The sequence below is a fragment of the Hahella sp. HN01 genome, from assembly GCF_018986435.1.
GTDB lineage: Bacteria > Pseudomonadota > Gammaproteobacteria > Pseudomonadales > Oleiphilaceae > Hahella.
In genome coordinates this window covers 57,672-115,342 of the sequence record NZ_JAHMIN010000011.1, presented here as the reverse complement: position 1 = coordinate 115,342, position 57,671 = coordinate 57,672, and the positions used below count along the sequence as shown (strand labels likewise).

General features: G+C 55.1%; 45 protein-coding genes and 2 tRNA genes (2 of these 47 cut by a window edge). 16 read left to right on the top strand and 31 right to left on the bottom strand.

Annotated features, from left to right (window positions below; all coding sequences use genetic code 11):
• Positions 1–1,369, bottom strand: the 5' portion of a protein-coding gene (locus KP814_RS12800) for a carotenoid oxygenase family protein (RefSeq protein WP_216737137.1). Its footprint begins 476 nt before the window's first position; the window shows 1,369 of its 1,845 coding nt (coding positions 1–1,369); its start codon is at positions 1,367–1,369; its stop codon lies beyond the left edge, outside the window.
• Positions 1,370–1,868: 499 nt separating this feature from the next.
• Between KP814_RS12800 and KP814_RS12795 the strand changes: the two genes are divergently transcribed.
• From KP814_RS12795 to KP814_RS12785, 3 genes are all read left to right on the top strand, one after another.
• Positions 1,869–2,171 (top strand): hypothetical protein, encoded by a 303-nt coding sequence (locus tag KP814_RS12795; protein ID WP_216737136.1) that lies wholly within the window; start codon positions 1,869–1,871, stop codon positions 2,169–2,171.
• 21 nt (positions 2,172–2,192) lie between these two features.
• Positions 2,193–4,379: a bifunctional serine/threonine-protein kinase/formylglycine-generating enzyme family protein gene (locus KP814_RS12790; protein WP_216737135.1), complete on the top strand. Its 2,187-nt coding sequence runs from the start codon at positions 2,193–2,195 to the stop codon at positions 4,377–4,379.
• 83 nt (positions 4,380–4,462) lie between these two features.
• On the top strand, positions 4,463–5,137 hold the full coding sequence (locus KP814_RS12785; RefSeq protein ID WP_216737134.1) for a site-2 protease family protein: 675 nt from the start codon (positions 4,463–4,465) through the stop codon (positions 5,135–5,137).
• Between the two features lie 27 nt (positions 5,138–5,164).
• Here KP814_RS12785 and KP814_RS12780 read toward each other — a convergent pair whose 3' ends face one another.
• The 3 genes from KP814_RS12780 to KP814_RS12770 form a co-directional block, all read right to left on the bottom strand.
• On the bottom strand, positions 5,165–5,992 hold the full coding sequence (locus KP814_RS12780) for an ATP-grasp domain-containing protein (protein WP_216737133.1): 828 nt from the start codon (positions 5,990–5,992) through the stop codon (positions 5,165–5,167).
• Between the two features lie 323 nt (positions 5,993–6,315).
• Entirely contained in the window at positions 6,316–7,191 is an 876-nt protein-coding gene (locus KP814_RS12775) for a hypothetical protein (RefSeq protein WP_216737132.1), read from the bottom strand.
• 108 nt (positions 7,192–7,299) lie between these two features.
• A complete protein-coding gene (locus tag KP814_RS12770) occupies positions 7,300–9,996 on the bottom strand; it encodes a CHASE domain-containing protein (RefSeq protein ID WP_216737131.1) in 2,697 nt (898 codons plus the stop codon).
• Positions 9,997–10,302: 306 nt separating this feature from the next.
• On the opposite strand from KP814_RS12770, the gene KP814_RS12765 reads away from it, so the two are divergent.
• Positions 10,303–11,229, top strand: coding sequence for a choice-of-anchor A family protein (locus tag KP814_RS12765; protein WP_216737130.1), 927 nt, complete (start codon positions 10,303–10,305; stop codon positions 11,227–11,229).
• Positions 11,230–11,316: 87 nt separating this feature from the next.
• On the opposite strand, the gene KP814_RS12760 is transcribed toward KP814_RS12765, so the two are convergent.
• From KP814_RS12760 to rluA, 5 genes are all read right to left on the bottom strand, one after another.
• Entirely contained in the window at positions 11,317–12,336 is a 1,020-nt protein-coding gene (locus tag KP814_RS12760) for a DUF4340 domain-containing protein (RefSeq protein ID WP_216737129.1), read from the bottom strand.
• Positions 12,337–12,339: 3 nt separating this feature from the next.
• Positions 12,340–15,276 carry a Gldg family protein gene (locus KP814_RS12755; RefSeq protein ID WP_216737128.1) on the bottom strand — a complete coding sequence of 979 codons (2,937 nt, stop codon included), beginning with the start codon at positions 15,274–15,276 and terminating at the stop codon, positions 12,340–12,342.
• Positions 15,266–16,213, bottom strand: coding sequence for an ABC transporter ATP-binding protein (locus KP814_RS12750; RefSeq protein WP_216737127.1), 948 nt, complete (start codon positions 16,211–16,213; stop codon positions 15,266–15,268). The genes KP814_RS12755 and KP814_RS12750 overlap by 11 nt, the downstream gene beginning before the upstream one ends.
• Positions 16,214–16,473: 260 nt before the next feature.
• Positions 16,474–18,204: a C4-dicarboxylic acid transporter DauA gene (gene dauA, locus KP814_RS12745; RefSeq protein WP_216737126.1), complete on the bottom strand. Its 1,731-nt coding sequence runs from the start codon at positions 18,202–18,204 to the stop codon at positions 16,474–16,476.
• Between the two features lie 171 nt (positions 18,205–18,375).
• Entirely contained in the window at positions 18,376–19,038 is a 663-nt protein-coding gene (rluA, locus tag KP814_RS12740) for a bifunctional tRNA pseudouridine(32) synthase/23S rRNA pseudouridine(746) synthase RluA (protein ID WP_216737125.1), read from the bottom strand.
• Positions 19,039–19,253: 215 nt separating this feature from the next.
• Between rluA and KP814_RS12735 the strand changes: the two genes are divergently transcribed.
• Positions 19,254–19,622: a DUF6713 family protein gene (locus KP814_RS12735; protein ID WP_216737124.1), complete on the top strand. Its 369-nt coding sequence runs from the start codon at positions 19,254–19,256 to the stop codon at positions 19,620–19,622.
• 195 nt (positions 19,623–19,817) lie between these two features.
• Here the strand turns inward: KP814_RS12735 and KP814_RS12730 are convergent, their stop codons facing one another.
• Positions 19,818–21,887 (bottom strand): methyl-accepting chemotaxis protein, encoded by a 2,070-nt coding sequence (locus tag KP814_RS12730; RefSeq protein ID WP_216737123.1) that lies wholly within the window; start codon positions 21,885–21,887, stop codon positions 19,818–19,820.
• 299 nt (positions 21,888–22,186) lie between these two features.
• On the opposite strand from KP814_RS12730, the gene KP814_RS12725 reads away from it, so the two are divergent.
• Positions 22,187–24,169: a methyl-accepting chemotaxis protein gene (locus KP814_RS12725; RefSeq protein ID WP_216737122.1), complete on the top strand. Its 1,983-nt coding sequence runs from the start codon at positions 22,187–22,189 to the stop codon at positions 24,167–24,169.
• 3 nt (positions 24,170–24,172) lie between these two features.
• Here the strand turns inward: KP814_RS12725 and arsJ are convergent, their stop codons facing one another.
• From arsJ to KP814_RS12690, 7 genes are all read right to left on the bottom strand, one after another.
• Entirely contained in the window at positions 24,173–25,414 is a 1,242-nt protein-coding gene (gene arsJ / locus KP814_RS12720; protein WP_216737121.1) for an organoarsenical effux MFS transporter ArsJ, read from the bottom strand.
• Positions 25,415–25,439: 25 nt separating this feature from the next.
• The gene (locus KP814_RS12715; RefSeq protein WP_127969540.1) at positions 25,440–26,441 is read right to left on the bottom strand and encodes an ArsJ-associated glyceraldehyde-3-phosphate dehydrogenase; all 1,002 of its coding nucleotides are present in this window, start codon (positions 26,439–26,441) and stop codon (positions 25,440–25,442) included.
• Positions 26,442–26,494: 53 nt separating this feature from the next.
• On the bottom strand, positions 26,495–26,965 hold the full coding sequence (locus tag KP814_RS12710) for an ArsI/CadI family heavy metal resistance metalloenzyme (RefSeq protein ID WP_216737120.1): 471 nt from the start codon (positions 26,963–26,965) through the stop codon (positions 26,495–26,497).
• Between the two features lie 55 nt (positions 26,966–27,020).
• On the bottom strand, positions 27,021–27,368 hold the full coding sequence (locus tag KP814_RS12705; protein WP_216737119.1) for a metalloregulator ArsR/SmtB family transcription factor: 348 nt from the start codon (positions 27,366–27,368) through the stop codon (positions 27,021–27,023).
• Between the two features lie 256 nt (positions 27,369–27,624).
• Positions 27,625–28,506, bottom strand: a complete 882-nt coding sequence (locus KP814_RS12700) for a DMT family transporter (protein WP_216737118.1) — start codon at positions 28,504–28,506, stop codon at positions 27,625–27,627.
• A 93-nt stretch (positions 28,507–28,599) separates the two neighbouring features.
• Entirely contained in the window at positions 28,600–29,082 is a 483-nt protein-coding gene (locus tag KP814_RS12695) for a methylated-DNA--[protein]-cysteine S-methyltransferase (RefSeq protein WP_216737117.1), read from the bottom strand.
• Complete coding sequence (locus tag KP814_RS12690; protein ID WP_216737116.1) at positions 29,075–30,529, bottom strand: DNA-3-methyladenine glycosylase 2 family protein; 1,455 nt, start codon at positions 30,527–30,529, stop codon at positions 29,075–29,077. Before KP814_RS12690 ends, KP814_RS12695 begins: the two co-directional genes overlap by 8 nt.
• A gap of 159 nt (positions 30,530–30,688) precedes the next feature.
• Between KP814_RS12690 and KP814_RS12685 the strand changes: the two genes are divergently transcribed.
• The gene (locus KP814_RS12685) at positions 30,689–30,925 is read left to right on the top strand and encodes a TIGR02647 family protein (RefSeq protein ID WP_011398411.1); all 237 of its coding nucleotides are present in this window, start codon (positions 30,689–30,691) and stop codon (positions 30,923–30,925) included.
• A 66-nt stretch (positions 30,926–30,991) separates the two neighbouring features.
• On the opposite strand, the gene KP814_RS33405 is transcribed toward KP814_RS12685, so the two are convergent.
• Both KP814_RS33405 and KP814_RS12675 read right to left on the bottom strand, forming a co-directional pair.
• A complete protein-coding gene (locus KP814_RS33405) occupies positions 30,992–32,611 on the bottom strand; it encodes a PEP-CTERM sorting domain-containing protein (protein ID WP_216737115.1) in 1,620 nt (539 codons plus the stop codon).
• 168 nt (positions 32,612–32,779) lie between these two features.
• Positions 32,780–34,024, bottom strand: coding sequence for a methyltransferase (locus KP814_RS12675; protein ID WP_216737114.1), 1,245 nt, complete (start codon positions 34,022–34,024; stop codon positions 32,780–32,782).
• Between the two features lie 203 nt (positions 34,025–34,227).
• Here KP814_RS12675 and KP814_RS12670 point away from each other — a divergent pair, with 203 nt between their 5' ends.
• Positions 34,228–35,493 (top strand): uracil-xanthine permease family protein, encoded by a 1,266-nt coding sequence (locus KP814_RS12670; RefSeq protein ID WP_216737113.1) that lies wholly within the window; start codon positions 34,228–34,230, stop codon positions 35,491–35,493.
• Between the two features lie 105 nt (positions 35,494–35,598).
• Here the strand turns inward: KP814_RS12670 and KP814_RS12665 are convergent, their stop codons facing one another.
• The 3 genes from KP814_RS12665 to KP814_RS12655 all read right to left on the bottom strand — a co-directional run bounded on the left by KP814_RS12665 (position 35,599) and on the right by KP814_RS12655 (position 41,744).
• On the bottom strand, positions 35,599–35,982 hold the full coding sequence (locus KP814_RS12665) for a hypothetical protein (protein WP_216737112.1): 384 nt from the start codon (positions 35,980–35,982) through the stop codon (positions 35,599–35,601).
• Between the two features lie 29 nt (positions 35,983–36,011).
• Positions 36,012–39,401 carry a FecR domain-containing protein gene (locus KP814_RS12660; RefSeq protein WP_216737111.1) on the bottom strand — a complete coding sequence of 1,130 codons (3,390 nt, stop codon included), beginning with the start codon at positions 39,399–39,401 and terminating at the stop codon, positions 36,012–36,014.
• A gap of 333 nt (positions 39,402–39,734) precedes the next feature.
• The gene (locus KP814_RS12655) at positions 39,735–41,744 is read right to left on the bottom strand and encodes a CHASE2 domain-containing protein (protein ID WP_216737110.1); all 2,010 of its coding nucleotides are present in this window, start codon (positions 41,742–41,744) and stop codon (positions 39,735–39,737) included.
• A 100-nt stretch (positions 41,745–41,844) separates the two neighbouring features.
• Between KP814_RS12655 and KP814_RS12650 the strand changes: the two genes are divergently transcribed.
• Complete coding sequence (locus KP814_RS12650; protein ID WP_216737109.1) at positions 41,845–42,495, top strand: Crp/Fnr family transcriptional regulator; 651 nt, start codon at positions 41,845–41,847, stop codon at positions 42,493–42,495.
• A 25-nt stretch (positions 42,496–42,520) separates the two neighbouring features.
• On the opposite strand, the gene KP814_RS12645 is transcribed toward KP814_RS12650, so the two are convergent.
• Positions 42,521–42,832: a hypothetical protein gene (locus tag KP814_RS12645; protein ID WP_216737108.1), complete on the bottom strand. Its 312-nt coding sequence runs from the start codon at positions 42,830–42,832 to the stop codon at positions 42,521–42,523.
• A gap of 528 nt (positions 42,833–43,360) precedes the next feature.
• On the opposite strand from KP814_RS12645, the gene KP814_RS12640 reads away from it, so the two are divergent.
• Positions 43,361–44,188 (top strand): class I SAM-dependent methyltransferase, encoded by an 828-nt coding sequence (locus tag KP814_RS12640; RefSeq protein ID WP_216737107.1) that lies wholly within the window; start codon positions 43,361–43,363, stop codon positions 44,186–44,188.
• A 409-nt stretch (positions 44,189–44,597) separates the two neighbouring features.
• On the top strand, positions 44,598–45,281 hold the full coding sequence (locus tag KP814_RS12635; protein ID WP_216737106.1) for a hypothetical protein: 684 nt from the start codon (positions 44,598–44,600) through the stop codon (positions 45,279–45,281).
• A gap of 59 nt (positions 45,282–45,340) precedes the next feature.
• Here KP814_RS12635 and KP814_RS12630 read toward each other — a convergent pair whose 3' ends face one another.
• The 3 genes from KP814_RS12630 to KP814_RS12620 form a co-directional block, all read right to left on the bottom strand.
• Positions 45,341–45,910, bottom strand: coding sequence for a hypothetical protein (locus KP814_RS12630; RefSeq protein ID WP_216737105.1), 570 nt, complete (start codon positions 45,908–45,910; stop codon positions 45,341–45,343).
• A gap of 143 nt (positions 45,911–46,053) precedes the next feature.
• Positions 46,054–46,130: transfer RNA gene (locus KP814_RS12625), tRNA-Met, on the bottom strand.
• Between the two features lie 525 nt (positions 46,131–46,655).
• Positions 46,656–46,732, bottom strand: a tRNA-Met gene (locus KP814_RS12620).
• A 295-nt stretch (positions 46,733–47,027) separates the two neighbouring features.
• Between KP814_RS12620 and KP814_RS12615 the strand changes: the two genes are divergently transcribed.
• Positions 47,028–48,080, top strand: a complete 1,053-nt coding sequence (locus tag KP814_RS12615) for a GGDEF domain-containing protein (RefSeq protein ID WP_216737104.1) — start codon at positions 47,028–47,030, stop codon at positions 48,078–48,080.
• Here the strand turns inward: KP814_RS12615 and KP814_RS12610 are convergent.
• The gene (locus KP814_RS12610; protein ID WP_216737103.1) at positions 48,071–49,090 is read right to left on the bottom strand and encodes an AraC family transcriptional regulator; all 1,020 of its coding nucleotides are present in this window, start codon (positions 49,088–49,090) and stop codon (positions 48,071–48,073) included. The genes KP814_RS12615 and KP814_RS12610 overlap by 10 nt on opposite strands.
• A gap of 238 nt (positions 49,091–49,328) precedes the next feature.
• Between KP814_RS12610 and KP814_RS12605 the strand changes: the two genes are divergently transcribed.
• The gene (locus tag KP814_RS12605) at positions 49,329–50,552 is read left to right on the top strand and encodes a CaiB/BaiF CoA-transferase family protein (protein ID WP_253938340.1); all 1,224 of its coding nucleotides are present in this window, start codon (positions 49,329–49,331) and stop codon (positions 50,550–50,552) included.
• Between the two features lie 2 nt (positions 50,553–50,554).
• On the opposite strand, the gene KP814_RS12600 is transcribed toward KP814_RS12605, so the two are convergent.
• The 3 genes from KP814_RS12600 to KP814_RS12590 all read right to left on the bottom strand — a co-directional run bounded on the left by KP814_RS12600 (position 50,555) and on the right by KP814_RS12590 (position 52,605).
• Complete coding sequence (locus KP814_RS12600) at positions 50,555–51,103, bottom strand: hypothetical protein (RefSeq protein WP_216737102.1); 549 nt, start codon at positions 51,101–51,103, stop codon at positions 50,555–50,557.
• A gap of 10 nt (positions 51,104–51,113) precedes the next feature.
• Complete coding sequence (locus KP814_RS12595; RefSeq protein WP_216737101.1) at positions 51,114–51,608, bottom strand: CesT family type III secretion system chaperone; 495 nt, start codon at positions 51,606–51,608, stop codon at positions 51,114–51,116.
• 109 nt (positions 51,609–51,717) lie between these two features.
• Complete coding sequence (locus KP814_RS12590; RefSeq protein WP_216737100.1) at positions 51,718–52,605, bottom strand: SMP-30/gluconolactonase/LRE family protein; 888 nt, start codon at positions 52,603–52,605, stop codon at positions 51,718–51,720.
• A gap of 146 nt (positions 52,606–52,751) precedes the next feature.
• On the opposite strand from KP814_RS12590, the gene KP814_RS12585 reads away from it, so the two are divergent.
• Positions 52,752–53,555, top strand: coding sequence for a helix-turn-helix transcriptional regulator (locus KP814_RS12585; protein WP_216737099.1), 804 nt, complete (start codon positions 52,752–52,754; stop codon positions 53,553–53,555).
• Positions 53,556–53,587: 32 nt separating this feature from the next.
• On the opposite strand, the gene KP814_RS12580 is transcribed toward KP814_RS12585, so the two are convergent.
• Complete coding sequence (locus KP814_RS12580) at positions 53,588–54,631, bottom strand: AraC family transcriptional regulator (protein ID WP_216737098.1); 1,044 nt, start codon at positions 54,629–54,631, stop codon at positions 53,588–53,590.
• 217 nt (positions 54,632–54,848) lie between these two features.
• Here KP814_RS12580 and KP814_RS12575 point away from each other — a divergent pair, with 217 nt between their 5' ends.
• A complete protein-coding gene (locus KP814_RS12575) occupies positions 54,849–56,504 on the top strand; it encodes an FAD-binding oxidoreductase (protein WP_216737097.1) in 1,656 nt (551 codons plus the stop codon).
• Positions 56,492–57,671, top strand: partial view of a glycerol-3-phosphate dehydrogenase/oxidase gene (locus KP814_RS12570; RefSeq protein WP_216737096.1) — the 5' portion only. The gene runs 473 nt beyond the window's last position; 1,180 of the gene's 1,653 nt are visible here — the first part of the coding sequence; its start codon is at positions 56,492–56,494; its stop codon lies beyond the right edge, outside the window. The genes KP814_RS12575 and KP814_RS12570 overlap by 13 nt, the downstream gene beginning before the upstream one ends.

Here is a 57,671-nt window from a genome sequence, read left to right as displayed (position 1 = left end):
AGGCGTCCGCCACCCGTTTGACCAGGTGTTCGGGGCGATAACCGATGGCGGCCCAGTAAATATGGTCAAAGGTTTCTGGGAACTGGAAATGCCCCCGATAGGCCGGGTCGTTCATGTCCCACAACAGATATTCATCGCGGATAAGGCGGAAATCTTCTTTGATCTCCCAGGCGGAATCAGCGCTGACTTTAATGCGCGCCTGCACCAGTCCGCCGACATCCACCGGCGCTGTGGGATACCCGGCTACCTCGGAAGGAACCCAGCCGCCGAAGTGCAGCAACTCAAGGTAAAACTGCTGTTCGGACTTATCCATCGCTCCCAGATACTGTCCGTATAGGGTGACTTCACCATCGTAGTCGTCGTAGTTGCACATGATGTCGGAGGTATCGAAGTCTAGCTCGATATAGTCCGCAACGACCTGCTCCGCGCCGCTGGTCAGATCCGCTTTGCGGATGATCCACACGGGAGTACGGTGCTTCTGCGGAATGACGATGCGGGTTCCCATGATGCGGGTGGCTTCCACCCTGGCCGCGGTTTCGAAGATGAGAATATGGTTGCGTGTGACGCCAAGGGAGTGGGCGGTGGCGGTCAAATAAGCGTTGGCGCCCTGACGACTGACCACGTTCCAGGCCTCCAGCGCCCCCTGCAGATTCCACCTGATCAGGCGCAGATAACCGTCGGAAGTTCCCAGCTCGCCGATGACGCCGCCGTAATTGATGGTGAAGCATTCGCCGCGCTCCAGATCAAAGAACGGATGCCCCGTGGTGCGCACTTGAGGGAATAGCCACTTATCTGGGGTCAGAGCGTCTGCGATGGGCGGAAGGCTGGTGCGCCACTCGCCGGGATTGCCGACAGGCGTAATCAAGTCCAGACTCACGGCGTCAAACTCATAGGGAGGGCCGCCCTCGTAACTCAGCGCGAAGCGGTTATCTCCCATATAATTCGGCGCGGTGTTGCAGTAGTTCATGAAGCCCAGATTAGGGCTGTAGTAGACAGTGCCTCCCAGTAAATAAAATTTGTCGAATAACCCGCTGACATGCTCCTGCATGATAGACGAATGGGTTTCGATCATTTTGCGTTTGAAGGCTGTCTCATTGGGGCCGAAGTCGAGGCGGGTGAGGGCGCCTTTGCCCGTGGGCGTCAGCTGATTGCGCTCCAGCGGAATTCCTTCCGCCATAAACACATGGCCATGTATGTCGCCAGGCAGGGCGCCGGCGATGATGTCCAGCACCCCCTCGGATGGGGTCAGATCTCCTTGCATAATCGAAGTCGGAAATGAGGACTCCGGCAAAGAGGGATAGTACGCCAGCGCCGCATTAGGCAGTAGTGAGACGGCTCCGGCTGTCTTGATGAAATCTCTTCGATTCATGCTCTTTCCCTGTGCGTTATGAATAGAAACGTCAAATATGAACGGCGTTAAATAAAAAGAGCTGGGCGCCCTATGAACAAGGCATAGTGTTCTCCGTAGTTAATAGACGGCGTAGTTATTCAATCCGGGCGAGGCGACATGAAGAGGATATTGCGATGGGGCGATCCAACTTATCCATGTGCATAACCTTGGGCGGGGCAGGGCGCTGGTCCCTGTCCGGCCGGTCGTTCGATCCGGTCGTTTGGGATTACATCTGACTCACGCTTCTTCGAATGAAGAAAACATGACTGATAGTCGCATCACAGTTATAAGGGATAGCATATGGCCATTAAATGTCCAATTAACGAAAGCAATAAGTTCGTTCTTGTTGGATATAACGACGGAATTAACGATTGTCCACAGTCCCTAGGGTAAACGGCCAATCGAGCTCAGCGCCGAAACTGATTAAGGTGTCGCCCTTGAAATAGCGTGCGGAGGAAGGTCCCGCGACGCGTTGTCCATGTTGTTGAAAGTAATGGTGATAAATTATCGCTTATGGATGCGGATCCTAACTGCCCAGTCAATTTCCGTCGCCATGATGATCACTGCATTAATTATGGGAGGGCTTTCAGGCGCAATGCTTCACGTTCTAAATTCTGTTTGTCATAATGCGGGCATGTCGCCCTTGGTTAGGGCGCGGATCATCAGCGGCGCGCTTCGCGCCCGACATACCCTGAAAATGCGTGCACACGCGCTTTCTGAAGGAAAGGACTCAAGCTCCGTTTACGCCGGTATGCTTGAACATCGAATGACCGATAAGTGACTAATGGACTGGAGCTGCAGCGTGATCACCGTATCTCCTCAAATTCCCAACTATGAAATGCTTGATGAAGTCGCTGAAGGCGGAATGGCCAAAGTGTTTAAGGCCAGACAGCTTCTCGCGGACCGCATCGTCGCCATCAAGATTATTTCTCCGGCTATCTGTCTCAACAAAGAGTTTCGTCAACGGTTTATTCAGGAAGCGCAAATCACCGCCAAGCTGAATCACCCGAATATCATCCAGATATACGACATTGCGCCTTTTGAAGACACGTTCTTTATTTCCATGGAGTTCATGGAAGGCGGCTCGCTGACGGAGCGTATCCGTTCCGGTCGCCTGACCAGAGAAGAGTCGACGCGCATTATTCTGCAGTTGGCGGAGGCCATGAATTACGCCCACAAGCTGGGCTATATTCATCGCGACATCAAGCCGGGCAATATTTTGTTTCGCGCGGATGATACGCCGGTGCTGTCGGACTACGGCATCGCCAAATCCCTGTATCATCGCGGCGACCTCACCACGACAGGCTCGATACTGGGCTCGCCTCCTTATATGAGCCCCGAGCAGGCCATGGGACGACAGCTTGATCATCGCGCCGACTGGTACAGTCTGGGCATCGTGTTCTATCAGATGCTGACGGGGGCCGTACCGTTCGAGGCCACCGATCCGATCAGTCTGGGCATCAAGCACAAACAGGAACCGCCGCCGCCGTTGCCGTTGCATCTGCGCATGTATCAGCAGTTGATGGACTTGCTGCTGGCGAAGGAGCCAGAGCGCCGATTGTCGTCATTGGACGAGTTTCGCGCCCATCTGGAAGCGATTAAAAATGTCCCGGTGGATACGGAAGCAACCTGTCTGTTTACCGTCGAATCGTTAAAAACGGCTCATGGCGAAACGGCGGCGCAGGAGAGTCCTACCTCCACGCGCAGAACGGAACGGGGCGGCTCAGTGTCTTCCGGCGTCTGGCGCGCGTTAGGCGTCGCCTTGATGATTGCTGCGGTAGTGGGATATGGGGCGTATAAAAATATGACCCGGCCCGCGCCGACCTTTCCTTTTGTGGTGGTGACGGAGCCGGTAGGGGCGACAGTGAAGTTCGCCGGCGAGGAGAGCGCCTATACGCCGGGCGCTTCGCTCCCTGAGGGTGACTATGAGGTTGAGGTGACCGCTAAAGGATTCTGGCCGAAAACCTTTATGTTGAATCACAGCGCCGACCACCGTTCGCATTATGTGTCGCTGAAGCCGGCTAAAACCGCCTTTACGGTGGATGTGACGCCTGTGGATGCGAAAATTCGTATTCTCAATATTCAGCCTAAGTACGAAGAGGGCATTCCGCTGGACCCAGGCCGCTATTTGCTGGAAGTCAGCGCGCCGGGGTATGAGAAGCTGACCCGGTGGACGGAAATCAGTGGAGAGCAGTTTACCGAACAGGTGTTTTTGGTTGAGAAGGACGCGCTGGAATCTCTGAACATCGCCTTTGTCGATATTCCTGGCGGCAAGTACCGCATGGGCTTTGATGACGGCGGCGTATTATGGGGCGGCAATCCGGGGCAGGAAGTGACGCTGACGCCGTTCAAGATCATGGCCTATGAAGTGACCTTTGAGCAGTGGGACGCCTGCGTCGCCGATGGCGGGTGCACGAATAAAGCGGATGATCGCGGATGGGGCCGGGGACGTAATCCGGTGATCAGCGTGAGCTGGAATGACGCGGAAGAATTCGCCGCTTGGCTGACCGCCAAAACCGGCAGAAGCTTTCAGTTACCCACGGAAGCGCAGTGGGAGTACGCCGCGCGCGCAGGCAGTCGCAAGCGTTTCTCCTGGGGGGATCAGGTTGGCCACAAGTTCGCCAATTACGGTAAGGACGATTGTTGTGGCGGCTTGGTGAGCGGCGCCGATAAATGGCAATTCACTTCGCCAGTTGGCTCATTCCCCGCTAACGAATGGGGCGTGTATGACATGCATGGCAATGTGTGGGAGTGGGTGCAGGATTGTTGGAGTGAGTCCATGAAAGGCGTTCCAGCGGATGGCTCCGCGCGCACGGCGGGAGACTGCCGACGCCGCGTCCTGCGTGGCGGCTCCTGGTACAGTCCGCCTAAGTCAATGCAGTTGGTCAGTCGCGACGCCAATGGCGTTGATGTCCGCTATCAAGTGAACGGGTTCCGATTGGTGGAGACGCCGACCCAGGCTCCCGCCGCAGGGGCCCCATCTCAGTAAGAAGAGGCCATTCTCGGGTTGCTTTGGTCAGCCAGGGCGGTACTCTAGCCGATCATAAATAAAGCGATGATCGGAGTTTATCGATGCCGCCTGAGATAGCCCTACTGCTCGCCGTTCTGCTTTACATGCCTCTACACCTGACCTTGATGGCTGTGTGCGCGAGAGCGTTTGGCGTCAAAGTCAGGGAGATCAGTATCGGCTCCGGACCTCTCCTGCTGCAGACGGGCATTGTCAGCATTCGAGCAATTCTTCTCACGGGTTACGTCAAACTCAAGGATACGCGAGAAGAGCGAGGTGAGGGGGATGACGTTAAACCGGCGCCTGACGCCTACGATTGCCAGCCGACCTGGATCAGGGCGGTTATTCCACTTTCTGGATGTTTCTTTGTTCTGGCTTTCGCATTGGGCGTTTACGAAGACGGCTGGCGTAGTTTCGGCGCCGCCTTCGCACAGATTTTTCTGGGGGCGTTTAGTCCCCTGTCCGTTGCACAGGAATATTTACGCGAAGGCGCCGTATTCGCCGCCAACAATAACTTCATTCTGCTATTCGCCCTGGTGGCGACCAAGCTATCCGCATGCAATCTATTGCCGCTGCCTCATATGAACGGCGGACAGGCGTTGATGGCGTTGCGCCAGCCGCGTCAAACGGAAGCACAGCCGAAATGGATACTCTGGCTGATCCTGCCGGGACTGCTGTTGCCGTTGAGTTGGATTGGCTCCTATGTCGTCTTTATCTGGCATGCGGTCGCTGGCGGTTGAATTCACGCCGCCAGCTAGCATGGTCTGTTAGTGGGAGAGTGTATAGGCGGAGACTTCCCGCACGATAGTTTCGATATCGCAGGCATAGAAGCCGGAACTGTTAAAGCCGTTAATTTCTAATACATAAAGCTCTCCGGCGCAGACCGCAACGTCCATGACGAATACGGGAGCCGGACTCCATGTGGCCGCCATTGCTTCCGTAAATCTGATTACCGCCTCAGGCGCGCCAGCCGAGACCTGCATTCTAGCGTCAGCGCGATAATGGCTGGCTGTGACGACCTTTCCTGCAACGATAAACAAACGCCACTCATGTTCAATGTCTTTGGGGTTCGCCGCCACCATAGGCAACGACAAATCCACCGTGAAGCCGCCGGGTCTGAGTTTATCCGCCCACTCCTTGAAGGCTTTGAAGGTGGTGATCGCTCCTGCAAACTCTTTTAAATCGCCATCCGGTCGGATGAAAAAGACTTCCTCGTCGTCAGCGCCGCTTTGCGCGAACTGTTCCATGGTCAGAATCCGGGCGTCTGCGTTTAACAGGCGGTCGCCATAATGGCGAAGAGCTTCGGAGAACAAAAACTGGCGCTCATCGAAGTAAGCGCAGGGGCTCCATCTGCCGGAGCGATGCGCGTGCGTGATGAAGTTGTAAGAGTCATAGAAAATAGCCGGTCTGTCATTCGGGATATCAGGCAGGTCCGTCGCGAACGGAATGACCTGGGTCATAGCGCAGTCATAGCCCAGCCCGCGGCAGGAGGATTCTATCTTCGCTGCGTCATCGCTGTCGCCAAGGTTGCTTTGCACGACCCAGAGCAGGTCTGCAGACGTGTTTGATGTGCTCTTAGACGCTTGTTCACTCATGATTTGATAGACGACCCGTGTGAATAAACTGACTGATGACTGACGTATGAATAAGCGTATGAATAAATATGCGCATGAAACAAATAGAGACGTAACTCATCGCCTGCGCCATTGAAGATCGCCTGGCATGCTTATATACTCGCTTGAGAACTTAGGTTTTGACGTTTTCTGGAGCTGATTTATGCGCATGCCCCGTGAAAGATAAACTGAAGCATCCTGCTTCCGCCAGCTGAGTTATTCTTGTTTCCCCTGATTTCAGGGCCTCGCCTAATTAATTGATACTCGCTTAACTTTTTAATTGATCTAGCTTTAACTTTCGCGTTTCAGTCCAGAAACAGCGTCCATCTTTTTCTCGCCAGTTTGATCAACGCCTTCAGATAAACCGCTGTTTCCAGCACTTTGCGGCATTCCATTTCGATAAAACCGACCTGAGCTTTTTCGAACCTGTCGTAGTCGCCAGTCTCAATGGATATTTTCATATAGCGGTCGCTGTACAGGTCGTTGCAGGACTTAATGCAGTACTTGTCATGAGCGATGAACTGCATGGCCGCCGGCTTCAGATGTTTGGGCAGACTTTCCAGATTACAGGAGTCCATGAGGCCTTCTGAGGTGGAAAGATAGTACTGATAGGGCAGCCCTTTGTGCTTTTTGCTGGCGTCGCTTTGATATTGTGGTAGTTCGTTGCGGAAGGCTTCGAACTGGGAGCGAATGTGGCGCACATAGTTATCGAAAGGCGTTTGCAAATAACCGTTCATCAGCGCGCGTTTGCTGTCGATGTTGAGATCTTCCGACGGCCGCGTCAGGCCCAGCGGCAGCCAGCGTCGCCAACGACTGACCTGTAACTTGCGGGCGATGGCTTTCACGGCCTCATCGATTTCCTTGCGGGTGGACAGCATCAAACCGAAATCCTCGAACAGCATTTCCACCAACGCGTCCATTTGCGCCAGCGCCTGTTGCTGCGCATTGATCAAGGTCAGGTAATAGCGGGCGGCGGGAATCAGAATCTGAATCAGGATGGCGCCGAGCACCACGGCGACGATGCGTGGATCAATGGCGGCGATCCAGCTTTTGCCGGCTTCCGGGTGCAGGATATCCTGCAGCGGTGAACTGAAAATGCTGACGATCATAGCGATCAGCACGATGCTTAGCGCAATCCAGACGAAAAAAGAAACGCGTAGAAATCCCCAGGTCCACGGCATGCGGCCTATCCTTCGATATTGGGCTGATAAAAGGGAAATATTAGAAAATTAAAGCATTTGAAAGTCAAAGAAAGGTCGTTTCAGCAAGAATATTACGAGATTTTCGCCCTAGGAGGACGCTTGGGCTTCCCACACCGCGCCGTTGGTTAAGGCGTGCAGGCGAAAGTAAAAGGTGGCTCCGCAGTTAGGTTCGGAATGGTAGCCGATCTGGCCGTGGTGACGCTGGACGATTTCTCTGGAAATGCTCAATCCCAGGCCGGTGCCGCCTTTGAGGCGGGTGTCGGAACTGTCCGCCTGGGCGAACTTCTGGAAGATTTTATTGCGGAACTCTGGCGGCACTCCTGGCCCTTGGTCTTGCACGGAGACTTCCCAATAGTGGGCGTGAGCATTCAACGTCAGCGACACGGCCTCATCGGCGGGAGAGAATTTGACGGCATTGGAGATCAGGTTATCCAGTACTTGCCGCAAACGATCCCGGTCTGCTTTCACCAGCGCGGGCGATGCGGGCGGTTCAAAGGCGAGGGTGACGGAGGCTTTTTCCGCGAGCTGCTGATTGGCGCTTAAGGCCTCCTCAATGAGGTCTCTTAGATCCAGGCGTTCGAAACTGAACTCCAGACCGCCGGATTCTATTTTCTGGATATCAAGCAGGTCGTTGATCAGGCGCAGCAGGCGTTCACAGTTGCTGTAGGCGATATGCAGCATTTGTTTGGCCTGGTCCGGCAGCAGGCCGAGGCGGCCGGAATCCAGCAGCGCCAATGAACCGTTAATGGCGGTTAACGGCGTGCGTAGTTCATGGGAAACCGTAGAAATAAACTCGTTCTTCAGGATATCCAGACGTTTGCGTTCGCTGATGTCGGCGATGAAACCGCTATAGCCATCCATTTTTCCGCTGGCGTCTTTGCTGCGCTGCAGATGGATTTCGACCCAGGGCGCCCGTTCCAGTTGCAGGGCGTTCAGGCGCAGCTCCAGAAACAGGCTGGACTCTTCCAGCCGGGCGATTTTCTGCAGCGCGTCCTTTAGCTTGTCGCAATCATCGGGGTGAAAGTAGTGAAACATTTCACGGCCGACGGCGTCGTCAGGATTTTCCCCGGTCAGGCCGCTCCAGGCAGGGTTGAGCACTTGCCATTGATAGGCTTTATCGGCCTGAAAGATCACCTGTTTTAACCCCGTGAATAATTCCTGATAACGGGTTTCCGCTTTGACCAGTCGTTGTGATTGATCAATGACCTCTTTCTCTATCTTTACAGTATGCGCAGTCTCCAGCAGTAAAACCGCGGTGAGCAGACTGCCGAACAGGACGGCCAGTATCAATGCGATCCAGGGGGTGATGGACGCGTCCTGTTTGATGAATAAACGCGTCGGCGTTATGGATATTCGCCAGATCCTTCCGGAGATATCCATTTGCATGGTTTGCGTGAACATATCCTCCAAAGGATTGTCCGGCGCACTCTGGCGGGAGATGAACAGCGCCTCGGGTTGTTCGGGTTCGGTGATATCGAAAATTTCTATATGAAACAGTTCAAGATTGATGTCCTGAGATAAACGATCTATCAGATTGCCGATCTGAACCGACCCTACGACAAATCCCATAATCCGGCGCTTCTGATCTGAGTTGGCGCTTTGCGGCGGACTGGAGTAAACCGGCGCAATACAGATGGCCCCTTTACCGTAGTTTCCTACCAGCGTGATCGGTGCGGTCAGCGTCAGTTCGCCCTTTCGCATGGACTCCAGAATAGCGCTGCGGCGTATGGCGTTGGAATACAGGTCGAAGCCTTGCGCCGCGCGGGTGACTTCATTATTGGGCGTGACATACAACACCGGCACATAGAAGTTGCGTTCCGAAGCGGGAATCTGCTGTTGGCCCAGGGTTTCGCGTATCTGATAGTCCTTCTCCAGCAACAATGTCGCCCAATGCTCGAAATTAGAGCGACTGGCTTTATCAATATAGGGCGCCCAACCCAGACCGCTGATGTCGCGATGGAAGTTGCGAAACTGTGAGGCGTAACGCTCGAAGTCCTGCGGCACGATGACCTTGGAGCCCTCAAACAGCAGGGCGAGAGCGCTGACGGCATTGGTGATCCCCTGTATCTGGTTGAAGGTGGACCAGCGTAGTTGTACGCCCTGCTGGCGCACGTCTTCTTTAATCTGTTTCTGGTCCGCCTGCACCAGATAATAATGAGAAATCACCGCGAGAGTGAAAGACGCCAGCCCTGGCAACGTCACCAGCAAGCGTCGCTTTAGCGTGCTGTTTTCCTTTTGCAGCCACAGTAACAAAATCGGGGCGAAGATCAGGACGCCGAAGGTGTCGCCAAACCACCACGCCAGCCAGTGAGCGCCTGCGTCCTGGATGTGTATGACGTTCAGGCTGGCCATCAGACCAATGCTGAGAGTTGCGCTGGTGACGCAGGCCACCGGTCCGCCGAGTATGAGCAGGCGCGCCACATCCTGCTTTTTTTCCAGAGAGGGACTGAAGTCCGCGCGCATACGAATCAGGGTGGCGCCGATGACCGCCTCCAGCGGCGCGCCGATGGAAATGGCGAGCGCCAGTATGACCTTGCTGAAGGAGTCCGCCTGCTGCGATACCAGCTCCGCGGCGAAACTCGCCAGCCAGATGGCGGGCCAGATGCTGCGGCCATAATGGATCATGCCCGCCAGCGCGATGCCGGCGGGTATCCATACCGGGCTGGCGTTGCTGCCGGGCAGTGATAGTAGCAAACCGGCGCGGGCAGTGAGGAAATAGGCAATAGCCAGGGCGCACGCCGGAGCCAGAACGCTGAGCTGCGATGGCCACTGATATTTCGCCATAGGCGCAGGCAACCTCCTGTTGGGCTAAAAAACGATCAGCGTCAGATTGATTATAGACACAAGTTTGCGCCACAGTGGCCGGATATAACCCTGGAGCATTTAACGCGTTGAAATCACTTACAGTTTTTTACATTTGTTTACCCTTGGGAACGGCTTCCTCGTGGGTTTGGCGGGTTGACTCCGGTATGATGCGCATGCCTTAGCAAAGGGTGACAGGTAGTTTCTTTTAGAAGTGTCAAACATTTAGCCGCAGGCGCTTTCCCCTCTTTTTTATATGGATTTCTTTTTGATGTGTCAGGGTGGTCAATGATCTCAGTAAAACAGTTTTACGCAATCACACTTGTCGGTTTCAGTGCGGCTATTTCCGCTAACACTTACGCGACGCCGGTCAATCTCGGCGCGGCGGCGAACTACAACGGATTCTTCCATGGCGATTTCACGTCTTCCCCAAATGACAGTGAAGGCGCGTTGGCGGTGGGCGGTAACGCCAGCCTTACCGGTTATACGCTTAACTCTTTCCGCGAAAACGATGGACTGGCGATTGTCGTCGGCGGCGATTACAGCCATGTTGGCGGCGATATCCACGGCGACGCTCTGGTTGGCGGGCAATTCACCACCGCCAGCGCAGGCATTTTTGGAACCGTGAAGGATCATGCGGTATTGCCGATTAATTTCGACGCCGAATTCGCCAAGCTGACGCAACTGTCAAAAGAGCTGTCTTTGGCGGATTCCCTTGGCGTGACTGAGCAGTGGGGCGCGTTGACTTTCAATGGCGACGGTTCTGGCGGTCAGCAGATCTTCAATATCAGCGAGAAGGACTTCGAATCGGTCTGGGGCTTCTTCGCCAAAGATATCGGCCAGCACCAGGAGCTGATCATCAACGTGGCGGGCGACGTCATCGACATTGATCCCGCCGACTACAAAATCAAAGCCAGCGACTGGTCCTGGGTGGGTAATGAAACCAGCGTGATCTTCAACTTCTATGAAGCGACGCAGATCAACCTGGCCGCAGGCTTCTATGGAACCATTCTGGCGCCGGGCGCGGATATCTTCGCTAACGGCGGTCATGTTGACGGTCAGGTGATTGCGCACTCCTGGCAAGGCGCCAACCAGCTGAACTGGCATCCTTATGAGCACAATGTGGAGCTGCCTGAGCCGGCGACCTTTGGTCTGATGTTGTCCGCGTTAGCGGTTGTGGGAGCTGGCGCACTGCGTCGCAAACCGCAGGCGTAACCAGTAAAAACAGTCAGTGGCTGTGAATAAAATACGATGAGAGAAGGCCCCAAATTTGGGGCCTTTTTTATGGCTGCTGCTTACGGATCAGGAAGAGGCGGGCGCTTCCGTCGTCTCCGAAGCGTCGCCTTGTTGCCCCAGGTTGACTTCACTTTGTTCCGGCTCGGTCACGGGGGCCGCGCTGACGAAACGGGCGCGCTCCAGATCCAGCAGTGAGTCGACATGACTGGCGTCGATCTTGAACACTTGCGGGCGATCAGAGCGAGTGAGGATGTAATAGTCGCCTTCCGCCGGTTTGCCGAAATTCAGCTCAAGAGACTGTTCCCCCTGGGCGTTCTTCTCTTTTAACTGCAGCGTAAAGCGAAGCTTGGGTTCGCTCAGGTTATATTCAGGCTTAACTTCCGCGCCCAGCACATCCTCGAAGCGCATGTCCGCCAGGGACGCCAGCAGTTTGTGAGCGGCTTCCTCATTGGTGACTTCGTCGCTCTGCAGGCCTTCCAGATCCCATTTATCGCCGTTCTTATTCAGCACGATATCCTTGATCTTGACCTGATTGATGCTCTCTTCGGGCACGGCGGTCAGCTTGTTGTCCACCCAGTCTTTACCGGCCATGGGAAGCTCATGGGTGGCGTAATTGACCGCGAACACGGCGTCCTGCTCATTCAGGCGCGCGTGCACTTTGCGATATCCCGGGGACGTGCCCAGATAGAGCGTGGCCAGCGTATCGTCGCCCTGGGCCAGCTCCAGTTTGCGTTGGAACTTATCCTCGGCGACTTCAAAGCGCTTGGCCCCGGAAGCGGTGGTGACCACCGGCCAACTGGCCTTAAGCTCTTTCAGCTTGGTCAGCATGGCGTCCACTTTGCCGTTGGCGACAGGCAGGTTGTAGTAACTGGCCACTACCCAGCTGTCCTGTTCTTTCTTCAGGTCGACCTTCGCCGTTTCTTCGCCGTAGATATGAATGGCGTCAGGCTGCTTGGACTCCAGGTCAAGCAGCGCCTGATCGGTGTGGGTGTAGGCCGGCTGCGAGCCAGGCCAATGCAGGGCGACGATAAGCGCCGCCTGCGCCGCCAGCGCGATGGAGAGTAATTTGGTCCACTTGGCGTTCATCTATCAAGCCCTCCCTAATTCCAGCATGCCGGCGTAATAGCTCTGCCGACGGTTGAACCATAAGCGGAACAATGCGTACAACAACGCCAGTCCAGCGATCGCCAGACCGTAGTTCAGATATTCCCAGAACTGCTGGCGCTCTGCGCTCATCGGGTAGAGCGTGTTGGCGAAATGGCTGCGTGAGCGGATTTGCAGCAGGCTGCGATCTTCCAGCGACCAGTCCACGGCGTTTTGCACCAACTGTATGGAGTTGAGATAAGGCGCCCGTTCTGTGGAGCTGATCAGGCTGATGGTCTGATCATTCAGGAACTCGTTAGAGGAGAACAGAATGATGCGCGCGGATTCCGGCGATTTATCGATGACGCCGCCGAAATGCGTTTTCTCTGTTTTGTCTTCCTTCTGGCCGGCCTTATCGCCGTCAGTGGACGTCTGATCCGCTTTTTGCGCGTCGTCGGCTTTGCTCAACAGAGGCGACTCCTTGCCTTTGAACGAGGACTCGAAACGCCCTTCCAAAGCGACGCCCACCAGATAGGACTCGGGTTCGCCTTCGCTGGTCCAGGGGCTGACGCGGCCGTCGGAGGAAACCCGAGGCGTTACGTCCAACTTGTCGGAGACCCAGGATTGCGGCGAAGAGTGCAGCAGTTCCGTGATCTGCAGCGACTTGGTTTTTTCCTTATCCAGCTCAATGGGGGAAGCCCAGCTCATGGTGACGTTAGGCAGACCGGACGTGATTGCGGAATCCTGATTCATGCCGGTGTCGCGAATGTCGGCGAAATAGGGGTAATCCAACAGGCGTATCTCCCGGAACGACATACCGCCCACATTACGCGTGACCGGAATGGGGAAGCTGGCGTTCTGTGGGTCCAGCACCATGGACTGCGCGAGGTTGATCCCGTAATTCTGCAACCATGTTTCCAGCCCGGAGGTATGTTTGCCCGCCGTGAGGGAGTTGGAGGTCATGCGGGTTTGATAGGGCGAAGTGGACAACAGGACCGTGCCGCCTTTCATGAGGAACTGGTCAACGGCGAACAGTTGCTTGTCGGACAGGGACTCCGGCGCCGCCAGCATGAGGATATCCGCGTCTTCAGGAACCAGACCGTCTTTCAGGTCGACGGTTTTAACCGTCATCGTTTCCATCAGCTTGTCACGCAACGTTTTAAAGCTGGGCGAGGTTTGCTGACCGAGCTGCTGCATGTAAGGGTTGGCGTCGCTTTCTGGAACCACCAGCGCCAGCGTTTTGGTGAAGCCCGCCGAGAAGCGTTTCAGGCCGCTTTCAATATTACGCTTGAGACCGTCTTTGTCGAGAGAGTCGGGCAGGGCGATCTGCACGTATTGTTTGCTGTCGTTCATCAACAGGTAGAAATAGAAACGGTCATTGGACAGCAGACTGGTGGCCATCGGTTGCATGCCGAAATCCTGCTGAATCTTCTGCGCCAGAGAGCCGTCGCCCGCATTCGGGTCCTGCAGTTCATAGCTGAATTTGCCGTTGGACTCCTGTTTGATTTCCACCAGCACGTCATTCAGCTCCTGCGCCAACGTTTGCAGTTCTTTCGGCAGTTGTTGGGTGGAAGAGACGTAACCGTTCAGTTTTACCGGGGTGTTAATGGTGGTGAACAGATCGCCCTGGCTCTGATAGGCGTACAGCACTTTCTTAATGGCTTTGGTGATGTCGTATTCCGGATTGCGCAGGCGCACGTCCAGATCCGATTCATTGCGATCCTTCACTTCGATGAGATCGCGGAAGCCCAATACTTCGAATTGATCGCCGTAGCTGATCAGCACGTTGAAATAGGAGTTCACCAACGACGCTTGATACTTGTCCGACACCTGGAAGGGCACCGGGCGGATGCTGTATTTGTTGTTGGCTTCGTCTTCCAGTTCGGGATTGCTTTGCGGATCGACGAACTCCACGCGCACTTTATTGCCGCCGGCCACCTCATATTCCTTGATCAGATCCCGCAGCTGTGGAACCAAAGGCGCCAGCAGAGGGTGGGTCTTGGCGGAAAAGTAGCCGCGAATCAACAGCGGTTCCTGTAATTGATTCAGGTAGTCGCGGGTGGCGTCGTTAATGGAGTACAAATTGCCGTCGGTGAGGTCCGCGCGCAGTGTTTTGACTTCGCTCAGCCACAGATTGGCGGCGAACAGGTTGGCGATCATCAGACCGGAGACGGCGTACCAGGCGCGATGGTTGGAGCGCGCGCCATGGCTGCTGGACCAGCGTTGCTTCTCCAGCGCCAGGACGTTCAGCGCCAGGAACACGCCGACTAGACTCAGGTAGTAATAGAGATCGCGCACGTCAATGATGCCGCGGGTGATGGATTCAAAACGAGAGCCGGTGCCCAGTTGCTTGAGGACTTCGCCCGTTGAGTATCCAAACAGATCCACCAGGGTGTCTGAGCCCAACAGATACAACAGCGAGCAAACCAGCACCGTGACGATCAGACTGACGATTTGCGACTCATTTTTGGCGCTGACATACAGGCCAATGGCGAGGTAGGCGGCGCCGAGACACAGCGTGGCCACATAAGCGCCGATAACCGGACCCCAGTCCAAATGCCCGAGATAAGACACGGTGAAGGGGATAGGCAGCGTCAGCGCCAGGGCGATGAGCAACAGAATGAAGCAGGCGATAAATTTGCCCAGCACCAACTGCAATGGCGTCACCGGCAACGTCATCAAAAACTCGATGGTGCCCATGCGCTTCTCATCGCTCCACATGCGCATGGTCAGCGCCGCCACCAGGAAGATCAGCAACAGCGGCATCCATTCAAACAAGGGGCGCACGTCCGCGATGTTGCGAGCGAAAAAGGCTTCCACCCAGAAGAAAATAAACAGGTTAACCGCCAGAAAGGCGGCCAGGAAAACAAACGCCACTGGCGAAGAGAAGAACTGAGAGACTTCCTTGCCAGCCATCCGTAATACGCTTTTTTCAGGCAGCATAGGGAACCTCCGCAACTTGATTCACTTCCTTGAACACGGTTTCCAGGTCGCGCACTTCCGGGTGCAGCGCCAGGATGGGCACATTGGCGCTGATGAGTTTGCGCGCGACGTCGGACACAAAGCTTTCGTCCACCTGCGATAGAGACGTATTGAGCGCGTAAGTGGACGTGCCGCCATCAGTAGCGATGGGCTGGATGTCCCGCAAGGCGCCCAGATCCGCCAGTGCGCTCTTGATCTGCGCCTGGCCTGAACTGCTACGCAGCAAGAGACGTTGCGATTTTTGCAGGTCCGCCAGTGAAGAATCCAGCGCCAGTTCGCCGTGACGGATCATCAGTACGCGGTCGCACATGGCGCTCACCTCTTGCATGATGTGCGTGGACAGTATCACGGTGGAGTGGCTGCGCAACGACGTGATGAGGTCGCGCATGTGCTGTATCTGTGAAGGGTCAAGGCCGTTGGTGGGTTCGTCGAGGATAAGGATTTTGGGGCGGTTGATGATGGCTTGGGCGACGCCGACTCTTTGCCGGTATCCCCGGGATAAGGTGCTGATGGGGTTGAGCGCCTTATCCCGTAAATCGGTGCGGGCGACGGCGTCTATCACCGCCTGGCGGCGCTTGTCCGCAGGGGTTCCTCTGAGTTGCGCGGCGTAGTCCAGATAATCCACCACCGTCATTTCCGGGTAAGTGGGTGGATTCTCCGGCAGGTATCCCATATTGGCGCGCAGTGCGAGTGAATGCTCGCGCAGGTCTTTGCCGTCGATGCGGATGTCGCCTGACGAAGGCTCAAGATAGCCCATCAGCATTTTCATGATGGTGGTTTTGCCGGCGCCGTTATGGCCAAGTAAGCCGACGATGCGGCCGCTTTCGATATTAAAACTCACGTTATTGACGGCGGTGAAGTCGCCGTAATGACGACTGAGGTTCTGGACATTGATCATGGAATCATGTCTCCCTTCTGACATTTACAACGAATAATGCTTATTGGTTATGTTTCGGCATTGCGCCGAGATGATTCCGGGGGGCGTGGGCTTTTGACTTTTCAATGTCGAAACGTCAATAAGCCCGATTCCCGGGCGCGATAAAAATAGGGGCTTAAATATAAGAAAAAAATACCGCGACCGAGCAAAATTAATGAAATTTAACCACTTGTCGCGTCTGGGGCGAACGCCGGGAAGTCCCGGCGCACAAGAAGCAGGAGTCAGGTGGAGGGATTATTAATTAATTGCAAGGCGTCGCTGAGGGTAGGGGCGAAGCGCAAAGCGCCCTCGATGGGTTTGACGTTGGCTTTGGCCAGGGTGCGCAACGGTTGAAACTGCAAGTCCGCCAGGATGAGTTGGCATCCACGTTGTTGGCGCGACTGGACGAACTTGTTAAAGGCGGAAAGCCCGCCGGCGTCCAGCAGGGACACTGCGTCCATGTACAGAATCAGCCCCTGTTTCGTTTCCGTCAGCATGTCCAGCTCGGAAAATACCCTGTCAGCCGCGGCGAAAAATAAGGGGCCGTTGATCTTGTACACCGCCCAATTGTCCGGCAGTGGCGTGGAGATCAGCTTGGGATGGCTGGAGATATCGGAGACCTTGGTCATCATCGATATATCGCGCATGAACAGCAACGCCGCCATGACGATGCCGGCGGAGATCGCCAACACCATATCGAACAGCACGGTGAGTGTGAGGCAGGTCATCAATACCAGAATATCGCCGGTGGGGGCCTTCTTGATCAGCGCGACGACTTTATGCGCTTCGCTCATGTTCCACGCCACCATTAATAACAGCGCCGCCATGGAAGCCATTGGCAGATAGGCGAGCAAAGGGCCCAGGGCGATCAGACCCGCCAGAACCACGGCCGCGTGCACCATGCCGGAGACCGGGGACTCTGCGCCGGAACGGTAGTTGGCGGTGGAGCGCGCGATGGCGGCGGTCGCCGTGATGCCGCCGAAGAAGGGAACCACCAGATTGCCGATGCCCTGGCCGAGCAACTCGCCGTTGGCCTGATGACGGCGCCCGGTCATGCCGTCCAGAACTACGGCGCACAGCAGCGACTCAATGGCGCCCAACATGGCGATGGAAAACGCCGCCGGTAGAAGCTGTTCGAAGGTGCTCCAGGTCCAGGCCAACGGCTGGCCGTCCGGGCCCGGTTGTAGCCAGGGCCAAGTGAAATCCGGAAATAAACTGGGAATGCCGTGCCCCACGCCGCCGTCCGCCAGGGGATAGGTAAAACGAGAGCCGATGGTGTCTACGGGATGGCCCGCCGACGCCAGCGCGAGGGAAACGGCGACGCCGAGCAGAACGGCGGGAAGATGGCCCGGGACCGGCATCTTCAGGCGCGGCCACAGTATCAGTAACGCCAGGGTGAGAGACGCCACCAGAATGTTCGCCCAGTCCAGCGTCGGGAGCGCCAGCGCCAGCGCATGGACTTTGCCGATATAGGTTTCCGGCATTTCGGTGAGGCTGAGCCCGAAAAAGTCTTTCACCTGCAACGTGGCGATGACGATGGCGATACCGGACGTGAAGCCCAGGGTGACGGGCTCTGGGATGTATTCAATCAGTCTGCCCAGGCGGGCCAAAGCCAATCCGACCAGAATGAAGCCGGACATCAGCGTCGCCATCAATAGGCCTGCGAGTCCAAATTCCGAGGCGATGGGGAACAGGATCACCACAAATGCGGCGGTGGGTCCGGATATGCTCAGACGGGAGCCGCCGGTCAGCGCAATCAAAAATCCGGCGATCATGGCGGTGTAAAGGCCGTGCTGCGGCGGCACGCCACTGGCGATAGCCAGCGCCATGGCCAGGGGGATGGCGATAATGCCCACGGTCACGCCGGCGATCAGGTCCTTGCGAAAGCGATGGAGGTTATAGGGTTCTTTGATGCAGCTATCGACAAAGGCGCTAGCCAGACGTACCGAACGCAAATGCGCGCGATGTGGCATATGGACTCCGAAGATGTGAGGTTAAGGGACTCGGCGCCAGACTGCCCCGCCGTCATGGCGGGACGCAGCCCGGCGCGCCCTTAGTTTAGCATGGCGCAAGGGTGAAATTATTATGTGATTGATTTTAAAGATATTTTGTATCGGTTGGAGCGTGAATTGTTATCAGAAGCTTCAGGCGAAATCGGCAGGAACCTGGAAAGTCATGTCCTCGCCAGAATAGGGATGTTTAAAGCTCAGGGATTGCGCGTGCAGCAACAGGCGGTCGCTGGCGGCCAGCGCTTCCGGAGACGCGTAGAAACGATCGCCGAGAATGGGATGGCCAAGGGACAGCATATGCACGCGCAGTTGGTGCGAACGGCCGGTAACCGGGTAGAGCTCCACCAGGGTGGCGTTATCTTCCCGCGATAACACGCGATAACCGGTCACCGCCGGTTTGCCGTGCTCGAAACAGACTTTCTGTTTAGGACGGTTGGGCCAGTCGCAGATCAGCGGCAGATCCACTTCGCCCTGGTCTTCCTTGATCACGCCCCAGACTTTGGCGATATAGGTTTTGCGCACTTCGCGCTCCATGAACTGCCGTTTCAGCTCTTTTTCCGCATTGCGCCTCAGGGCCAGCACCAGCACGCCGGAGGTTGCCAGATCCAGCCGATGCACCACATGAGATAAGGGGTATTTCTCCTTTACCCGGCTCCAGACGCTGTCATACAAATGCGCGCCGCGCCCGGGAGTGGTAAGAATGCCGCTGGGTTTGTTGACGACAATAATGTCCTTGTCTTCATACAGCGTCTCCAACCAGGGCTCGGTTGGGGGAGAATAAACGAAATCGTCTTGCATAGGCGGAACGGCTGGCCAAGTGGAATAATAAGCACCCAGGGACGGGATTTCGGCAGTTATAAGGCGGTTCGCAGGATAAATCAATCAAGTATTGTTATCGCCGAGCCGGCGGCCATACACTATCCGGCGCAGGTTAATGACGTTCAGCCTGTAAAGCAAACAAGAGATCCAATAAAAATAAAACTGGGACGGGAACCGTCGCGGGAGGATAGAGCATGGAGCGTAGTTATCTGACGACCTTATGTTTGTTGATTTTCCACCAGATTGACGCCGCTTACTGGAAGGAGTGGGAGATGTTTCAACTTCCGGGAGGCGTACAGGGATATCTGATTTTCAACATGTTGGCGTTACCCATCCTGCTATACGGATATCGACAAGTGTTGCTGAAAAAACGCAACGCGCCTCTGTTTTCTTATGCCTGCGCGGGCCTCGGCATGCTCACGTTCCTGATTCACGCCGGCTTTTTTCTTACCGGATACGCGCAGTTCAAGCTGCCGCTGTCCATCGCGTTGATTATCGGGTGTCTGGTCAGCGGCCTCTGGCAGTTTTTTCAGACCCGGTTATTCGAAAGGCATCAGCGCTGACGTCCTGACTCAGCTTATGTCTAGATTTGAAAAGCCATGTCCCGAATAAACTAAGGAACCTCTGAAAAACTACCTGCGGCCGCCATTGCAGCGTCAAAAGTCGGCTCAAAATGCTCATTTATTCACGATAAACTGCGCTTTTTCGCCGACTTTTTCCTTGCACTGATGGCCTCGCCAACGTTTTTCAGAGGCTCCCTAAGTCTTGAAGAAACTGAGCTTGTCATCCAGCGAGTCCGCCATATTGACCAACGACTCGCTGGTGGCGGCGGTTTTATCCGCCATGGAGGCGTTGCGATGGGTGATATCCTTTAGCTGTTCCAGCTGGGTGAACACGTCGCGAATCCGGGTGGTTTGCACTGCATTGGATTGCGATACGCTGGAAATTCTGCCGCTGACTTCTTCGATGCCTGCGGCGATGGTTTTTAACTGCTCCGCCATTTGCGAGACCTGATCGGAGCCATTGCCCACGCCAGTCACCGCCAGTTCAATCAGGTTTTTGATGTCTTTGGCGGCGTCCGCGGAACGCTGCGCCAGGGCGCGCACCTCCGCCGCCACCACTGAGAATCCTCGACCTTGCTCACCCGCCCGGGCCGCTTCGACGGATGCATTCAGCGCCAGCAGATTGGTCTGGAAGGCGATGTCGTTGATAACCCGGATAATGTTGTTGATCTTCTCGCTGGATGACTTGATGGAAGACATCGCCTCCAGCGTGGTGGCGGATACGCTAAGGCCGAGCTGCGCCTCTTTGGCGGCGGTTTCGGAGACATTGCGCGTGGCGTTGGCCAGTTCAGAGGTGTTGTCCAGTTCCTCACGCAGCTCTCCAATCAGACGTGTTGCGCTTTCAATCGCAGATGCCTGCTCCTCGGTGCGGCGGGATAAATCTCTGGAGGCGCTGGAGACTTCGCCGGTGCTGGCGGTGAGGTTTTTACTGTCGGAGCGGCATTGAATGGCGATCTCATGCAGTGACTTGATGGTCCGACGCAGGTGTTCCTGTAATTCGCCGAACTGCCCGGGTTGTTTGTCCCGGGTCTTCAGATCCAACTGACCCTGGCTCAGACGGCGGAAACTCTCTTCCAGCCTGGCGAAGCTGGAGGCCAGCGTCTCCAGTGTGTCATTGATCGCTATCTTCAGGTGATTGAGGTCGCCAGGGAAGGATTCTTCAATACGGTCGTCGAAAGCCCCTTCGCGCATCGCCTGAAGTCGTTCCTGTACGAGGCGAATCGTGTGCTGGAACTGCTCCACGGCTTTATTGACCAGCGTGAGGGTGCGCGCGAATTCGCCTTGGGTGCGATGGTCCTCTTCAAGTGTGGTCAGGCGACCTGCGGCCATGGCCTCCATGACGGAGTTGATGCGGCCCATCGAACGCCCGGTGACGGCGATGGAGTGATTGATGTGCTCGCGCAACTTTTGCATATCGCCTTTGTATTCGGAAGTGATGGGAGAATTGAAGTCGCCGTCGCCGAGTTTCTTCACCGAATCCCCCGCCTCTCCGATGAATTTTTGCCAGCGATCGAACAAGTGGTTGGTGGCGTTGGCCACTCTGCCCAGCTCGTCTTCTCGCACGCTCTCGATACGACGGGACAGATCGCCGTTCTCTTTTACGTCCAGCAGCACTTTTTCAATCTGGGACAGGGGCAGGCTAATGCTGCGTATGATCACCAGCGAGCAGGCGATGACCAGTGCGATGATCAGGCCCGCAATCAGGCTGCTTTGAAACTCCGCTTTGATATCGTTCACATAGGCGCCGGTCCCCAATACCCACTGCCAGGGAGCGAATCCCTTCACAAAGGAGAATTTTTCCACGGGTTTGTCGAAACCGGGTTTGGGCCAGAAATAGTCAACCACACCTTCTCCGTCTGCTTTCACTTTCTCCGCAAACGCCACGAACAGGGCTTTGCCGTTGGGATCTTTGATTCCCGTGGCGTCTTTGCCGTTCAGTTCGGGTTTGATGGGATGCATCACCACGTGGGGGTGGTAGTCATTCACCCAGAAGTAGTTGCCATTGTCGTAGCGCAGTTTGGAGATGTCTTCCAGAGCCCGGGATTTGGCTTCGGTTTCGGTGAGTACGCCATTTTGGAAAGACTGGTAGTGACTCTCAATGATGGAATATCCGCTTTCCACCAGATGGCGGAGTTCTTTTTTGCGGGCTTCTTCCAGCGTTTTGTAGTGAGTGTAAAGCGCCAGAATCAACAGGATGAGCGTGCCTGCAATGGCGACTGCAATAAGAGCGTACATCTTTTGGCGCACGGAGATCGTATTCAGCATTAGAGCGACCTTCTCGGGTTCCTTGAGTGTGTTTAAAAGTCTAGGTCAACCCGGACGCAATTCAATTGGACGCTGCGGTTGCAAGCGGGTAATGGCGAGCTGTTCTATGACTCGGAAGTCGCCTGCAATGGCAGGATTAAGAGTGTTTGCAATCCTTTTGTCATAATCCATTTGTATGCTTATATAGGCTTGCTTGTACTATTGTTTCTTTCCAACACGCCGCGATTTTGAAGGTTCATGTGACAGATGAAACTTCAGTAAAGCGGTCTTATCTTGTGATTGCTCATAGGGTCGTTGTTTTGCCTGGTCGTCAATTTTCCATACTTTTCATCAGTAGACTGAACACCTTTGTGTTAATGGTGGTGTTGCTGGCGATGGCTGGCGTGCTGGCTTTCAGCATGTATCGGCTGTCTTTGCCTGAGCAACTGAATCTGGCCTACCAGGATACCCGCGCCACGGTAAACGAAACCCTGGCGGGACAACTCAACGGTTATCTTTCCACGGGGGAGGCGACGCTGCTGACCGCTATGGAAGGCACGGTCCGCGAGCTAAATGAGGTAAAGCTGGCGCAGTTCCCTCCGGATATCCAGACGGCGATTGCGGCGCCGCTGCAGACGTTGTCCGAATTCATGCGCACGGATCTGCGAGCCTCGGGCAAGCTTTCCGGCAATACCCAGCAATTACTGCAACAGAATGAGCGGGAGATTTCCGATCAACTGTCACTGCTATCCGGATACGCCCGAAAGGGCATGGAAGAGAAACCGGAGGCGGCGGGGGAATACTTCGTCAAGATCGCTGCCGCCTATGAAAGCCTGTTGGGGCTGAGCGAAAAGCGCGAAAACTACTTCAGAACTTCTGACGCCAGTCTGTATGAGACGGTCACCAACAGCCATCGCCAACTGGTGGATAACATCGCTGCGCTCGCGGGACTGGAGCCCCTTGGCGTGATGAGCGAGAAGGAAACAGACGACTTTCTCAGTATGCTGACGGGCGAGAGCGGGTCGGATGCTGAGCAATACGATCTGGTGGAGGACTATCGCAGTGAGCTGCAAAGTTTGTCTGGGCGCTATCTGCGAGAGTTGGATAACACCCGTCAGATCATTGAGAACATCCATAACTCGCATGTGCGGGCGGAACAGCTGCTGACCGCGCTAACCTCAGCGATCAGCGACGTACGCGCGGTTATTGACGCTCAGCGCGAACGCATTGTGCAGTCGGTGTATTGGGCCTTGGGCGCTTCTGTAGCGACAGTAATGATTCTCGCATTAGTGTTTGCATTCATTCAGGCGCGCATCGCCCGGCGCATCCAAGCGATTACGCCTTCTCTCAGGGCGCTGGCGAATGGGGATTTCACGGATAAACAGCGGATTTCTTCCCGAGTGAAGGAAATTGATAGTCTGGGCCGCTCCAGCAGCGAGTTGCGCGATTATCTGTCGCAACTGGCCCGGACCATTACGGATCAAGCCAGCAGTGTGGTGGCGGTCAGCGCACAGATGAAGGCGTTGTCCAGCGCGTTGACGGATAAAATCGATGCGCAGAATGACCTGGCGGCCATGTGCGCCACGGAAGTCAACGAAATGAGCGCCTCCATTCGCGATGTGGCGCAGACCACACAGGACGCTTCTGATTCCGCCTCCCGCGCGACGGAGACGGTGAAAGCCGGGCAGCAAGCCATGGCTGCGGCGATCCAGGGAATGAATGATCTGCAGGACAGCATCGGCCATAGCAACGCCGTCATCGCACAGCTTCAGAAGGACAGTCAGGATATAGAGAAAGTATTGGCGGTCATTCAGGGCGTCGCCGAGCAGACGAATCTCTTGGCGTTGAATGCGGCGATTGAAGCCGCCCGCGCAGGCGAAATGGGGCGGGGTTTCGCCGTCGTCGCGGATGAAGTACGCCAACTGGCCCAGCGTACTTCCAGCTCCACCGACGAAATTCGCGGCATCATCGAGAAAGTGATGCGCGGCGCCAATGCGACGGTAGAACTCATTACCCGGCAAGACGCCATCTCTCGCGCTGCGGCGGAGAAAAATCAATTATCCGACCAACAGTTACGCGAGGGCGAGACCGCCGTCGCCACAATTTATCAAATGAGCACCGTTATCGCCTCCGCCACTGAACAACAATCCACAGTGACGGACAGCGTCAACCAGCACATCCAGAAAATCTCCAGCCTCAGCGATGAAAGCCGCCGCGCCGCCGAAGAAGGCGAACGCTGCAGCGAACAACTGGTCGCCATCAGCGGGCAATTGCAGCGACTGGTGGATAAGTTGAACTTGTAAGATCTACTCCGACACGCCCGAACCCGCGTTGTTCGCCTTATAGGATTTATGTCGCGGCAACCCCAACGATATCACCGCAGTCGTCGCGATAAAGCCGGCGGAGGTCCATAGGCAGGCGGCTAGTCCGGCGGTTTGGAACAGCCAGCCTGACAGGATGGTTCCGCATAGGCGTCCCAGGGCGTTGGCCATGTAGTAGAAACCGACATCGAGGGAGACGCCGTCTTCTTTGGCGTAGCTGACGATCAGATAGCTGTGCAGCGAGGAGTTGACGGCGAAGACGGCGCCGAACGCCAGCAGGCCCACGACGATGGTTGGACCGGGTGGAAACTGCAAGTACAGACAGGCGGCGATAACCGCAGGCGTCGCCGCCAACGCAGCGGCCCAGACGGTTGCGCTGACGCCGTCAGGCGTTGCGCCTGCGGTTAGCCTGGGGGCGATGGACTGTATGACGCCGTAGCCGATAATCCAGGCGGCGAGAAAACCGCCCACTCCCCAGAAATCCCATCCCAATTGCTCGCTGAGAAAGACGGGCAGGGCGACCACAAACCACACATCTCGCGAGGCAAACAGAAACAACCGCGCTGCGGACAGAATATTGACCGCTCGGCTTTGCGAAAAAATATCCTTGAACTTGGGTTTGTTCTTCGCTTTGCCCATGTCCTGCTTCAGCCAATACAGGCTGGCGATCCAGATCACCATGATCGCTATCGCCATGCCCGCCACAGACCCACGAAATCCGGCCAGCGCCAGCAGGGCGCCGCCAAGAAAAAATCCGACGCCTTTCAGCGAATTTTTGGAGCCAGTCAGCAGCGCCACCCACTTATAGAGTTTGCTCTGGGCGTTGGCGGGGACCAGTAGTTTGATGGCGCTTTTGGCGCTCATCTTATTGAGGTCTTTGGCGACGCCGGACAGAGCCTGGGCGCCCATTACCCAGGGAATGCTTAACCAGGAAGACGGAACTGTCAGCATGGCCAGGGCGATGACCTGTAACGCCAACCCCAGATTCATGGTGCGGTTGAGACCGATGCGGGCGCCGAGCCAACCGCCGAACAGGTTGGTGACGACGCCGAAAAACTCATAAAAGAGAAACAGCAGCGCGATGTCCAGAGGCGCATAACCGAGCTGGTGAAAATGCAGCACCACCAGCATACGCAACGCGCCGTCGGTCAGAGTGAACGCCCAGTAATTGCCGGTGATCAATAAATACTGACGCACCTGCGGCGACAGGCTGGCGATGACGGACATAACGACTTCCGCTCCCAATGTCCCGCTATGCGGCGCCGACCATGCGCGCCAGCTCTACCGTGCGGTTGGCGTAAGCCCATTCATTGTCATACCACGCGTAGACTTTCACTTGCGTCTCGTTCACCACCATGGTGGACAAGGCGTCGATGATGCTGGAGCGAGGGTCGGTGCGGTAATCAATGGACACCAGCGGGCGCTCCTCATAACCGAGGATGCCTTTCAGTTCGCTCTCCGCCGCCTTTTTAAACAGTGCATTCACTTCCTCCACGGTGGTGGGTTTCTCCACTTCGAAGACGCAGTCAGTGATTGATGCATTGGCTAGGGGAACGCGAATGGCGTGTCCATTGAGGCGACCCGACAGCTCGGGAAAAATTTCCGTGATGGCGGTGGCGGAGCCGGTGGTGGTTGGAATCAGGCTCATGCCGCAAGCCCGGGCGCGTCGCAGGTCCTTGTGAGCGGCGTCGAGAATGGTCTGCGTATTGGTGATGTCGTGAATGGTGGTGATGGAGCCGTGGCGTAAATGCAGGTTTTCATGAATGACTTTCACCACGGGGGCCAGGCAATTGGTGGTGCAGGATGCGGCGGTGACGATGCGATGCGCTTGCGGAATGAAACAGTGATCATTGACGCCCATCACCACATTCAAGACGCCTTCTTCTTTTACCGGTGCGGTAACCACGACGCGTTTGACGCCTTGAGCAAAGTAGGCCTGCAGTAACTCTTTCTTGCGCATCTTGCCGGAGGCTTCGATCACAACGTCGCACTCGGACCAGTCTGCGCCGGGAATGGCTTTTTCCGCACTGAGAGCAATGTGCTTGCCGTTGATGTCGATACCGTCATTGCTCGCTACGGCCTCGTGCGCCCAGCGGCCGTGGACGGAATCAAAATTCAGCAGGTGGGCGTGGGTCGCCGCATTGCCGGCGGGGTCATTGATCCTTACAAACTCCACCTCGGGCCAATCCCAGGCGGCCCGAAGCGCCAGACGACCAATACGGCCAAAGCCGTTGATGCCGATTTTTATTGTCATAACCAACTCCTGTTTGTGTTGTTTATCCAGCGGTATGGCGATGTCTGCAGACTTTAGCAGCAGGAACGGGCGCTGTCGGGTTTTATCGTACTGGCGCAGCAGCTTTTTTGCGCTGATGTAGCCACCGCTTCCTGCTTTGCGGCGCTTGCGTCGCCATAGGTGGGAATGGCTTCCAGACTATGAAAAGCTTCCCAGGCGACGCCGTCTGGGTCGATGGTCCAGTGTTTGTTGGAGCGGGCGTAGCAACAAGCGGCGCCTTCTTCCTCCGTCATGGGGCGTCCGGCGTCTTCCATTACCTGTCGCACCTGATCAAGCTCAGCTTCGCTCTCCACCTGGATGCCCAGGTGGTCCAACCCCTGTTTGGCGGAACGATTGGATATGGCGAAGTTGACCCGGGGATCATCCAGTTTCCATTTTGCGTAGTCGTCTTTAAGGATAGTCGGCTCAGCCGCGAACAGGCGCGAATAAAAGCGGACGCTGGCTTGCAGGTCTTCGACGCTCAGGTGTACATGCAGTCGTTTCATATCGCTCTCCTTATATATGTAAAAAGATATGTATTTGTTGGAGTGACCACCGGCGTTAGTCGCAGCAGGCGGAACTGACGCCGGGCCTTGCGCACATGTCGGCGAGCCTGCTCCTGACCTCCTGCATAAACGCCTCATTACCGGAGGCGGTATGTTCCAGGGTGGCTTTTATCCAGTAGGGCAGGGCTGGATTCAGTCGATAGTAGACCCACTGCCCGCGCTTGCTGTCCAGCAGCAGGCTGGACTTGCGGAGTTGCGCCAGATGACGAGAGATCTTCGGTTGAATTTCCTGTAAGGCGTGAGTCAACTCACACACGCATAACTCGCCTTCGCTTTGTATCAGCAGCATCAGGCGCAAGCGGGTTTCATCCGCCAGACACTTAAAGAATGAGACGGGAGACATGACAATTTCCTGTTTCGTATATGCGAAATATCATATATATGAAATTTCATATGTGTCAACGCCAATGAGCTGGAAAGATAAGCACGGAAAGTCGCAAAACGTGAGGTATGTGATAAGAGGAGAAGAGGAGAAGAGGAGAAGAGGAGAAGAGAGTAAGCAAAGGGAGAGGAAAAGTAGAATGAGATAGAAAATAAAAAGAGATAGAAAGGTAAAAAGAAAGGGCGCTGCTGCGAGCGCCCGGAGGTAAGTCCAGCCTCTACTGCGCCGTCGCTAGCTTCGGCTTGATCAAACTGTTGGTCAGCGCCGTGCCAGCGAACACTACAAGGCAGCCGCTCAGCATATAAATGGTGACTGGCTCGTCGAGGATGACATAACCCCAAAACATGGCGAACACCGGAATCAAATAGGTCACGGTAACCGTTTTGGTAGGACCGATACGCGAGAGCAGGCCATAGAAAATAATGTACGCCAGAGCCGTGGAGAAGACCCCCATAACGATCACTGAAGTCCAAGCGGCCGTGGAAATATCCCCTTGCGGCATATAACTCCAGGTGAACGGCGCCAGCGCCAGGGCGGCGGCGATCTGGCTGGCGGCGGCCAACACCATGGGCTGCACGCCGGTCATGAAACGCTTAGTGTAATTGGCGGAGAAGCCATAACTGAGAGTGGCGGCCAAAGCGGCCATAATCGCCAGGGTTGGTCCGCTCAGCGAGAACTCGCCTTTGCTGACGATCAGAATGGATACCCCAAGAAAGCCGATCAACAGCCCGACTGTTTGCCAGCGGTTAAGCCAGTCCCCCAGCCAGAGCGCGGCGATAATGGCGCTCCATAAAGGCACGGCGGCGTTCAGAATGGAGGTGAAACCGGCGCTCACGTGCAGCGTGGCGAATCCCAACAGGACGAAGGGCAGAGCGGAGTTGCTCACTCCCAGAAAGATATAGTGAGGCACATGGGCCCAGCGCACTTGATGTCGATATTTGATCAGCATAATGGGCGTCAGGCAGAGCGCGGCGATGGTTATGCGCAACTGCACCATCGCTACCGGACCGAATTCCGGCGCTGCGATACGCATGAATAGGAAGGAGGCGCCCCATAATCCTGCGAGGGCGAGCAGGTTAATCAAGTCTTTCTTTTCCATAGTCGACGCTCATACTGATACGGCTAAAGATGACAACATGCCTTCTTTTGCAAGCCAATGATATAGGTGGAAATATCCGGTTTTTGAGAGGGCTCAGAGCGGTGCTTTTTCCAGCTCTAAAAGCGCCTGTTTCCTATTCAATCCACCGGCGTAACCGGTCAATGAACCATTGCCGCCGATGACGCGATGACAGGGAATAATGACGGAGAGAGGGTTGCGTCCCACCGCCGCGCCGACCGCTCGCGTGGCGCGGGGGCGACCCAGAACGTTGGCGATCTGTTGATAGGTGGAAAGTCGCCCGGACTCAATATCCGATAAGGCGCGCCATACTTCCTGCTGAAACGCAGTGCCTTTGGGCGCCAGCGGGAGATCGAAACGCTGTAACTGGCCGGCGAAGTAGAGTTCAAGCTGGCGCGCCGCTTCCTGCAGAACGGCGCAATCGGGATGATGGCGCCACGCTGGCGTCAGCTCCGGGTAATATTTCTGGCCATCGAAATAGCAGCCGGTAAGCTCGCCATTCTGAGCGGCCAGACGGACGCGCCCCAAGGGCGAGTCGATATCGATATAGTCAATCATGGGGTGTCTCCAAACTTCTCCATAAATGCATGACGGCGTAACCTCGCCATGGCCGCCAATCCTCCGCCGTCAGCGCAGCCAGTTTAGCGTCCACGCCGCCCAGGGCTTTACGTACGCCCACATCGGAGGCGGGAAAGCCATCGGGCCAGGACATGGCGCGCAAAGCGATATACTGGGCTGTCCAGTCGCCGATGCCAGGAATGGCGTGCAGCCGTTGTATTTCCTGCTCCACATTGGTGGCTGGAGTCAGGGTCAAATCCCCTCGCAACATCGACGCGGCGATCTCCTGAATGGCGCGAACCCGCGTTCTGATCACGCCAAGAGAGGCCAGTTCCTCAATGGGCAGGTCGACCAGCGACGCTGCACTGGGGAAGGCGCGGTGAATCTCCGGGAATGGGGTTTCAATAGGCTCGCCGAATTTGTCCACCAGCCTGGCCAGTAATGTACGCGCCGCCGCGACGGTAATCTGCTGTCCGAGAATGGCGCGTACGGCTATTTCAAATCCGTCTATGCCGCCAGGAATGCGCAACCCAGGTTCGTTTTGCGCTAAGGTCCCCAGCACTTTATTGATCTCCTGCGGGACGCAGGAAACATCGAAAAAGGCGCGCAGGCGATTGATGAGGTAGCCAATGTGGCGGCTGAGCGTACTGTCCAGACGAATGCGAATACGGGCGGCGTCTGCTTCATGGCTGGCTTCAAACCAGCCCACGGCGGAGTCCTCTCCCGCCTCGACTCGGACAATCCTGCGATAACGTCCGTCGACGACCGCGTCCACGCCGGTGATGGTCCGGGCGCGGAGAAAGCTGAGCAGGGCGTCCCAGGCGTACGGCGGACGGTAGGGCATCTCAAAGCTGATCATCTCGCTCTGTGTGGGCGCTGAACGACGTCGCACTTTGGATGGGATCAAACCATAGTGCTTTTGAAACAGGTCATTAAAGCGGCGGGTGCTGTTGAACCCTGCCGCCAACGCCACATCCGTCATGGACAGGTCGCTCTCTGTCAGGAGCTGTTTGGCCAGCAACAGGCGATGTGTTTGCGAATACTGAATGGGCGATACGCCGAACTCGCTCTGAAACAGATCGCGCAGATAGCGGTCGCTGACGCCAATCCGCGCAGCCAGTTGCGCCAGTGAACGTCCACGTAGAAATCCTTGTTCAATCAGATTGGAGGCGGCGCGGGCGAGCTGCCGCTTACTATCCACCGCCGCGAGCCCGGGAGCGAGTTCCGGCCGGCACTTCAAGCAGGGTCGGAAGCCGCCGTTCTCCGCTGCTGCGGCGCTTCGGAAAAACAACGTGTTTTCTTTCTTCGGCTTGCGGACGGCGCAGACAGGTCGGCAGTATACGCCGGTGCTGGTGACGCCGACAAAAAAGCAGCCGTCAAAGCGGTGATCTCTGCTGATCAGAGCGTTGTAACAGGTGTCATGGTCGAGGTTGGCGTTTGTCTTCATAGAGGCTATGCTAATCCTCAACACGAAGCCTGTCTCGCCATTTTCGGAACTGTTGTTTTTTCATTCCCGACAGACCGTTTTTCACTTCAGGCAGTTCGTTGTATTATCCGGAAAACCGGTCCCCGCAATTGCGCTGAATGATAATAACCAGGAGCTTATATGGCCTATACGCCCGAGCTGATTGATGAAATCGAGATCCTCGCTAAATACAATCTCACCACGACCCAGGAAGGGTTGAAAGTGCACCAGACTGCAGGGCAGAAAATGGTGACGGCGGCGAAAAGGCTGCATGCGAAAGGGCTGATCACCCAGGCGGACGGCGGCTACCTTACCAGCCTCGGCCACGACGCGGCGGAACACGCCCAGGCCCTGCTGACTATCTTGAAGCCGGTTTGATGTGGCTGTATTAACGTGAAACTGATAAAGAAAAAGCGCCCCGAGGGGCGCTTTTTTGATGGAAAATCAGGCAGGCTTCCTTCTTCTCAGAAGAATCAAACTCGCTGACAAACCAAAAAGCGCGAGTGTACCTGGCTCTGGGACTGGTACTTGGTTCGCAACCACTTTTAGAACCAGGGTTTCATAGTCGGCGCCGGCTATGATTTCCCAAGCCCAACCCATTCCTCCACTCAAACCAGGGAAGGAAAAGTCACTAAACTCACCGACGATAGATGTCGCGCTGAGCAGGTTGAATGCATCCCCTAACTTTGGCTTGAAGGCGTCTTCAAGTTGAACTGTGACAAAGCCATCCAAAGTCGCTGTTCCGTCGATTGCTAGCGCAGCAGTGTCGTCGCTGAGCATCCAGTCGCCGATGGTAATGGACAGAACGCTGGCGCTGTCTTGCGTATAGTTGCCATTCAGCGCCAGTGAGCCGCCTTTGGACTCAATACGACCGCCTTCTTTGTTTTTCAGCTCTCCGACCATTTGGCCGTGACCGGAAATGGTTCCGTTGTTGTCAATAAATTGGGCCCCAAAGCTTCCATTTGAAAGGTTCACTTTCATATGACCAGATATCCAGCCTGAAGAGTATCCAGTAGTGCTTAGATCACCAAAAACGCCGCCGTTAGTAACGTTAACTTCGCCGGAGAATTCGATAGGTGAATAGGGGTCGTACAAACCAATGCTGTTAAACTCAAGCTGTGAACCGGCCCCGTCAATATTAATCGTACCGCCACCGGCTAACATGCCCGCTTGGGCATAGGCGCCATCTCGATAGGTCAGTTCACCGCCAGCGCTAAGGTAACCGCCATGATAAATACGTGTGTCTGGGCCTTCCGCGGTAAATTTACCGCCAATAAAGGAGTCTGACAGGCCGGCGTAAGCTCCATTGGTAAAGAGGGCGACGCCATCATCCTGGTAGAATGCAGAAGAAAGACTTAAAGATGAGTTGTCAACGACCAGACTGGCTCCGCCACGTTGCTGCAAATAAAGTCCCTCAATTCCAGAATGGTCTTTCATGACGATTGAGCTGGATTTTCCCTCCATTTCCACCGCCAGATTAACCCACGATAGTTGGCTATGATTCATAACCATTTCGGAAGAGCCGCCAGCTGAACTCTTAATTGAGGTTAACGGAGGGTTATGGCCGCTCGGATTGTCTTGAAAAAGGATTTGTCCGTTATTGAACGTCAAACTTGTGTTTTCCCCACCTGTTCCGCCAATGGTGAGGTTTTTTTCGATTGCAAAGCTATTCTCTATCGTCAATTGGTCGTTGCGGACTTCTACACTTTCGATGGTGGTAGCGTCGCTATCATTAAACGTGACTGTATAGGGACTGGCTCCGCCTGTATTGAAAACTGCTGTATCGCCAGACTTTGGAGTTACTCCGCCTTGCCAGTTAGAGGCGTCGGAAAAGGCTCCATTTACAGGCCCTTTCCATTCGATGACTCCAGCGTTGGACAATGATGGAATGCTCAGGAGCAAAAACGGCAGGACTGAATATGTCCGTATGGGTTTCATTGAAACACCTCCAATGTGGCAGGTTATTCTTAGTAGTGGATTTGGTTTTAAATAATGCGCTTTAAAGCGCTTTTCCTGATTAAAACCCGGCAGTAATCGAATGGCGGAAGTATCTCTCCATGACACTGTGCGGATCTTTCTTCAGCAAAGTAGCGTACTGAATTAGGACTAGAATATAAGGCAAAATATATTCCATAGTTGTGTGTTGTTTTGCATTTCATGGAAATAACATTTGTATGGATCGGCGTGGATAGCGATATGTGTAAAGTATTCAATACAAAATGCCGTTCTTTACTACAACAGTTGTCCTTTTATCAGAATATTTCTCGGCGTTATCTCGCGACTACAAAACTCCCGCATTGTCACTTCATAGCCCCGTTCTTGCAGAAATAGCGCGCGATCCAGCGCCAGCCAGATTTCCAGTGGGCGGCGAAACAGATGTCTCACCAGTTCTACTCTGCGTACTTCGCGATAACGTGAACGGCCGGCTGCCGCGAACTGGGCGTAGTCGATGTCCTTGGGCAGGGTGAGTTGTTTTTCCTGCGCAGCCCATGCGCAAAAGGCGGTAAAGTCGCCATTCAGCATTGCTTTGGGAAGCGATGGCGTAGGGAGGTATTCGTCTTTATTGCGTAACTGACGTTGTAGTACGTCGAATCCCAGACGCCATTGGCTTTCTTTCTCTCGCTGCGCGCGCTCTTTCGCTGAGGCAGTGACGGTTTCCTGCACCGCCAGGGATACGTCTTTCAGGGACAAGGTTAGACTGGCCCGACGGGCGGTCTCGGAGAGAGGTTGATATTGCTCGCCAAGACAGAGTTTGTGATAGCAGCATGGGGCAATGGCGACGCCATCCGCCGCACTGTCCACACCGGCGCGCAACAGGTTGACGTGTAACTGCCCACAGGCGTGCAGGCCCAGGCGCCACCCGCCGCGATAGGCTTCCTTGCTGGAATCGAACGGCTGTAGCAGGTCCTGTCGAACATAGTGGATCGGCAATTGTTGTTTATCCGCCAATGCTTGTCCGCTTTCACATAATTGCGCGTCCAATTCAAAGCAGCACATTGTTACCTCGTTGGCGCCGGCGATGGCGCGAGCGAGGTGACCTTTGCCTGAACACCAGTCGTGGACTTGTCCGCTCAGTGGCGGAAGGGCGGCGGCGAAGGCGGTAACTTGGCGCCACTTCCGTCCGGGCGCATGCAAGGCGTCAAAAGGTGAAAACGTCAAAGGGCGACTTGAAGCGGCGGCTAACTCACTGGCCCGTGACAACTCCGACAGCCAGGGCAGCAATGGTTGCGCGATTTCCTGAAACCGGGCTGGCTCGGCGGAGCAGACATCGACTTCTGCATCAGACTGGCAGCTGATCGCGTTATAGAGTTCCGGATGCAACTGGCGCCAACTCGGATGAGTTGTTTCAAAGGGGCGTGGTTTCCAAAAATAGTCATGCTCGGCGAGCAGGGCGTCGAGGGACTGGAAGCGTTGAAGTAGATCCAGATCGCCCCGCTCAGAAGCGGCGTCAGGATGTAGCGGAACAGCGGCTGACATTTAGTTTAATAATTGATCAGATGAAAGGTGCGCAGATTTTATAGCGAATTTGGGGTTTGGCAAGCGAAATGTGAATGCCTGATAACGGGAAAGTCCTTGTTGGAGAGGCGTTTCGCCGTGACCTTGCGCGCGCCTTTCGTTATATTGCACGGGTTTTGCTTAAGCCAAAAAACACACTCGCTTTTTCAGGTAGGAAAATATCCATGATGAGTACGACCGATCCGCTTTGGAAACAGGCGCTGGCTGGCGCGCAAATGCTATTTGTGGCATTCGGCGCACTGGTGTTGATGCCTCTCATTACCGGACTTGATCCCAATGTCGCATTATTCACCGCTGGCGTCGGCACCTTGCTGTTTCACCTGATTACCGGCGGGCAGGTTCCTATTTTTCTGGCCTCCTCATTTGCTTTTATCGCGCCGATTATGGCGGCGAAATCCACTTTCGGATTGCCCGCCACCATGGGAGGGCTGATCGCCGCCGGCTTGACCTACATGATTTTGAGCGCAGCGGTGAAGTTCAGAGGAACCGGCTTTCTGGATCGGTTATTGCCGCCAGTGGTGGTAGGGCCGGTGATTATGTCTATTGGTTTGGGGTTGGCGCCGGTGGCCGCCAATATGGCGATGGGCAAAAGCGGCAATGGCGCTCTGCAGCTGGTCCCCTATGAAACGGCGTTGATGATTTCTCTGCCCGCACTGGCGTTGACATTGATAGTGGCGGTCATGGGCAAGGGACTACTGCGTTTGTTGCCGATATTATGCGGCGTGGCGTTTGGATATGCGTTGTCGTTGGCTTTTGGCGTGGTGGACATGACGGCGGTAGTCAACGCCAACTGGTTCGGATTGCCCGCTTTTGTGGCGCCGGAGTTCAGTTGGGGGGCGATCCTGTTCATGATCCCTGTGGCCTTGGCGCCAGCCGTGGAGCATATCGGCGACATTCTGGCGATCAGTTCGGTCACTGGTAAAAATTACCTGCAAAAGCCGGGCTTGCATCGCACCCTGCTTGGCGATGGCGTGGCCACTTCGGTCGCGGCGGCGTTTGGCGGGCCACCCAACACGACCTACTCCGAGGTGACGGGCGCTGTCATGCTGACCAAAAACTACAATCCTAAAATCATGATCTGGGCGGCGGTTATCGCTGTCGCGCTGGCGTTTATCGGCAAATTCGGCGCGGCGTTGCAGACGATTCCGGTCCCGGTGATGGGCGGCATATTGTGTTTGCTGTTCGGTTCTATCGCCGCGGTGGGAATGAATTCACTGATTCGCCATCAGGTGGATTTGAGCGAAGCCCGTAACCTGGTAATCGTCGGCGTCACGCTGGTGTTCGGGATTGGCGGCATGGTGATCGGAGATAAAGATCTGGGTCTGAAAGGCATTTCACTTTGCGCCTTTGTCGCCATTATTCTGAATTTGTTGCTGCCTATGCCCGCTGGGCGCAAGGAGCACATTGAGCGTGTTGAGGATATGATCTGACTTTGTCTATATCGACAGGACCTGCGTATGTCAGGTCCTGTCCCCCATTGATTACCGACGCGCAGGCGCTTCTATGCGCCCGCCAAATCTCTTGCCAGACTAAAGTTAATGGGTGTGAGGAATGGGTACATGATAGATATCGCCACCCACTTCCAGCACATAATATTCCGGCGAGCCTCTGTAACGCATAATCATCATGGACTCGGCTGACTCAATATAGTGAGCTTCAACTTTAAGGGGCAGTTTTGCGTTAGGTCGCATTTCCTCGCCTTTTTCGTTCAGTACGACCATTCTGCCGTCATTGGTCATCGTAATTCTGAATGACGCGTATTTGCCGACATTCTTGGGATCATGTCTTTCCCCGGTATTCGGATGGTTGGGGAAGTTTGGATCTCCGTCGCTGGGCTTGGTTCCGGGAGTATGAGCGCAGGCGCTGAGGGAAAGGGAAGATCCCAGCGCGAGGGTGTAAAGTAAGTTCATCAATCTCATTGTCGTCTCCTTGTTTTTTCATTTTTTATTTAGAAAGACAGCTGTATGCGGCTGTATAGAAATCTTTTCGGGTAATACCCCGGATAATCCAACTCACTGTTCAGGATTTCTTTGTTTTTATCGAAGATATTGTCGACGCCAAATTGCAACTCTCCGAAGCGGCGCGGCAGTTTGTAATCGAGGCGAACATTGAAGGTCCAAAGATTGGCGTCAAAGTCTCTTTGGTCACCTGAGGCGAACGACGCTTTTACTTTCTGGTCGGTGTATATGCTCTCCATTCGCATAGAGAAGTGTCTGGGGAGATAGAGTGTGACGCCTAATGGAAGACTATGTGTTTTCACTCGGTAAATAGATCCTGTGCCAAACTGCTTGTCTTCTAAATCCTGGTCTTCATATTCGTAGGCGATATCTACCGTCGCGGACGGAGAGAGGACGCCAAAGTAGTAGAGTTTGTAATTTTCAAATTCATGATGCGGCCTTTCAGGCTCTGCCTGCAGAAGTTTGGGATGAATATCCACGGTGCGTCGCATCGCTTCCAAGCCGGCGCCGAAGCGGCCGCCCAGCTTGTAATCCACTGCTGCTGCGTAGGTTTTTACATCTGAGCCGTTGGGGTCGTCATACAACTGATTGAAACCGAGAATTTGCGCCGGTTCGATGGTGCGATCAGCGGCGATATCGCGTTTGAGGGACCTAAATGTCGCTAATCGGAAAGTAAGTTGTTCAGTTGGCGTGAATTCAACGCCGAACTTGGGGGACCATTGTTTAACTTCGTCAGTGGCGCTGTCGCTAATATCGATATCCGGTAACGGGAATGGAAAATCAAAGAAAGTGTTGCGCGCTACTTCAAGCCGCAAGTTATCGTAGGCGGCGCCAATTAATAGAAATACTGATTCTGTGGGCTGGATTCCAAAATAGGTATATAGATTTCGGTGGGTGATGTCGTCGTCGCTATTGATATATCCAGCAGGATTCTGGATGTTCGTTTTCGTTTCAATCGAAGCCCTGCCAGCGCCGATTTGAGCATAGAAGTTTGAGGCGGTATGGATATATTGCACCTCATAAGTACGCGGCTTGCGGTCTGAAAAGGTATCTGCCGCAGCCAGCGCTTGCTCTTCCTCAAACTTCTGGCGAATAGCGGAAAACAGCCAGCTATTGTGATTGTCCAGGCGGCTGGCTAAGCCAAATCTGTAGGTTTTTGTGTCGACACTCCGGTCCTCGGGCTCTGCGTCTGGCTCAATGGATTGCAGCTTAAATAAATGATCCTCTTTCTCAGCCTTTCGCGCTTCCAGCTGAATGCTGATGGAAGGATGAATCTGCCACTGTAAAAGCCCATTGTAGATATCCTGTTCCTGATCCAGTCCGTTGCGAAAGCCATCGCTTTCATAGTGATACTGGCCGAAGCTGGCGCTCACCGGGCCCTGTAAACCGGAGACGACGATGTCTTCTCCCCAGGTGTCGTCGCTGCCGACGAAGCCATTGGTCAGGCCGTAAACTCCATCTTGTAGAAACAAGGGATGGTATTCGTTGACGCCGCTGCGTGAGGGCCCTAGTCCTTCCACGATAGGCAGTCCAGTCTCGTAGAGTTGCGGTTGCAGCGGATAAGCAGTGATAGGTTGCCAGAGCTGCGCCTGCATGAGTTCGGAAACCCGGGCGGCCTGATGATTGGGTTGCGACAGGTAGCGATCCGCGAGCAAACGATGGCCATCGGCGCTGGTCGGATCTTGCCTGAGCGCTTCCCATCCTTCCAAAAGCACCGCCTGATCGAAGCCTGCTTCACCGTATGCGCGGGCCAACGCTGCGCTACGGGCGGCGGAGTCGCTTTGCAGCAGCCCGTCTGAACGATAGACGGCGCGATTGCGGTTCAGTTGTTTGGATCGCTCCAATTCTTCTATGGCGCCAACGGGGTCATTGCCGAAGAGTTTGTTGACCCCATCGTAGAAATACGGCGTCGGGTCCTGCGGATCGCGCTCTTTCGCCAGCAACCACTGCTCGCTGGCGTCGTCGCTGCGTTTTTCTTCGAAATAGGCGCGCCCCAGATAGCTGCGCAAGACAGCGTTGTTGGGAGACAGACTGACAGCGACTTCGAGATCGTTGCGTCCGCTCTCCAGATCACCGCCGCGCAATTTGCTCAACCCCAGACCCAGCCATGCGTCAGGAACGCTTGGGTCTGCTTTGATCGCGCTTTGGAAATGAGCGTCAGCATCAGCCAGTTTGTGTTCAAACAACGCGATAAATCCCGCGGCGATTTGCGCTTGAGGATGCGTGGGAGCGATTTCCGTTGCGCGTCCGGCGGCATATTTGGCGTCGCTATATGCGCCGGAAGTAAGCTCAAGCTCAGCCAGACGGGTCCATGTGATGACGCTCTGAGGGGCGGCCACCGTCGCTCTTTCCGCGGCGGCAATGGCTTCCGGCAGATTTAAGTTGGCCTGCCAGGCGTAAGAGAGGGCGAGCTGTGCGGACGGGCTGTCAGCGCGCAGGGCGACGGCGTCCTGCGCCAGTTGCAACGCCTGTTGAGACTGACTGTTGACCGCAGCGAGCACGGCTTGCATGGCGAGGGCGAGATGCCCCTGGCGCGGATCATTTTGCAGGGGCTCCAGGAGGTTGCCTGCTTCCTGCTGTTGACCGGACGTTAACAGTATCGCCGCCTGCGCAAGCCTTAAGGACGGTTCGTTGCCTGAATCGGCGCGTAACGCCTGTAACGCTGCATCCGGGCGATTGCGATCAATCATCTCCTGGACTTGAGACAGTGTGGCGGCGCTGGCGCCGTCGCTCATAGCGGTCAGCTCCTTCAGCACTGTGCCTGGAGGGTAATAAATCGCCCAGGCGACCGTGTCCTGCGTATTCACCTTTAAACTGCGCAAGTGCGCGCCTGTATCGCTGCGCGCCTGTTCTCCCTGAGTCAGTCGCAGGCGCTCCGTGTCGCTGAAAGCCAGCACTTTGCCTTCGATTACCGTGACGGAGCCGCCTTGCGTCGCTTCTACGACAAACTCAGTGCCTTCCACCATGGCGTTCACGTAGGGGGTGTCGACTTCAAAGCGGTTGACGATTCGGCTGAGAAAATGCGCGACGCCTTGCTTGAGCTGCACCCAGAAACTTTGTTTCTCGACGTTGTCGGGAAAGCGCATGATGGCGCTCTGGTTCAGGCGCATGTAGGTGTTGTTGCGCAGATAGATGGAGGCGCGACTGTTTTGCCCTGTGCGCAGGGTATCGCCGGGGCAGAGATATTGCTCGGACGTCAGCGAGGCCCAGGTTTGTTGGGGGAGTGATTTTTCCAGCGTTCCCTGTACGGCGATAACTTTACCCATCCAGTCCGCGCAGGGAGGGGCGGCGACGGAGGTTCCTGACAGCGTCAGGCTAAGGGAAAACAATGCTCCGCATGAAACACGACACAGCAACTGGCCACGCAGCAATAGGCCCACGGCGAACTCCTTAACGGGTACCGCATTTATTATTGATGTTCAGGCTGACAACTGCGTGAGGACAACGCGCCGGATTTAATAAACAGCTTCCGGCAAGCTCAATATCCGCCCAGATATATGACTATGTTTTTATATCGATGCGGCGCCAACGTTTGGAAATTATCCCTAAGGATTAAATCCGGATACAGAGACGCGCATCTGTCTTTTGGCTTATTCAACACTTATGAAAGTGTCGCATAGTCATGTAATTATTCTGAGAGGATTCTAGCAATAAATCCAGGCATTAGTGCCGGTAATTCAGTGGAAAAATTCCAATAAACTCATATAAATGGACTAGGCCTTGGTGAGTTGGGAAACAAATTCCGGTGGGCCTTTATATGTTGACTGTGAAGATATTGCATCACATTGGCGCAGATAAAATTTGCATACGGAATCGGCGCTATTTTCGTGCAGGCGAGCAAAAATAACTCGCGCTTGCGCGATGTCTCCGAGGTCCAGGCAATGCAACGCTTGCCGAAATGCGAGTTCATTGTCATGACTCCAGTTGTCCTGCATCAGGCTGAACAGGGCGACGGGATGCTGTTTGCCCTGTAGTAGAAATCGTCCCAGGGCGCGTAGTGAATGGGACTGGGTATCCGCGCAGGCTTCGCTGATCAGCGTGTCCGTTCCCAGTAATTTATTGGCGTTTTCAATGCGTGACGTCGTGTTGACGATGTCCCCCATCGCCCGGTATTCGAAGTGGTCGGAAGCGCCGAAATGACCCAATACCACTTCGCCCGCATGCAGGCCGATGCGGGTGGGGAGCGGCGAGTCCGGATACTGTTGATTGAACAGGTCGATGGATGCGCGCAACGCCTTTAATGCGGGCTCGATTGTCGTCCATGTCTTATCGGTAGGGATATGCGGCCAAAGCGCGATCACCCCATCGCCCGCCACATCGGAAATGATGCCGCCATGCTGGCGAATTGGCGTGAGCACCGCCTGGTAGTAGCTATCCATGATTTGGCTCAGTCGCTCCGGGGACACGTTTTCAGACAGCGCTGTATAGCCGGCGGCGTCGGTTGCGAGGCACACGCCGAATAGTTTTTGCTGTTGCGGTAGTCCGGGCTGGCTGGCCAGACGCTTAATTTCATGCGCCGGAATATAGCGGCCAAAAGCCAGCTCCAGACGACGCTTCTGCTGGTCGATAATCTGCACGCGCCGCCATACCCCATGCAGCGCCGCAGCAGGAGTCAGCGCCAGGATAGGCGTCATCCACGGAAGCCAGACATAACTCTGTACGAACAACGTGCACGTCAGCGTCATATAGCCTGCCGCAAGCAAACACAGCAACAGCAATCCACGTCCGGGAGAGGCGATATTGCTTAATGCGAACGCCAGCGCGGCGTAAAACAGCGTTGCGATGAACCAGACTCCAAGGTGATAGCGCACAGCGCTGTTTTCCAGCAGATTGGCATAAGCGGTGGCGGCCAGCTCTACGCCGCTGATGTCCAGGCCAGTGTCTGGCGTGAAGGGGGTATAAAACCCGTCGCGCTGGTCGGGCTGATATTCCGCTGCATAGCCGATGAAGACCGTGGCGTCCCGTAAGAGGTCGGCGTAATCATCGGGGCGGGCAAGGAGGTGCTCCATAAAAATGGTGGGTATGGATCGGGGCGGGCCATAAAAATTATACAGCTGCGTTGGTCGTAGCTCCTGTAGGCGGGCGAGGGCGGCCTCGCGATCTGGGGCGCGTTGCAACAGCGCCGCCGCCGGCATCGCCCAGCGTGGCGGGTTGGCGGGCTGACGTAACCAGAAGCGGCTGATCTTGGAAGATACTTTCGGCAGTGCGAAAGGCGCTGTCGTCGCCGCTGCGTTTGCAAACAGGGGGAGCGGCTCGCTGATGCTGTCCGCGACAATGCGGCGACCATCTACGTTGGTGATGCGGCGCATGCTGAAAGCGAACAGCGCCACCTTGCCGCTACGGGTCATAGCGTCGGCGAAGCGTGCGTCCGCCGCGGGGTCACGGGCTTCTCTGAAATAGATATCGAACGCAATCAAACCGACCTGTTGTGCGTCCAATGTGTCCACCAGATCCCCGTAAACCGACCGGGGCCATTCGGTGAGGCGGGCCGGGACCTGCAGGTAGGCAGCGGTGTTTTCCGTGATCGCTATCACCGCTACTTTGGGAGGAGGCGCGCGCTCGCCACGCAGGTGAAATAAGGTATCCAGTCCGAAACCTTCCTCCATGCTCTGACCAACTGGCGCCATCAGGCCAAGCGCTAAAAGCAGGCTCAGCAGCAAGGGCGGCAGCCACATTTTCAAGTGCTGTCGAAGAGGCGGACGGTATCGTGTCTGTTCAGACATCTGATTAATTTTTACGGAAAAATCACTCACTAGCGCGTAACATATAAAACATAGCCGGGGACGGCGTAATAAGAAAAAATGATGTCGGAGCTAATACAGTATGAGTCTTTTATCGCAGATTCCACTTTTCTCCGGGTTCGACGCTGAACAACTCCAGCAATTGGAAAAGCATGCTGTTTTTCGGTGTTTCCAGAAAAACAGTATTGTCATTACGGAAGGCGACCGCAGCGACTCCCTTTATATCATTGTCTCAGGACGGGTCAGAGTGTTCTGTAGCGATGAGAACGGCAAGGAGGTCATTCTGAACGACCTCAAAGCCGGCGAATATTTCGGCGAATTGGCCCTGTTCGATGACAAAGAGCGCTCGGCTTCGGTGATGGCTACCGAACCTTGCCGCTTTCTGATGTTGAACAAATCCAGCCTGTTGGAAGCGTTCAGGCAGACGCCCGATCTTGCCTACAACCTGATTATTCACCTCACCCAACGCGTGCGCGCACTGACCAATAATGTGAAAAACCTGGCGCTGATGGATGTCTACGGCAGGGTCGCCAGCACTCTGCTACAGCTGTCGGAGCGCAAAGGCGACCGCCTGATTACGGAGATTCCGCTGACGCAGCAGGAGATCGCTAACCGGGTCGGCGCCAGTCGGGAGATGGTCTCGCGCATCATGAAAGATCTTGAGATAGGCGGATATATTAAGGTGGAGAAAAAGAAAATCGTCATTAACGACGCGCTGCCGGCTCACTACTAAGCCGGCGCGCGCAGTTCCTCGTCCTTCAAGGCGTTAATAGCGGCGTGGCGGTCCTTTTGTTTTGCGCCCATAGCTCCAGAATGGCTTCGTCACTGATCAGCGGCGGGTAGCGTAGGTAATCGGTGGTTAAAGCAACCGGGCGCAGTCCGGGCTGTACGCCTGGCAGGGCTCCGGGGGCTTTGTCCTGGTCGATTGCATTCTCCAGTGCGTAAGCGTTGGTCTGGATTACAGGAGGATGTTTATCGTCACTGATGGACATCCTTTCAAAGGCGATGCTTGCGGCGACGGCGCAAAAGAGGGCGACGGCGACCAGTGGCGCATCTATATAGACTTTCATAGGACGGCTCTTTTTGTAGTTGCTACTACTCTCGGAAGTTGAAACTCTGGATCAGCGTTGAAATTGCAATAGTTATTAGAGCAGCGGATGCAACAATCCTCTGTAACACAATGCACTTTCAATGTGTGGAAAATTCACTAACCGACCGTCCTCGCGAAGCATCTCCACCGTAATCCCGGCGCAGGCGCTTTGGTTGAACTCACCCGCTTCCCGGATACTGCCGGCTAGTCGCAAGGGGCCTGTCCAGGAGCCGCGAACGCGGCGGTTGGCCCTCTGTATTAAATATAGTCCAAATTTGAGATGGTGAGGCTGTCGTTACAAAATATCCGATGGGTTTCCTTGTGATGACTATCTGAAAGTTGGACTAACCTTTGATGGAAGGCGTAGTCATCGACTAAAACTCAAAGGGACATTGATAAAAGAGATAAATGGGAATGGACTGGAGTTGAATCGCGGGGCTGCTAAAATCCAGGTTGTCGCGCTACGAGCATTGAGCGAACAACATCGCTAGAATCCATAGGAGACGCTATGAAGAATGTGGATGCCAAAGTAGTAGAGGATTTCGGAAATGAGTGGGACGCATACCCTCAGGATGAGGTAGCTCAATGCTCTCTGGAAAAAGCTTTTAATCAGTACTTCGATATATTTCCCTTTGACTTGCTGGATGGTAATGCTGCCGGTTTTGATATGGGATGCGGAAGTGGCAGGTGGGCCAGTTTTGTCGCTCCGCGCGTAGGTAGGTTGACTTGTATTGATCCTAGTGAGAAGGCGTTGGAAGTCGCTAGGAAAAAGCTATCTAAATGTAGCAATATCAACTATGAGTGTGCGCCTGTGGATGGGGTTTCTGTTGAGCGCGGGAGCCAGGATTTCGGATATTGTCTGGGAGTGTTGCACCACATTCCTGATACAGAAGGTGGAATAAGGTCCTGCTCTGAGCTACTTAAAAGCGGAGCTCCGTTTTTGTTGTATCTTTATTACGACTTTGAAAATAGAGGGATGGCGTTTAAGTCGTTATGGCGTATCTCCGATATGATCAGAAGGTTTGTGTCCAGTCTCCCGTTCGCCGCAAAAAAGCCGCTTTCTACCGGTATCGCGGCGTTTGTTTATTTTCCCTTCGCAAGAGCTGCTTTGTGTCTCGAAAAGCTGGGTTTTGAGGTTGATGGAATTCCTTTGTCCGATTACCGCGGAAAAGAGTTTTACTATATGAAGACAGATGCTTTGGATCGGTTTGGGACCCGGCTTGAAAAGAGGTTCAGCCGGGAGAAAATTACAGAGATGTTGGAGAGGAACGGGTTCAGCAATGTTAGGTTTTCTTCCAATATGCCTTATTGGGTATGTTTGGCATTTAAAAAGTAACTAACACTATTCGCTTGGGCGTCAGGTAATAAAAGGCTGTCTGCCTAACCGATTGTTTTTAATTATGTTGAAAGGGGGGCGGAGTCGCCAGAGCCTCAAAGTAGTGCTTCTGGGCGACTTGAGCTACCTGCAGGCCGTCCTGCATTGGGCGGCTCTGCTTATGGTAGCGCGCGTTAGGTGGTGGTTTGACATTGTTCGCTTTCCTAATTAAGCAAGCATCTATTTCAGCTGGAATGAGGCGCGAAATTTGTGATCCGCTTGCCGGTGTGCTGGGATTAAAGAGAGTATGTTGCTTGTATAGGGATGACAAGTTGAGTTGGGCCTGTTCAATCAGGCGTGAGACTAAGGAGGTGAAGGTTCCCATCATCAGCGACGATGCCGGAACTTCGACTTGCCTTGGATAACTGCTTTGAGACGTACAGAAATCATGAACGCACCGCAATTCGACTGTGTCGAGCAGATTGGGGCCGCTTTGGCGGCGCATTGGTATAACGCCCTCGCAATTGAAATCAGTCCGGGACAACAGGTATCTCGCTTGCTGGCCACAGGCGACGATGTGGAGATGTGTCTGGGAGGGTTTGAGTGGATTTGCGATGGCGAGGAGAGGGCCGCTCTAATCGGCCTGCCAGATAAAGATCCCCATGGCGCCGCGATAGCTCTGCCGGAGAGCGTTAACGACGGCCATCACTGCCTTTTCATTCTCAATCTGGCGGCGTTAATCGCCAACAAAATCGGCGCTTCTGACGACTTCACCGCCCTACAGGATTCCCAAATCACCGACGACCTGATCTCGATGCTGAAAACCGCGATTGAATACGAAATGCTGCATTCCCTGGGCGACGTCAAGCGCCAACTGGAGCAGGGCGGAGTGAAGTTCGCTGCTGACGCCGTGGTTGGCGTATACCGCCACGATGAACTCACCCCCACCATTCTTGAAGATTACGCCAATGGACCGGAACAGCTGGAATTCTGCTCCCACAAAATCACCCCGGAACAGGTACTGGAAATAGTGGCCGACGCCTTCTACCGGTCTGAAGAGAGAAAGACATGGCTGAAACAAGGCGGACTGTTTGTGGTGGAGTGTGAGCTGTGACTGATTGAGTCAAGCGGCCAGAGCCAATCTCAGCTGCAGTGCGAGGCCCGCTCTTATGCTTACCTACGGATACCTTCTCTGTGAGTTAGCTTCTTTTTATAAAGATCAAAAATAAACGCGATGCTGTGGGTTTCATAGCCTGTCTGTGCGCCTGTCTCGATGAACCAATCTCGCAGTTTTGGAAGCGCTTCTTCCTTTAACAGAGAGCTCGAAATGGATAAATATTCCTTTGGCAGTGCAGTCAAAGTGATTGTCCACTTCGGCTCATATAAACCTTGCTCGATAAACTTATTAGGCGATGAATGGCGAGTACGCAGGCGAGAATACGTGGCTTTCAGGATGGTGACCGGCTCCTGCATACGGAGCTTGTAGCGATAGGAGCTTAGTGAGTACTCGTCTCCGAACCTAAAAATCGCCGATAACTCGCTATATTGAGGTACATCGATAAGAGCCTCCGATAAAGCTTTGCTGTTTAACGGAAAGGCATGATCTTTGGGTATTTTATATCTCAATTGGGTGGGAATCTGATTCACTGCTAATGAAATCTGGCGGGTAAACGACTCGAGATAATAAGGTGAAATAGATCGCTTGTGTACAAGATGCGGCAGCCAAGGCCTTTTTTCAGGCAATAAAAAAGCCCGATATAAAATCGAGCTTCAGGGGTACTGATTGCGGGGGCGGGATTTGATCGCGGCGGGCCTCCGCATACGACCGCTAAGGTCGTCTTTCAGGCAATAAAAAAGCCAGCTAGAAAAGCTGGCTTTAAGAATACTGGTTGCGGGGGCAGGATTTGAACCTACGACCTTCGGGTTATGAGCCCGACGAGCTACCAGACTGCTCCACCCCGCGACAACGAGGTGCGTATACTAAAGATCCGAGTGGCGTACGTCAATGGCAATTGCTAAAAAACTTTCGGAAAAATCGATATTTATCGGTGCGCTATGAGTAAAGCCTCAGTGGGCAAGGCTTTTCCGACGCAAATAGCAGGGGGCATCCTTCTATATAGAGATAGTAGCAGTACGTCTCAGGGCCAAGCAGGGGGATTCGGCGCCTTCCACTTTTCGAGCTAACCGTCTACTCCAGTTTGAAATATATACAGAGTTAGAGGCGACTCCTATGCAACGGCTATTTTTATGTAATGTTCACTCGCTGATAAGAATATTGGATGCGCTGGCGGGATTTGAACGGGCTGCCATTCGGATACGACCGCCAAGGCCTTTTTTCGGGCAATAAAAAAGCCCGATATAAACTCGAGCTTTAGGAGTACTGATTGCGGGGGCGGGATTTGATCGCGGCGGGCCTCCGCATACGACCGCTAAGGTCGTCTTTCAGGCAATAAAAAAGCCCGATATAAAATCGAGCTTTTAGGAATGCTGGTTGCGGGGGCAGGATTTGAACCTACGACCTTCGGGTTATGAGCCCGACGAGCTACCAGACTGCTCCACCCCGCGACAACGAGGTGCGTATACTAAAGACCTTGTTTGCATCCGTCAACCCCTTGTGAGAAAAACTTAACGGTGTGGTCAAATATTGCGCGGAGTTGGGCGCCGGCATGAACAAACTACGAATGTTTGACTATTATTTAGCTCAAGCCTGTGCATTCAGACGCCAATAGTCTCTCTTATGAGCGGAGCTGTTCGGTGTTTCGTATAGAGGAGGTTGGACGCAGCCTCTAGAGCCAATAATAAATCAGTGATTTCAAGAAACAGCCCGATTGGGCATTTGAGAGAGTGAGTCAGAACTTCGATGGATTCCCTGGAAGAGCTGTTCGCCCGAGCGCGTAAAAATGAAGAAATTGCGCGTAACCTGTTCGATATTGAGGTTGCGATCCTCAATGTCGCCAAGGTGCAGCCGTTTCTTGAGCATCTGTTGCAAACCGTGCAGGACAAATTCGGCGTTAAGCATGTCTGGTACGCCATGGTTGAAAGCGCCCATACGGAATCCCTGATAAAAACCCTGAAAGCCTCGCCGGATCTGGCGGGAAAATGGGTGTGCGCGCCTTCCGTTGAGTATCTGGCGGCCACTAAAGGCGCGAGGGAGCCGCTGATGGGTCACGCCGATCTATATCGTTTCTTCTTTATGACGCCGCCGGAAATCCGGACACAAATTCGCTCAATTGCGATACTGCCTTTGATTCTTGAAGGACGTCTGGCGGGCAGCTTGAACCTGGCCGCCGACGATCAGGAGCGTTATCGCGCGGACAAGGAATGTTTCTTTTTGCGTCAGCTGAGCGTCAAGGCGTCGCTATGCCTGAGTTCAGTAGTGGCGCGGGAAAAAATCGCTGACTTGGCTACCCGTGATCCATTGACGCAACTGCGTAATCGCAGGGAAATGGAGGATGCGTTGGACGTGGAGATAAGTCGGGCGGCGCGTAATGAACAGCCTTTAGCGCTCGCATTTATTGATTGTGATGATTTTAAGTTGGTCAACGATGCTTACGGCCATGACGTAGGCGACGAGTACCTGAAGCATGTCGCTGATGGGTTGTGTGTGATGCTGCGCAAGTCCGATCAGGCGTTTCGCTTCGCCGGGGACGAGTTTGTGGTGCTGTTGCCCGACCAGGACCAGGAGGGTGCTGAGCAAATTGCGGAGCGTTTGTGCGACTATCTCTACGCTAACCCGCTGGTCATTGACGACATGCGTATTCCCGTCAAAGTCAGCATCGGCGTGGCGTCCACCAGTCAGATCGGGACGGGAAGCGCGCGATCGCTGTTGAAGCTGGCGGACAAGCGTTTGTACGAAAAGAAAAAGCGTAAGCCCTGCGCTACGGCGCGACTGTCGTCTCAGGATCAGTGCTGACGCTCTCGCAGCACGCTTTCCCGATATTCTCCCGGCGTTACCCCCGTCCATTTCTTAAAAGCCCGATGAAAGGTGCTGGGCTCGGTGAATCCCACCTTGAAGGCGATCTCGTTGATGGACATTTCCCGACGTGAAAGATAATAAATCGCCGCGTCTCGTCGCATATTGTCCTTAATCTCCTGAAACGACGTGTTTTCCTCTTTCAGACGCCGCCGCAGAGTCTGCGGGCTGACATTGATCTGGGACGCGATGAACTCAAAATCCGGCATTTGCTGGCTAAGGTCGCGTCCTACCAGCGCTCGGATTTTGGATGTGTAAGTATTGCTGTCGTCCGGTCGCGCAAGCAGGTCGGCGGGAGAGGTTTTCAAAAACTCCTTGAGCGATGGCTCATCCTGAATCACTGGTAACTGCAGATAGCGTTTATGGAAGTAAATACGCGTGTCCGGCTTATTAAATTGCAGCGGGCAGTAAAACAAGTGGCGGTATTCACTGGAATGCTCCGGCTCGGGATAATTGAAGCGGGCTTCGTCCAAAGCCACTCGCTGTCCGGTCAACCAGCAGGCGAGTCGGTGCCAGATCACCAAAAGACTCTCCTGAAAGAAGTGGTAAGGGTCGTGAAAAGTCGCCTCGGCATCGACGATGAGAACGGCCTGATCCCCATGCACTTCCAGCTTCAAGGTCACCGGCTTTTCGAACAGAGAATAAAAGATACGGCCGCGACGCAGCACGCTTTCCAGGTTATTGCAGTGCACCACCAGATAACACATGGTGGCGAAGGTTCCGGTTTTGCAGACGGTGTCCGTCAAGCCCATAAACTCGTCCTGCAGAACCTTCCAGATACATTGCATTAATTTAGTGTACTGCGGACCGCCCACACGACTGCGCGGGTTTTGGTACGCCTGCAGGGGGATGCCTGCGCAGCGCAATAGTTCGGCAACGTCCTTGCCTTGTCTTTCCGCGCCGCTGAGCGCAGCGCGAACAAAATGACTGGAAACCGTAAGTTTTGCCATGTTTTTGGGTATACCGGCGGAGAATACTGTTCGTCGTGCCCTTGTGAGGCCCTAACCTATTGGAATCTATAGAAACTCTGATTCGCTCAGTCTTAACTAATTGCCTGTCATGATCAAGGATGATTTCGCCAATGGATTTGGCGCGGAATCCCATTGGCGCCTGATTAAGGGGCATGATAATGGAGATTGCTGAAGCGGCGCGTCCGGCTATCTGCTAGTCATCGCGTTGATAATTACAATGAAATGGTGGTTTCTTTATATGGCTGCGCCTTTGTCCTCCCTGAAAATACTCGACTTCTCCACGTTGCTGCCCGGTCCCTGCGCCACCATGATGCTGGCGGATATGGGGGCGCAAGTTTTGCGAATCGAATCGCCCACGCGCACCGATCTGCTGAGAGTTGTTCCGCCGATGGTGGGGGAGGTCTCCGCCAGCCACGCCTATCTGAACAGGGGAAAGCGTTCTCTGACCCTGGACCTGAAACAGCCTCAGGCTATCGATATCGTCAGAAAGCTGATTCTTGAGTACGACATATTAGTAGAGCAGTTTCGACCGGGAGTGATGCAGCGTCTGGGGTTGGACTATGAAACCCTGAAGGCGATCAATCCCCGATTGATCTATTGCTCCATCACCGGATATGGACAAAGCGGCCCCTACCGGGACAGGCCCGGCCACGACATTAATTATCTGGCGCTAGCGGGCGTCAGTTCCTACAGTGGACGAGTGGAAAGCGGTCCAGCGCCGTTTGGCGTGCAGACGGCGGATGTGGCGGGAGGCTCGCATCACGCGGTGATGGGCATTCTGGCGGCGGTCGTGCAGCGCCAGCTAAATGATGAAGGGCGGCGGATTGATATTTCCATGAGCGATGCGGCGCTGTCGATGAATCATATGGCGATGGCGGGCTATCTGGCGACCGGCGAAGATCCGCAACTGGAGGCGGAAATCCTCAATGGCGGGGGGTGCTATGATTATTACCGCACTCAGGACGGACGCTATCTTTCCGTTGGGGCCTTGGAGCCGCAATTCGCCGAAGCGCTGTGCCGCACTTTGGAGATTCCTCATATGCTGGCGTTGATGTTGAGCCCTCGGGAGCAGGACCGGCAGGCCAGTAAGCAAAAACTGGTGGAAATCTTCCTGGGTAAAACTCTGGCGGAATGGGAGCGGATATTCGCATCGGTCGACGCCTGCGTAGAGCCGGTTTTAACCTTGTCTGAAGCGGAAAAGCATCCACACTTCAATGGCAGGGAAATGTTTTGCCAGGTGAGTGACGCTGAGGGTGTGAGTCGAAAACAGTTGGCGTCCCCCATCAAATTCGAGGGAGACGCCTTTGTTCCTGGTCGCGCCGGCGCCGCCTTGGGCCAACACAGCCGGGAAGTATTAACGGAGTTGGGCTTTAGCGACGATGAGATAAACGCCCTGATGGAACAGGGAGTTGCCTCATCGCCGAAAAGGCTGTCCCAATAAAGTTAGAATGTGCCGCTGACGGCGTTGTTGATGCGCTCCAACTCTCTGCCTGCCTCAGAGTTGTCCGTCACCGGCGCCACGATGCCAGCGCCCACAGTGTTGGCTACTGCGCCAGCGGCATTGATTGCGGCGTTTCCGAAATCGCCTTGGGCTGCGTACTGTACGGCGCTGCCAGCGAACATTCTGGCCTCCCGCATATGGGCTTCGCCCTGGGACAACGTGCCTCTCTCATGTTCAGACACGTTATTGGCGATGCTGTGAGCCTGGTCGTTAGGCAATGGCACGCCGTTTTGCTGCAGGAAGCTGTTTACCCCGTTGACCGCCTGGCCGTAGTAGGTTTGAGCGCCCTCGGTGCTGGCCGCGAGATAAGCCCGGCCGTTTGACGAACCCGTTGGGTGAGAGGAAGAGCCTCCTCCCAGATCAGAGCCGCCAAGTCGCGCACTGTCGTTAGACGGCGAGGCATGGTTCAGGCTCGACGAGGGATTGGTCGGATTGGATTGTTGGGTTGATTGCACTTGATTGGCGGATGATACGCCATGGATATTTGTCATCTGACGACTCCTATACTCGCATGAAGCTGCTTGGGTGTACCGGCTGAGCGGAAGTAGACGCAGTCGGCGCTTTTTGACCAGTGCCGATAGCGTCTACTAGCTGCTCGCGGATTTGGGTGGCGCTTTCAATAAAGAAATCCAGTAAGTTGTTTAACTGAACCGCCTCGTTAACGTGCTCTGTCAGATATTGCATATGGAACGTCAGGCGATGGCTTTCCGGGTTGAGGGACAGGGTGGCGCCGCGAGTGCTTTTGCCCAGAAAATTCCACTCAAGCAGTTGCTCCAGCAGAGCGGCTTTGCTTGCTTCCGCGCTGGGCGCATGGCCGAAATCCGCATGTAGCAATAACCAGGGGCTGTCATTGGTTTGTACAATGGAATAGAGATGGCCATCTACGGAGAGAGAGCAGACGCCGTTATCGTCGAGCTTCATAAACGGCAGATTGTAATCCTGGCCTAATTGGCGCAGGAAAGAGTTGATTTTAGTTTGGCCGGTTTGGTCAACCATCTTGAACGTTCCCTCATACTGACTATTTGTCTGCACTGGGTAACGCTTTCTAAAGCAAAGTTGCGCCGGGTTTTAGCCCAGGCGCAACCAGATGGAAGGGAAATGAGGCCTAAGGCAGTCGATAGGCCGCCAGTTCGCCTTTCCACATGAGCGGCATCAGCACCAGCTTTTGTTCTGGAATATAGTCCAGGTCGGCGCTGCCGGGAGTAAGTTCGAATTCCGCCGGCGCTCTGTCCAGGGAGCTGAAATAGAACAGACGGCCGCGCATGAAATCTGTGGCCAGCAGGCCGTTTGCGCCATCGTCGGTGACGCCGTCCAGGTTGCCAAGCGGCTGGTCGTCAATCAAATCGCTGATGCGTTTGTCGGACAGCTGAACCTGTTTCAGGCGGCCGGGGATGCGTGTGCTGAAGTCCGCCTGCAGATCCTGGCCCCAGGCGGCTACCAGCAGGCGATCGTGCTGCGCCCATAGACCATTGGGGAAATTCAGTTCCGCAGAGCTTAGCCAGATTTCCAGGGAGCCCTGATGCAGGCGGTAAATACGCTGCGCCAACAGGTCGGAAATATAGACGTCGCCGTTGTCGGTGACCGTCACATCGTTGAGAAACTTGGCCTCCGGCGCTTCATAGGTATGAGCGATTTTTCCGGTAGTGATGTCGATATCCAAGACCCGGGTCAGGTCCGCCACATAAAGATGGTCGCCATAGACGCCCAGGCCCTTGGGCGCATTCAGGCCTTGCACCCAGTGCTTTTTCACAATGTCTCCGTTCTCCGTCAGTACGGAGATATAACCCAGTCCATTGGCGGCGTCAGCGCCTCCATTCATGCTGGATAGCAGAATCTGATGACGTTTACGGTCGTAAATCGCGGATTCCGGCTGGTCGAAGCCGGAAGCAGTCCAGACATTCTGGAGAGAGGGTTGCGAAGGCGCAGCAGTCTCCGCTGATGCGGCGAAGGGCAGGGTGGCGAGTGCGAGCAGGCTGAGAAGTCGAGAATGCATGTTATCTCCTGAGACAGAACAATTAGGTTGTCGTTTGAATGCGCTCAGGTTATGTTTTTATGTGACTTTTTGAAATTAATGGATGATTAGGTGACATTATATATATCTTTTTGTCGCGTTAAGCGACATAGGAAGGATGGCGTCATATGAAGCAAGAACAGGCAGCTAATCAGGGCAGCGATCGATCAGAACTGATCGCTGTACTTAAAACCGCATTGAAAGCCAAAGGGTTCACTTACCGCGACCTGGCGGAAATATTAGGCGTTTCGGAGCAGAGCGTTAAGCGGCTTTTTCGTGATCAGGATTGCTCCTTGAGCAGGTTGGAGAAAATTTGCGAGGCGATAGGCGTCTCTCTCCTTGATCTGATGCTGGTGGCGCGCAATCGTCAGGAGCCGCTTACCCAGATCACCCCGGAGCAGGAGCGTTTTCTAGCGTCCCATATCAGTCATTTCAATATTTTGTTTCTGCTCACGCAGGGGTACAGCGTCACCGATATTCAGGCGCGTCATGGTCTATCGCAGGCGCAGATGTACGCTTTCCTACGCGCGCTGGAAGTCTGGCGCTTTCTGGATATCAAGCAGGGACTGGAGATTCGACTGCGAGTGGAGGGGCATTTGAGTTTTCCTCTGGGAGGGGCGTTGCATGAGCATATTAAAGGCATGAACAGTCGCTTTCTGTCCCAGGTTCTGGACGAATATGAGCAGGAAGACCGGCTGTTTGACAGTGGTTTTCGACGCGTCTCGCTAAGCACCCTGCAGCGCTGGCGAAGGGATATGGAAGAGCTGGTCCGCCAGGTGCGGCGCAGCGCGTATCAGGACGAACGGCTGCTGCCGGCGGATCAGCTGGTTCCGGTAAAATGGACGCTGTGTTTGAGCCCTTTTGACTGGTTTGCGCAGTTAGAGGTGAATCCTGAGGATGCTCTGGCTGCTATACCGAAGCAGGAAATTTAAGCGGATTCAGTTAGCGCCTGGGTGTGAGGCCATCAAGATGGCGCGCCGGCGTTGTCGCGAAATTCGCCGGGCGTCACTCCCGTATGACTCTTAAAGCTGCGGTGAAAGGAGCGCACTTCCGCGAATCCAAGCTGGCGGGCGATATCCGGAATGGGGATGTCGGAGTGGGCCAACATATCCTGCGCCATCTCCAGGCGCACTTCGTCGAGTAACTGCTGGTAGCTGCTGTGGGATTCGCTCAGCCGTCTCTGTAGCGTGCGGGCGGTGACGCCAAGCCGTTCCGCCACCATATCCTGACGGCTGACGCCATGGCGTAATTGGTGGCGAATGGCGTTCTTCACACGGGTCAATAAGCTTAGATCTTCTTCATCCAGCGTTTTGATTTGAGCGCTGGCGTGGCTTTCCAATGTTTGCCGCAGCAACAGATCCGGCTGCCGTAACGGCGTGTCCAACAACCTGTCGTTCACCACCAGTCCGCTCACGGGGCTGTCGAAGATGACCTCACACTGGAAAGCGCGCTGGTAGGCGGGTTCGAATTCAGGGCCGGGAGACGGGTGTTCAAATAGAACCTGCAATGGCGCGGCGTTGTCCGCATTCGCGAGCCAGCGGGCGAAGTTCACCCAGGACGCCAGCACATTGGCGATCATATGCGGGCGCACGTCCGGATCAGGATAGGCGCAGTCCCAGCGAATCAGCGTCTGCGCGCCTTCTTGCGTCAGACTGGTGACGCCCATGTCGCCAACCAGCTTTTCAAAGGGAATGATGCGCTCCACCGCCTCCCGCAAGGTGCTGCAACTCATGACGATATAGCCCAGCACGCTATAGGAGCCGGGTTGCACATAGCCGCCGCTCTTCAGTCCCAATAATGGGTCCTGAGCCTGCTGCGCCAGATCGCGCAATAAAGACTGAAATTGATCGCCATTGATGCGTTGATTCTGTCCGCCTTGCAGGATCACCGGGTCCACGCCGGCGGCGGCGAGGGCGCGCCCGCAGTCCAGGCCAGAGTCGGCGGCGAAGCGCAAATATTGATTAACGGCGGGAACGGAGGCGAATCCCAAGTGCTGGTTGGCGTTCATTTCTTAGTCTATTACATCGTTTATTGACGCATGTCGCCAAATGATACCGGGGCTGTCTTAATCCGACAGTGACTGACGACGGATTTTAATTAGTATATGCCGCAGAGAACAGGCCCGAAATGGCGACAGATCATAGGGCCGGGGTCCGTTGTAGTGGCGACGCCGCTACCGACGGATGCAGACAGCGTAAGAAACAGGTTCACACCGGGAGACTAGTATGCGGCGTTGGAATGGCTGGGGCGACGAAAATAATGGGATGGAGCTGCCGCCGGGCGGCGTTGGGTTTCTACATGAACGCGTTGGCAAGGCGACGCCGCTCGCTGACGCGTCGCTGGAGAGCGTGCTGGCGCGAACGCCGCCGTCGCGTCTGCCTGCGCATCCTCTGATTACCGCTGACGCCGAGACTCGCGTCAGGCATGCGCGGGGGCAAAGTCTGCCGGACTGGCTTGCCATGCGCAGTGGCGATTTCGAGTTTTTCCCTGATGGCGTGGCCTTTCCCGAAAGCTCAGAAGATGTACGCGAATTGCTGGACTTCTGTCTGGCGCGAGACATCGTGGTGATTCCCTACGGCGGCGGCACCAGCGTGGCGGGACATATCAACCCGTTTGACTCGGACAAGCCCATCCTGACGATGGATATGGGGCGAATGAACAGTCTGTTGGAGCTGGATGAAGAGAGCCTGCTCGCCACTTTTGGGGCTGGGACGCCTGGCCCGCATCTGGAAGCGCAATTGCGGGCGCGGGGGTATACCCTTGGACACTTTCCGCAATCCTTTGAACTGTCCACGGTGGGCGGTTGGGTGGCCAGCCGCTCCAGCGGTCAGCAGTCCCTGCGCTATGGTCGTATCGAGCAACTGTTTGCCGGCGGCCGCGTCGAGACGCCCCGGGGAACGATGTATATCCCCACTTTTCCCGCCTCGTCGGCGGGACCGGATATTCGTGAAATTATTCTGGGGTCGGAAGGGCGCATGGGAGTGCTCACGGAAGTGAAAGTGCGGGTGACGCCCCTGGCGGAAAAAGAAGATTTCTACGTCATCGTGTTCCCCTCCTGGTCTCAGGCCAAAACCGCCGCCCGCGAGCTGGTTCAGGGCAAGGTGCAGTTGTCCATGCTGCGCGTCAGCAACGCGGTGGAGACGGAAACACAATTGGCGCTGGCGGGGCATCCCAAACAGATCGAATGGCTGGAGCGCTATCTGAAGTGGCGCGGAGCTGGCGCAGGTAAGTGCATGATGACCGTCGGCGTGACCGGAACCACCGAGCAGTGTCGCGCCGCCAGGAGCCAGCTCAATGCGCTTATCAAGCGTCGGCAGGGCGTCAACACGGGTACGTTGCTGGGACGTAAATGGGCGCAAAAACGCTTCCTGATGCCATACCTGCGCGAAGCGCTATGGCGTGACGGCTATGTGGTGGACACCCTGGAAACCGCCACCGACTGGGATAATGTCGATCACCTGCTCAACAAAATCGAAGCCAATCTACGGGCAGGTCTGGAGCGGGAAGGGGAGCGGGTGCATGTGTTCACTCACTTGTCGCATTTCTACGGACAGGGCTGCTCCATATACACCACCTATGTTTTCAAATCCGGCTCCAGCTATGAGGAAACATTGGCGCGTTGGGAGCGCATGAAAACCTCCACTTCCGACATGATTGTCAACAATCGCGGCACCATCAGTCACCAGCACGGCGTGGGTAAAGATCATGCGCCTTACCTGCCGGTGGAGAAAGGGGAGCTGGGCATGTGCGCGATCGCGGCCTTATGTCGCGAGTTCGACCCGCAACAACTGATGAACCCGGGAACCTTGATCGCCAATGTGGAGGAGCCGCAAACCGCCGCTAAAAAAGCCGCCAAACGGGGTGATGTATGGACAACCTGAGCTACTGGCGGCCACAGCAACGAGAAAAGCTTTGGGAGATGCTGGAGTCCGGCAAGCATGTCTGGGACCTGGTGATTGTCGGCGGCGGCGTCACCGGCGCGGGTATTTTGAGGGAAGCCGTGAGATACGGCCTGAAGGCGCTGCTGGTGGAAAAGCGCGACTTTGCTTGGGGCGCTTCCAGCAAGTCATCGAAAATGGTGCATGGCGGGCTACGCTACCTCGCCTCGGGGCAGCTTTCGTTGACCCGTCACTCTGTGCGCGAGCGGCAGCGTCTATTGGAGGAAGCGCCTGGGCTGGTGGAGCCGCTTAACTTTTTGATGGGGCATTATCGGGGTGAATTTCCCCCGGGGTTTATTTTTCAGCGGGTGCTGGACGTATACGACCGCATGGCGGGGGCGCGGAATCACGAAGCCTTTGCGCCGGAACAGGCTGCTTATCTGGCCCCGGGCATAAACGCAGAGGGGCTGCGCAGTCTTAGTCGCTTTGGCGATGCAGTGACGGACGACGCCCGGCTGGTGCTGAAAATTCTGCGCCAGGGCGTGGCGGAAGGGGGCGTGGCGGCGAATTACTGCGGCGCCAGAGAAATTGTACGCGTCAATGGACGTATGCATGGCGTGGTGCTGCATGACGCCATCGCCGACCGTAATTGCGAAGTACGGGCGCGGGTCGTGGTGAACGCCACCGGCGCCTGGTCCGATCAATTACGCATGCAGGAAGGCTGCGACGCGCAAATACGGCCTCTGCGCGGCAGTCATCTGGTTCTGCCTCACTGGCGACTGCCGGTCGCCTATGCGGTGAGTGGATTTCACCCGGATGATAAGCGTCCCGTTTTTGCGTTTCCCTGGGAAGGCGTCACCGTGGTGGGCACCACGGATCTCGATCACACACAGGATATGGGGCAGGATGTCAGCATCAGCGCCGCCGAAATGGGGTACTTGATGCGCGGCGTGAACCATATGTTTCCGTCCTTAGGATTGCAGCCGGAGGAGGTCATGTGTACTTACTCCGGCATTCGCCCTGTCGTATCCAGCGGCGCGGCGGACCCTTCCAAGGAAAAGCGTGAACATTCGATCTGGAATGATAATGGACTGATTTCCGTCGCCGGGGGCAAGCTGACCACATTCAGATTGATTGCTTTGGATGTGTTGCAGGAAGCGGCCCGCTATC

Coding starts and splice junctions, on each gene's coding strand:
- KP814_RS12695 (WP_216737117.1), bottom strand. CDS start 29,082: ATGATTGACTATATCGATATCGACTCGCCCTTGGGGCGCGTCCGTCTG.
- KP814_RS12595 (WP_216737101.1), bottom strand. CDS start 51,608: ATGGTTGACCAAACCGGCCAAACTAAAATCAACTCTTTCCTGCGCCAA.
- KP814_RS12735 (WP_216737124.1), top strand. CDS start 19,254: ATGGAGCGTAGTTATCTGACGACCTTATGTTTGTTGATTTTCCACCAG.
- KP814_RS12665 (WP_216737112.1), bottom strand. CDS start 35,982: ATGAGATTGATGAACTTACTTTACACCCTCGCGCTGGGATCTTCCCTT.
- KP814_RS12765 (WP_216737130.1), top strand. CDS start 10,303: ATGATCTCAGTAAAACAGTTTTACGCAATCACACTTGTCGGTTTCAGT.
- KP814_RS12730 (WP_216737123.1), bottom strand. CDS start 21,887: ATGCTGAATACGATCTCCGTGCGCCAAAAGATGTACGCTCTTATTGCA.
- KP814_RS12655 (WP_216737110.1), bottom strand. CDS start 41,744: ATGTCTGAACAGACACGATACCGTCCGCCTCTTCGACAGCACTTGAAA.
- KP814_RS12795 (WP_216737136.1), top strand. CDS start 1,869: ATGTTGTTGAAAGTAATGGTGATAAATTATCGCTTATGGATGCGGATC.
- KP814_RS12605 (WP_253938340.1), top strand. CDS start 49,329: ATGAAATGGTGGTTTCTTTATATGGCTGCGCCTTTGTCCTCCCTGAAA.
- KP814_RS12615 (WP_216737104.1), top strand. CDS start 47,028: ATGGATTCCCTGGAAGAGCTGTTCGCCCGAGCGCGTAAAAATGAAGAA.
- KP814_RS12670 (WP_216737113.1), top strand. CDS start 34,228: ATGATGAGTACGACCGATCCGCTTTGGAAACAGGCGCTGGCTGGCGCG.
- dauA (WP_216737126.1), bottom strand. CDS start 18,204: ATGCCACATCGCGCGCATTTGCGTTCGGTACGTCTGGCTAGCGCCTTT.
- KP814_RS12780 (WP_216737133.1), bottom strand. CDS start 5,992: ATGAGTGAACAAGCGTCTAAGAGCACATCAAACACGTCTGCAGACCTG.
- KP814_RS12585 (WP_216737099.1), top strand. CDS start 52,752: ATGAAGCAAGAACAGGCAGCTAATCAGGGCAGCGATCGATCAGAACTG.
- KP814_RS12580 (WP_216737098.1), bottom strand. CDS start 54,631: ATGAACGCCAACCAGCACTTGGGATTCGCCTCCGTTCCCGCCGTTAAT.
- KP814_RS12640 (WP_216737107.1), top strand. CDS start 43,361: ATGAAGAATGTGGATGCCAAAGTAGTAGAGGATTTCGGAAATGAGTGG.
- KP814_RS12685 (WP_011398411.1), top strand. CDS start 30,689: ATGGCCTATACGCCCGAGCTGATTGATGAAATCGAGATCCTCGCTAAA.
- KP814_RS12710 (WP_216737120.1), bottom strand. CDS start 26,965: ATGAAACGACTGCATGTACACCTGAGCGTCGAAGACCTGCAAGCCAGC.
- KP814_RS12590 (WP_216737100.1), bottom strand. CDS start 52,605: ATGCATTCTCGACTTCTCAGCCTGCTCGCACTCGCCACCCTGCCCTTC.
- KP814_RS12785 (WP_216737134.1), top strand. CDS start 4,463: ATGCCGCCTGAGATAGCCCTACTGCTCGCCGTTCTGCTTTACATGCCT.
- KP814_RS12775 (WP_216737132.1), bottom strand. CDS start 7,191: ATGCCGTGGACCTGGGGATTTCTACGCGTTTCTTTTTTCGTCTGGATT.
- KP814_RS12645 (WP_216737108.1), bottom strand. CDS start 42,832: ATGAAAGTCTATATAGATGCGCCACTGGTCGCCGTCGCCCTCTTTTGC.
- KP814_RS12770 (WP_216737131.1), bottom strand. CDS start 9,996: ATGGCGAAATATCAGTGGCCATCGCAGCTCAGCGTTCTGGCTCCGGCG.
- KP814_RS12675 (WP_216737114.1), bottom strand. CDS start 34,024: ATGTCAGCCGCTGTTCCGCTACATCCTGACGCCGCTTCTGAGCGGGGC.
- KP814_RS12750 (WP_216737127.1), bottom strand. CDS start 16,213: ATGATCAATGTCCAGAACCTCAGTCGTCATTACGGCGACTTCACCGCC.
- rluA (WP_216737125.1), bottom strand. CDS start 19,038: ATGCAAGACGATTTCGTTTATTCTCCCCCAACCGAGCCCTGGTTGGAG.
- KP814_RS12610 (WP_216737103.1), bottom strand. CDS start 49,090: ATGGCAAAACTTACGGTTTCCAGTCATTTTGTTCGCGCTGCGCTCAGC.
- KP814_RS12600 (WP_216737102.1), bottom strand. CDS start 51,103: ATGACAAATATCCATGGCGTATCATCCGCCAATCAAGTGCAATCAACC.
- arsJ (WP_216737121.1), bottom strand. CDS start 25,414: ATGTCCGTCATCGCCAGCCTGTCGCCGCAGGTGCGTCAGTATTTATTG.
- KP814_RS12715 (WP_127969540.1), bottom strand. CDS start 26,441: ATGACAATAAAAATCGGCATCAACGGCTTTGGCCGTATTGGTCGTCTG.
- KP814_RS12700 (WP_216737118.1), bottom strand. CDS start 28,506: ATGGAAAAGAAAGACTTGATTAACCTGCTCGCCCTCGCAGGATTATGG.
- KP814_RS12690 (WP_216737116.1), bottom strand. CDS start 30,529: ATGAAGACAAACGCCAACCTCGACCATGACACCTGTTACAACGCTCTG.
- KP814_RS12650 (WP_216737109.1), top strand. CDS start 41,845: ATGAGTCTTTTATCGCAGATTCCACTTTTCTCCGGGTTCGACGCTGAA.
- KP814_RS12760 (WP_216737129.1), bottom strand. CDS start 12,336: ATGAACGCCAAGTGGACCAAATTACTCTCCATCGCGCTGGCGGCGCAG.
- KP814_RS12705 (WP_216737119.1), bottom strand. CDS start 27,368: ATGTCTCCCGTCTCATTCTTTAAGTGTCTGGCGGATGAAACCCGCTTG.
- KP814_RS12755 (WP_216737128.1), bottom strand. CDS start 15,276: ATGCTGCCTGAAAAAAGCGTATTACGGATGGCTGGCAAGGAAGTCTCT.
- KP814_RS12575 (WP_216737097.1), top strand. CDS start 54,849: ATGCGGCGTTGGAATGGCTGGGGCGACGAAAATAATGGGATGGAGCTG.